The organism is Exiguobacterium sp. s191 (genome assembly GCF_018618955.1).
GTDB classification, from domain to species: domain Bacteria; phylum Bacillota; class Bacilli; order Exiguobacteriales; family Exiguobacteriaceae; genus Exiguobacterium_A; species Exiguobacterium_A abrahamii.
Genome location: NZ_JACSNC010000004.1, coordinates 57,672 through 115,342, shown reverse-complemented (window position 1 = coordinate 115,342; position 57,671 = coordinate 57,672). Strand labels below are relative to the sequence as shown.

The window sequence follows — 57,671 nt, the reverse complement described above, 5'->3', positions numbered from 1 at the left end:
TCTTGTAGCGAGACAAGTGGGTGCCTCGATGATGAATACGGTAGCGGTTCGTCAATTAGCCGAACAACTTCCGTTCTCATCAGAATTAAAACAGGTAGATGTCGAAGGAGAATCGTTACGTCTTGCCTATGAAGTGACAGGAAAAGAGCGACAAGCTTGGATTGGTACCGATACCGGGACACTACAGGTGAATCAGGATTTTTTAAAGGCTCGGTTATCTAAAATTCTGATGCATCATACGCTTGTTTTATTTTCAACGATTCCTGATTTGACCGATCTCGAAATTCACTACACGGATCCGTATTCAGATGCAGATTTTACGATGGACCGGAAAACATTCGACGCCTACACTCCGACCGATATCGAACGAGCTACTTCCTCTTCTAGACGCTTTAATCGTGTCGTCATTGATGGTTATGTGCTCGATGCCTCAAGACGAAACACCTTCTTTGAACTCTTCGCATCACGACTACAGATCCAAACTAATTAGTTGTATAAAGCAAGAAAAGGCATTTTTCACAATCTTGACACAATGATATCGTTTACATCTCGTTCTTTTATAAAAACGATAAAACAGGTCTATTCAATACTTGAACATCTTTTAAGATGGAAGTATGATAATAAATGAACAAACATTGTGAAGTGTTGAACAAAAGAAAGAGAGGTTTCTACGATGAACGAGGTAGAAGCATTAGAAGGATTACGGAATAAAGCAATCAAGTCGACGCGCATGCTACAAATGCGTCCTCTCGAGTACTTAGTTCGTGCCATGTTAGCGGGAATTTTCATTGGATTTGCAATCATTTTTACTTTAAAAGCAATTAACGGTCTATATATGGCGGAGTCACCTGTTGCGACACTTGTCGGTGGACTGACCTTCGGAGTGGCGCTTGTCCTGATCGTTTACGGTGGGGCAGAGCTGTTCACAGGAAATACGATGTATTTCACGACGGCGACGATGCGTGGCTATACGACGAAGATGGATACGATGAAGGTCTGGTTGATCTGTCTAATCGGAAATGGACTTGGCGGATTAGCGTTTGCGCTACTCTTTTCCCAAACAGGAATCATCCAAGAGCTTGGTATGAACAACTGGTTATTTTCTGTCTCAGAGACGAAGATCCACCATACGACGTGGGAAATCTTCACACGAGCTATCTTCTGTAACTGGATGGTCTGTTTAGCGATTTTCATTCCGAAAAATATGAAGAATGAATTAGCGCAAATCATGATGATGATGGTACTTGTTGCAGTATTCTTCGCATCTGGATTTGATCACGTCATCGCCAATATGGCATTGTTCTCCATTGCGTTAGTCGTACCACACCCGGATACGATCACATTTGCCGGAGCGATGCATAACCTGTTACCCGCTCTAGCTGGAAACATCATTGGTGGAGCTGTCTTCATGGGAATGATCTATACGTGGTTGAATAAAGAAAAACTAGAGGTAGATGAATCACGTCAATCCACGACACCTGTTCATATCGCTTCGAAGCAAAACGCATAAAAAAGGGCAGCTGTTGCGACAGCTGCCTATTTTTATTCCATATGTTGAAAGCGATCGACGTCTGCAGCCAGTTCTTCATAAATCGTTTCGACGATCTGTGCATCATCGAAGAGCCCGAGGACGTTATCGTCCGGTAAGGCGTCAACAGGAGACGTGAAGTACAGAACGGCCGTCAATAACAATTGTTCCTGCTCCGCATGCATTTCGAATTTTTTCTGATAGAGAGCACGAAGCATTTCAAGCAGTTGTTTTAATTGAAAATAAAGGACGAGTTCTGCCTCGCGTTCGATGTCCGAGCTTTCTGTAGACGCAATATCTTGCGTCAAGTGCGCAAGTCCGATTTCTGCTCGAACTAACAATTCTTGCTGTGCTTTTTCATCACCAACGAGGTCGAGTGCCTGTCGGTGAAAATACGTATAAGCCGATTTAAAATCGCCGGGTGTGAATTCCATGGTGATGCCTCCTTCTCTTCTCTTTCTAGTTTCGCCTTATTTCTTGCAAAATTGCAACTATTTCGTGAAAATAAAGATACAAGAAAGGGGATTACATAATGCCGACACAAGCAGAATTACAACAATACGCGTCTTTAGCCGTGCGTACGGGAATTAATCTACAACCAGGACAACAACTCGAGGTGCGTGCTGGAATCGAAAATTTGCCGCTCGTTCGTGAAATCACGCGTGTCGCCTATGAAGTAGGAGCTACGCAAGTGTATGTACAATGGTCAGATGATGAGATGACGAAAATCCGTTATTTCGATGCACCGGAAGAGTCGTTTGATACGTTCCCAGATTGGTTAAAAGCACGTTACGACCAACTGGCAGAAGAAAAGACTGCGTTCTTATCGGTCGTTAGTGAAGATCCAGATTTATTGAATGGCGTTGACTCGAGCCGAATCGCACGTGCGAATAAAGCAGCCGGTGTCGCTCTTGCTAATTGGCGGAAGTTCGTCATGAGTGACAATGTCAGCTGGTGTGTCGTAGCAGCACCTTCTGAAAGCTGGGCGAAGAAAGTATTCCCTGATTCAGAGAATGCCGTTGAAGAGCTCTGGTCAGCTATTTTGAAAGCAACACGTGCCGATCAAGCAGATCCGGTCGCTGCATGGGCGGATCACGATCATAATCTGCGTTCAAAAGCAAAATTCCTGACAGAGAAGAAATACAAAACATTGCACTACACAGCTCCAGGAACAGAATTATCAATCGAATTACCAGAACGTCATGTTTGGTTAGGTGGCGGTGGTCCGAATGCAGATGGTGTTGATTTCATCGCGAATCTGCCGACAGAAGAAGTGTTCACATTGCCGAAAAAGACAGGAGTCAACGGACACGTCTCGAGCACAAAACCACTTAGCTATAGTGGGAACTTGATTGATGAGTTCACACTCTGGTTCGAGAACGGAAAAATCGTCAAAGCGGAAGCAAAACAGGGTCAAGAAGCATTAGATGACTTGATTTCACTTGATGAAGGTGCACGTTATCTCGGAGAAGTTGCGCTCGTACCACACCGCTCGCCGATTTCTGACTCGGGTATTCTATTCTATAATACATTGTTCGATGAAAATGCTTCATGCCACTTAGCGATTGGTCGTGCGTACTCGACATGTCTCGAAAATGGTCCAAGCCTTTCAGCAGAAGAACTAGAAGCACAAGGCGCGAACGACTCGATGACGCATGTCGACTTCATGATTGGATCAGCGGATCTATCGATTGAAGGAGAACTTGCAGACGGAACGCGTGAATCAGTCATGCGTGACGGAAACTGGTCGATCTAAACGAACAAAAAGGTGAGTCCGAATACGGAGCTCACCTTTTTCGTAAAATGATTGATTATGCTTCTTCACCGATGATTTTCACTTCTGTCTCAAGTAAGATACCGAATTTTTCTTGAACCGTTTCTTGGACATGACGAATGAGCGCGATATAGTCGGATGCTGACGCATTCTCGACGTTGACGATGAAGCCAGCGTGTTTCTTCGACACTTCAGCGCCACCGATGCGTGTTCCCTGTAAGTTACTATCTTGAATCAGCTTACCTGCAAAATAGCCTTCTGGACGTTTAAAGACGCTACCACAAGAAGGGTACTCGAGTGGTTGTTTCGTTTCTCGCTTATGCGTCAAATCATCCATGACTTCCTTGATCAATGCTGGGTCACCCTCTGTTAACGCAAATCGACCTTCGAGGATGATGTATTCTTTCTTCGAGAAGCAACTTGTCCGGTATCCCAGTTCGAGTTCATCATGCGAAATGTTCAACAGTTCTCCTTGTCGTGTCAATACAGTAGCGCTATGGAGGCAATCCTTGACTTCACCACCGTATGCTCCCGCATTCATGATCAATGCGCCACCAATCGTTCCTGGAATCCCACAAGCGAATTCAAGACCGCTGAGCTGATGCGCGTAAGCTACACGAGAAGCTTCGATGATTGCTGCGCCACTTTGAGCGACGAGTTCATGTCCTTCGACCGAGATGTCGGTTAACTTCTCAAAGGAGAGGACAATGCCACGGATGCCACCATCACGAACGACAAGATTCGATCCGTTTCCAAGCAAGGTCAAGGGAATACCTTGTTCGTAAGCATATCGGACGACAAAAGCCGTTTCTTCATAAGAGGTTGGAATGATGAATAAATCCGCGATTCCTCCCATTTTTGTATACGTATGATATTTTAAAGGTTCATTGATTAGTACGGACTCTTTTGAAATCCCTTCATACAGTCCTGTCATTACTTGTTCAGTCATTATGGTCTCAGTCCTTTTCGTGAATTCCTACTCAGCGCTCATGCGCTCAAAATATATTTTAACATTAATCGTGCGGTCGTTGTTCAACATACTGTTCCCAAAATACCGACTTATGCCGGGAATTGCAAGCACTAGGGAGTGAATGTCATCGATTAGTAATGAAAAATGTCACAAGGAAAGCAGAGTCAGGAAGAGGAATGAAGCGAAAAGAACTCGGGAAAAGAGAAGTATAGAAGGAGGCGATGACGATGGAAAGTGAACGTTTATGGATGCGACCGTTCGAAGAAGAGGATTTCAGTTTTTATAAGTCGCTTGTCCAAAATGAGCAAGTCATGCGTTATATCAATGGAGGTACTGCCCTGAGTGAAGATGAAGCACGAGAGTGGTTCGAACGGCAATTGGAGCGATACTCGGATGAACGACAAACTGGTTTTTTACTGTTGTTCAAAAAAGAAACGAATGAACCGATTGGTTTCGCCGGATTATTGATGCAGGAAGTGGATGGAATTGAAGAATTAGAAGTCGGTTATTGGCTTGAACCGAAGCACTGGAAAGTCGGTTATGGTCGTGAAGCAGCGAAACAACTAATGATGGAGGCGTTCAACCGAGGGCATGATCGAATCATCTCGATCATTCATCCCGATAATCGTGCTTCGCAAAATGTCGCTCGTGCCAACGGGCTGAACTGGGAAAAAGATACGATTTTTAGAGGTATTCCCGTCACGATCTACGCAGGACAATTATCACGACTTTGTCGTAACTAAAGAGGAGAGCTTTTTATGTACGAATTTGAATTCGAGTCTTTTCATCACATGACACCTGATACCTTATATGCACTTTTGAAATTACGCACGGATATCTTCGTCGTCGAGCAGGAGTGCGCGTATCCGGAGCTAGATGATCAAGATCAACAAGCGACACACCTAATCGTACGGAGTGAGAGCGGTCAAATCGTCGGATGTCTTCGGATATACGATCATCCGACAAAAGGAATAGCGATTGGACGGGTAGCCGTTCATCGTGCACACCGGTCGGTTGGGTTAGCGAGACAAATGATGGAGAAAGCGATGGTTCATTTGCAGAAAGAAGCTGCGATCTACTTACAGGCACAAGCACACCTAGAAGGGTTTTACGGATCGTTTGGTTTCGAAACCGTATCCGAACCTTATTTAGAAGATGATATTCCACATGTGGACATGCAGTTTCACGTAAAGGATTCGAAAAAAGACTTCACGTCAACGATGGATGAACCGATGAATAAGTAGAATGAACTTTTTTCGGAGGTGGATCAGTCATGAAGAAAGTGCTGGTCATTTTCGCTCTTAGTCTAATTGGCATCCTATCTTTAGGAGTCGGTATTTCGTATGCTCAATTGCAGGGAAACTATCGTGACTCTGAAAAAGAGTTGATGACGATTTTAGAGCGGCAACATGATTTATCAGCTTCCTCCTTTCTTGAAGTGCGCGCATCATTCTCTTTACGACATCGACAAATCATACACGTTCGACTTCGGGGCGAACCTGCCATCACATACGAGTTCATTCAACCAAAGGATGAACTCGAATACCTGGGGTCTGTCGGAACAAGTGTTGAAAAGACAGGAAAACAAGATGCTGTCTTTCGAAACGCTCATTTAAAAGTTGGTAAAAAATAAAAAGTGGAGGATCTTCCTGAAACGACGGAAGATTCTCCATTTTTTGCTTTCAAGACGATAGGATATTGCGTACACTACGAAGAGATACTGGAATGAGGAGGTCGAGGGAATCATGTGGAAACCCTTTATAAAAAATCAATCAATTGCACCGGCGTTACAAGCCTTCCGGGAACTTGACATCGAAATGTTTCGGACACATGTTGCCCAACTGAACGATGCGGAACAACAGGCCTTACAATTCATTAAGCGTGCGCTAGAGCAGGATTCACCTGCTCATTTGAAAATAGCGCTTGAAATGAAACAACCACTCGTCGAGGTTGATCGTCTGTTTCAAACACTCGTCACGTGTCAAAATCGTCAGCAGTTACTCGAAATGCTGCTAGCAGACGGTCTGGACGTCAATCAAGTCTATACACTTGAAGGGCATCGCTCGATCGTCCGCCAACCCCTTCACTTTCCGGTAGGTCTATATGCGGCGCGCCATTCCGAGTTGTGGGCACTTGTTGCTGAAAAGCTGGACTTTACTTATACGATGCATCTTCAACGCAGTGATCAATTCATGGAGACGCATGAATTGAATCTGCTGGATCTCGTCTTATTGCTCGATATCGAAGAAGAGTTGACGATTCGAGTGCTTGATCAGCTGTGCGAATGCAAGGCGACCGTTGGACTTGCAGAACGATTACAACGTCCCGCTTCACCATTGCTACTAAAGACGATTAAGGCGGATGCCTATTTGCCGACGTTTGTTTATGCTAAACATTATTTCCCGTTTTATGCGCTGATCGGACGGCAAACCGTACTGTTCCAATCTTTATTGAACCGTGTGATGCAAGCATCCATTGCTTCTGAAATTATTGAAGATGCCTTGCTTGCTTTTCATAACCACCAACCCGGACTTGCCTTGACATGGGGAGATGCCTATATCGAACAGTTATACGAGATGGGGCTAGTGCTTCGTAAAACGGGTCATGTTGATTTTCGGGAAATGGATGCGGAGTATGTGTTGCCTGAATACAAGGGAATCGTCAATCGCCTAAATGATTAACGGAGGCTGATCCGTACTGAACGTATGCCAATGAGAGGTTAACTGGATATCGCAAAACATCGAGGGCTGATACAGGCGTAATACATCTTGTTGTGTTGAGAGAAAAAAGACTTCAAACGTCTGGATGTTTGCACGTCTTAACTTTTCTTGAAATGCATGGAGGATGCGGCTACCGTATCCTTGACGTCTCAGTTCAGGTAGGCACGTGATTTCAAGAAGACGAATATTCTGTCCCTGCTTTTGAAATAATAGTGTACCGACGATTAGTTGCTTATCATAGACGAGGTAAGGAATCGCTTTTCGTTGAATCAACTTGTCTAAATCAGATACCTGATAAGGAAAAAAGTGATGTGTTCCTTGAAGGGCATCGTTACGAAGTGCAAGGTAAGTATCTTGATTCTGTGCATGAACAGCTTTCAAACGCAGCGTAGCAGGCTGTCCCTCTGAGAGGCCAATTAAACGAAACTGTTCGGCATATAAACTATAACCAAGCTCTTTCCAAATCGAAGTTAGAGAAAGATCATGCGGCGGAGAGACTTGTACATGAATATGCCGGCATCCTTGTCGAACGGCATGTAAGTGTAGCAAAATAGCCAGACTACGAAAGGCTTTGATATCAAGGAAGGCGCCGTTCATAAAGTGAACGACGTCATGCACGACATGATATCCAAGCGTCGCTTTCACCTGACCGGATTCGAGGTAGACCCATTGACAATCTTCAAGCGGCTGAAAAAATGAAAAATCATATGCCTTTTGATGGTACTGTAGAAGTTGATGGACGTGTCGCCTTTGAACATGAGACAATTGATCGTAATACACAATAGGCAAATTAAGTTCCTCCTTTAGCAAAGTGAAGTTGAAAATATCTTGCTTTTATATTACAGGAAATAAAAGGTATTTATATCTTCTGTTTCAAACAAAAAGTAGATGGATTCCTGAAGATAAGAAAGAATCGAGGCAAAATTATCATGAAGTATCTATGGATCGTCATCGGTTTATCGGGCTGGTTACTCAGCGCGGATATATTGGTAGCCGAAGCGCGTGATCACGATGGACCGGGTGTAAGCAGTTCGACGACATATGGGAATTACGGCGCGGAGGATCATATCATCGTTGATCGGAAGGAACCGATTTATGAAGGATTCGATTCACCGAACGACATGGCATTCCTATTCGCTTGTATTGCATTACTCGCAACAGTCGGACTTGGCATCGTCAATGCCTCCGATTGAAATGAATCTGACTAATAAAAGGCAAGTGACGAATCCATCGTCACTTGCCTTTTATTGTCTACTACGTGTGAACAAGAAGAATCTACTCTTAGAAATGAATTCGTTTTTTTCGACCAACGCGTGCCATTCGTTCGTGTTCTTGTTCGAGTCCGGCTCGTTCGAGGAGATCGAGATAATAACGAAACGGAGTCGAGCGATGCGAAAAATATGGGATGTATTCAGTGAACAGCATCGTCTCCGCTCGTTCTAACGCGCGTAAGGAAATGAGAGCATGTAGCTCTGCGAAACGAATTTCTTGATAGGTGGATAAAGCGTCTGCATCAATCCGAACATGCGACTGTAGTTTTTTTGCATGCGCGTTCAAGCAATGGATATATGCTTCTTGATGTTCTGGTTTCTCGCAATGGGCAAGTACAGCAAGCAAAAGATCACTGCGCTCAGTATCGACGTCCATCGGAACCTTCAACGCTGTATAGAGGGCGCGTTCCATCCATTCGACACCATGACTATCATTTTTATAATAGCCGACTAATTCTTGAAAAAAATCGACTTGCGAGACTTTCAATAATCGAAACGGATCATTACTTAAAAATAAAGGTTCTTCCCCGGCAGCCGACGAAAGAAGAAAGAAAAATTCCTCAAAGGCAATACGGGTTCCGTTTTTACGATGAGCATAGTGGCGTAAATGCTTAAGCAGGCGTTTGGCGGTGATATACCAATTCTTTTGTTCGCGAAGCGGTACGATCGGATTCGGCTCAAGGTACTGGAGATCGTATGCTAATTGAATAAACCGTTCCGTCTGAGCAATCGTCTGTTCGACGGTCGGTTGTTCCTGTTCTTTTTGCAAATCCTTATACTTCATGAACTGTGTCAACATGGCGTCAAACTCTTTCTCTTCGATGACTTGTCTCGGGAGTTGACGATAGATTTCGACGATGATATCGCGAAGGGTCGTATCGCCATATTGTTCTAGTAAGAGTCGCAGTTTCCGTATTCTCATGATCGCCCTCCTTCGCAAGAAAAGCACAGTACAACACTATTCAATTCCCGCTTTTTTCATAAACCGAACCTCTTCATTTGCGCTTTTTAGTCAGAGACGACTATCTTAAATAAGAAGACTCATTACAGAAGGGGACGATTACACATGAATGAAACCATTCAACATTTACTCAACCACCGGTCAATCCGGAAATTCAAACAACATCAATTAGACGAAGAGACGATTGAAACACTCATAAAAGCCGCACAGGCTGCCTCGACATCCTCTTATCAGCAAGCTTATGCAATCATCGGTGTCGAAGATGAAGGATTGAAACGACAATTAGTCGACGTTGCAAGTGGTCAACAATATGTGGCAGAAAACAGTTACTTCTTCGTCTTTTGTATGGATTACCACAAACATACGTTAGCGGCAGAACTAGCAGGAGGCGACGTGAGCCGGACGATCGAGACGACGGAAGCGCTTGTCGTAGGGGCTGTCGATGCGGGGCTTGCCGCTCAAAATTTAGTCGTAGCTGCCGAGTCGCTTGGCTACGGAACGGTCTACATCGGTTCACTACGAAATGATGCTCGTCGTGTCAGCGAACTCTTACAACTTCCAGATCACGTCGTACCATTATTTGGAGTCGCGGTCGGTCTTCCAGATCAACAACCGGGTAAAAAACCCCGCCTTCCGATGGATGCGGTCTTCCACCGGAATACGTATACTGATGACGATACGATGCGTGAGTTACTGACAGGATACGAAGAGTCAACGTCATCGTATTACGGAGAACGGACCGGTGGTCAACGGACAGAAGGGTGGGTCAAACAGATGGCTGCCTCGATGCACGAACCGAAACGGACGTATCTCCGCGAGTTCTTGAAAGAGAAACAGATCGCAAAAGATTGATACGGAGGTATATGAATGCCAGAACATCAACCACACCGCTCTCGCTTGGAGCGACGACGTATGCAGTTAGAAGAGCAAGCTAGACAAGAAGAAGCTTTTTCGAAAGCGTACGCGCCGGACGAATCATTTTCTCAACAATCCTTTGAGAAGCAGCAAGAACCGGCTACGTATCATCGGTATGTCGAAGAGCAACCGCGAGATCGAAAAAGTACATCGCGTCGTTCCGGGAGCGGCATGCTTAAACAGGTCGCACAGATGATCGGGAGTGCCGGATCACGGTTGTTTGCTAATCGGGAACGCTCGAGACGCTCGAGGAAGGCGGGGCGATCAGAGCAATCGGTACAGCAGACTCCTGATGTCTCTTCACGCGAAGCTCATCCTAAAAAAATCAAGAAAAAACGTCGTTTTAAACGAAAGCTTCTTGGACTATTTTTATTGTTGCTCATCGCATTCGTTCTTTTTGCTTCACAACCATTCACGTTCTTGTTGATTGGTAGTGATGCACGACCTGGAGAATCGTTGCGTGGATCACGTTCAGACTCCCTGTCGGTCATGCAATTCATTCCACTTTCTCGAACGATTCAGTTGACGTCGATTCCTCGAGACACGTATACACCGATTTCCTGTGAGAATGGAAAGAAGGATAAAATCACACATGCCTTTGCCTTCGGTGGAGAAGAATGTACGCAAGATGCTGTTTCGGGTCTACTTGATGAAGAAATCGATGGAAAGATCGTCATCTCCTTCGATAGTTTCATCGGATTAGTGGATCAAATCGGCGGAATCGACCTTGTCTCGACAGGAACGTTCTCCGAGCAGGATGCGAGTGGGAAAGCAAATCAGTATTCATTCCAAAAGGGGAAGGAATATCATATGGATGGTGCGATGGCACTTGCCTATTCGAGACATCGAAAAACGGATAATGACGGAGCGCGCGCGAATCGTCAGTCGGAAGTCATCCAAGCCGTCGCGACACACTTGATGAAGCCGACTGGATGGTCGAAAATTCCAGCAGCGCACACGTATATGAAAGAAGAGATGAACCTTGATTTAAGTGTCCGCGAGATGGCAACGGCAGGGTTATCGATTGCCTTGATGTCAGAACGAAAACATTATGAAATCGAAGCCGTCAGCCAACGACTGAACGGGATTTTCTATGACTTACCGAATGAGAAGGCACTGCAAGAACTACGTGATCAGCTCGATACGACGTTTTATGGCACATTGAAGAACTAAAGGGGAGGGGTTTCCTTCCGGTCATTGCGGGTATAAATTGATGTACGTTGCTCCTTTGGTGGATTGTTTTAGGTTATCTCTGAAATCGACGATTTTTGGACATGACATCATGACATTCCACGAAGGTGACTAACTTATCGAGGAGGGACCCCCCATATGAAAGTACTAGTCGTAGGTGCATCCGGTACGATTGGAGCGCGCGTCGTCAAATCGCTTGCCAAGGGTCATCAGGTCACGGTCATCGTTCGTCATGAACATCTGGTGGAACGATTCGAAAAACTCGGTGTCAAGGCGCATTACGTCGATATCGAAACAGAACTCGAAAAAGTCATTGAGCACGGAGTCGCAGGGCAGGATGCAGTCATTTGTGCGGCGACCGCAGGAGTAGACGGCGAAGCAACTGAAATCGAACTGCTGGATCGAACAGTCGCTTTGAAAACAATTGATGCAGCTAAAAAAGCGCGAGTACGTCATTTCGTGCTACTGAGCGCTTATGGTGCAGATCGACCTGAGCAATTCAAGAAAGATGTCTATCCGTTCTACGCTGCTAAGAATGCAGCAGAGGAACAGATTGAACATAGTGGTTTGACGTATACGATCATTTGTCCGGTTTCTATCACAACAGGTGAAGGGCGTGGCTTGATTGAAGCCGATGAAGATTTGAAGGACACGAAGGACGCGACGATTTCGGAAACGGATGTCGCATCGATCCTCGTTGCTTCTGTCGATAATCGATCGGTATTCAATCGACGTCTAGAAGTCAAGGAAGGAAAGACATCCTTGAATGAGGCCTTAGGGGGAGCGGAAGCTGTAGGTAGCGTTAAAGATAACCGTCAAGTCAAAAAACAATTACCACGTTTTAACTAACCGTGTGTCTCGTTAAAACGCGAATTCTCTAAAATAAAGCGAACTCATTTCCGCGTATAAGACGGAAGAGTTCGCTTTTTTGTTGATAAAAGTAGATAGTCGAAAAGAGGAAGTCTGCTACACTGAACAAAGAAGGAGGGGGTTAGATGTGAAAAAACCGTTGATCTATCTGATCCTAGCGATTGCTATTATCGGTATTGCCTATCAAAGTTATCAAACATATGATGCAAAACAAAAAAAAGTGGAGCAACAACAAAAACAAGCATCACAAGGTGGTCTCGAAGTCGGGATGACAGCCCCGAATCTATCCTTGCGTCAAGAAGGAAAAACTGTCGATCTAGACGAAATCAATCATGATGTCTTTGTCATTAATTTTTGGGCAACGTGGTGTCCACCTTGTAAACAAGAGATTCCAGAACTAAATGCCTTTGCACGACATACAGATATACCCGTCTATGGAATCAATGTCACGACATCAGAACGACGTGTTTCGGATGTTGCTGATTTTCTGAAGCAGACACCTGTTGAATACCCTGTGTTATATGACCGAAAGGGAACGTCAGAAGATGCGTATCGTCTCGTAGCAATGCCAGCAACTTATGTATTAGACCGGAAAGGAACGATTCTTTCGAAACACATCGGTCCTGTAACGGAACAGATGTTAAAAGAGATGGTGAAACGAACAGGAGGATGACAATGGAACTCCTATGCCGCAACTGCTCCTTTCAACAAACATTCCAACTCGGTCAACTAGAGGGTTGGCCGACATTTCCTGCTGTCTTGACGCAAGGGGTCGAAGCGTTCATGACGGGTCTCCCGCTTTGGTTCGTTCCGTCGATGCATGAACCGATTTTACAGCGGGCGTATGTAGACGACTGGAATCGATTTCGATTAATTCAGCACTATCAGCTCCATCAGGAGGAATTAGCGGATGGTTGGGTACCGTATCAATTGGATTTATACCACTGTCCGACTTGTCACCGATTTTCGAATCGATTTTGGTGTGCCCTGTTTTTGCAACTAGATGTCGTTCAACCACTTTACGAATGCCCACATGATCAGACGGAACTTGAACGAATCGAAATATCCGATATTGATCACTTTCCTTGTCCATCGTGTGATGGTCACTCCCTATATGTGCGTAGATAAAGCGAAAAAGCCATTCATTTCATGAAAGACTGATGAGAGAAATTCCTTCTCCATAGTCAATGCATGATACGGAATGGCTTTTTATCGATCATCAACCCATTTGCCGAAACGAAAATGTTTGAAAGGAAGAGGGTGATGAATTACTGACATCTAACGTATAGGTTGTACCGTCAAAAATAATCGTATCGCCTAACCTTGCTTCAGGTGGTAAATAACGTCGTGGAATGAAACTTGAACCATTTTCCCATAGTAGGACAGCATACTTGCCGTCAAGTCGCTCCAGCGTACCACGTTTGATCATATTAACTCCTCCCACAATTACATCGAAGTCATCCCTCGGTCGATCAGGAACGTACTCTCTCTCTATCATTCTCTGTAATTTTTAATCTTATGTTTGGTATATTCCCAGTTCATTTCATCTTTACACATGATTCTTTAAAAAAACGTGATTCCAAGCCGTTTTCGTCTTAAATCTGACGTATTTAACAGGAAATAAAGGAGATATTGGAAAGAAAAAAAGACCCGATAGGACATATCGGATCTTTAAAATGAAATAGGCTCAAGAAGCGAGAGATTGTTTTGTTTCGATTTTCGTTGGACGAAGAAATGCGAGTAAAAACGTAAACAATGGTGAAAGGAGTAAAAAGAATGCGAACGGAACGTATGCTGTTACTGGGACACCGAGTGTCGAAGCGAAGAACGCCCCAGAAACACCCCACGGAATAAGCGGATTGACGAGTGTTCCTCCATCCTCGAGTGAACGAGAGAGGAAGCGCGGATCAATCTGACGCTCTTCAAAGATTTTCTTGAATGCTTGACCCGGAAGCAAGATGGACAAGTATTGTTCTCCAGCCATCAAGTTTACACCGATAGACGATAAGGCGACGGATGAAATGATGCTACCATCACGTTTTAGTTTAGAAACGGTCCGTTCAATGACCACGTCAATGACACCGATGCCACGTAAGACACCACCGAACGCAAGGGCGAGCATGACGAGCGACACCGACCACATCATCGATTGCAATCCACCTTTACTAATGATGGATGTGACCGTCTCACTAGAAGATTCTAGTTTTAATCCGTTCTGAATGACGGCCATCCAGTTCGAGATATTCCAGTTTCCTTGTACAAGACCTGTTAACAACAATCCACTTAAAACGCCAGCAACAAGTGTTGGAACGACCGGCATCTTACGTAATGCTAATACCATGACGAGCAACGGTGAAAGCAATGTCCAAGGTGACAAGTCGAACAAACGAGCTAACTCTTGTTGTGTCGTTTGAACAGCAGACGAATCGACATTTCCACTACTACGTCCGAAAATGAAGAATAAGATAAATGTGATCGTGATAGCGGGAATCGTCGTTCCCATCATGAAACGAATATGATCGAACACAGACACATTGACGATTCCGGGCGCGAAATTCGTCGTATCTGATAAAGGTGACATCTTATCTCCGAAACAAGCTCCACTGATGATGGCACCTGCTGCAAGCGCAGGATTAACGCCCAGTGCGATCGCGATTCCCATCAAGGCAACACCGACCGTACCAATCGTTGTAAACGAACTGCCTGTAAAGGTCGAGACGACCATCGCGATCAGAAGAGCGCTCGGTGCGAACCAAGTCGCTGAAAGGGTAGATAACCCAAAATGAAGAAGGGTCGGCACTGCGCCACTCATCATCCAGACCGCGATCGTCATACCGACGAGCAACATGATCAGGATCGGTTTGATCGCTTCACGAATACCTTGAATCATATGGTGTTCGACGTCCTCGAACTTAAAGCCGCGGTAAACGGCATATCCTGAGACGAAAATAAGACTAGACAAGATGGCAAGATGCGGTTCGGCTTTAGCACCGAATAACGCGGACAATAAGATGATGATACTGATTCCTAGGATAGCTGCGGATTCACGGAATGACATGCGCATGCTTCCACCTCCTTATATGAATATGAAAGTATGATAACGCTCTGTTACTAACACGCTTTTATGCACAAAAGCATTGAACAAACGTAATATTAACGAATATTATGGAGGACGTCAACCATAAGAGTGTCGATGAAAAATATAAAAAATCGAAGTTGTGACGATTTTTTGTCGTAAACGCTTTCTTTTTTAGCTCAAATCTTGCACAATAAGAAGTATCAAATGACATTTTTGTGAACGATGAGGAGGATACATATGTTTACATTGATTTTTGTAGTAGTAGTCGCGATCATGGGTGCAGGCGTATTTGGGATTGATCATGTCGTAGCGCAACGTGCGGAAAAGCGTTAAGTAGATGCGTGTAAAAGAAGCGTTGAAGGGACTGTCTTATAGAAGACAATCGCTTCAACGCTTCTTTTTTTGTATAAAAACTAATAAAAATTCAATTGACAGTATAAATATACATATGTTTAAATCGGTATAACATTCTTTGAAGGGGAGCGTACAGATATGAAATGTACCATCATCGGAGCAACAGGATACACCGGAATTGAACTGATTCGCCTACTAGAATCACATCCTTCATTTGAGATCATCTGTTTGATGAGTGACTCGATGGCGGGGGAATCCATGCATGACGTATTCCCATTTATGAATAAAAAAACATATTCCTCGTTATCTTCCTTTTCGGTGGAGCATTTGATGGAAACCGAGACGGACATGGTGTTCTTAGCGACACCGAGTGGGATTTCGAAGCATTACTTAGAACAACTTCAAAACTGGTCCGGTTACGTCATTGATTTAAGTGGCGATTTGAGACTTCCAGCTGAAGCATATGCAACGTGGTATGACAAGGAACCCATTGATGCCCAGTTACAACAAAGAGCAACTTATGGATTACCAGAATGGAATCGTCAAGCTGTTACAGCGAGCAAATGGATTGCGAATCCAGGCTGTTACGCGACAGCAGTTTTGCTTGGACTAACACCATTCTTAAAAGAGAAAAAAATCGATCCATCTCAAATCATCATTCAAGCTTCTTCTGGTCTGACGGGAGCAGGGAAAACGTTGACGGCACAAACGCATCATGTCCATTCAAGCGAAAACGTTCGCTTGTATAAAGTGAATCAGCATCAGCACATCCCGGAAATTGAGCAGGCGCTTTTCGAATGGACCGGATCATCGCATCCGATTACGTTCTCGACTCAACTACTACCGATCAATCGAGGCATCATGGCGATTATGACGGTTCAGCCGTTGATTGATTTATCGGAAACGGAGTGGCGATCCTGGTTGACGGACCAGTATGCAACGGAACCATTCGTCCGAATCCAACAGGCTGATCCGGAAATCAAATCCGTCGTCGGGAGTAATCACTGTGATTTGACCGTTTATAAGGATGATCGGACAGGGCGAATGACCATCGTTTCAGTCATCGATAACATGCAAAAAGGAGCTGCCGGACAAGCCGTTCAAAATGCCAACATTCTAGCTGGTTTTGATGAGACATCCGGTTTAACGCAACAGCCGATCTACATTTAATCAAGAGAAAAAAGAGGAGGAACGCCTGTGTGGCAAGTACAAGTAGAGACCCCATTGACAATCACGACACCGAAGGGATTTCAAGCATCGGGAATTCATGTGGGTCTGAAACGAAAGCGGAAGGATTTAGGTCTGATCTGGTGTGAAGCAGGAGCAAGCGCTGCAGCTGTCTATACGACGAATCAGGTGCAAGCAGCACCAATCACTGTGACGAAACAAGCGATTCAGGCGTCACAAGGACGTATTCATGCCGTCCTCGTCAACAGCGGGAACGCGAATGCGTGTACAGGGGAACTAGGGTTATCCCATGCGTATATGTCGCAACAAGCGATGGCGAAAAGTTTAAATGTTGCTCCAGAACAAGTCGCGATTGCTTCAACAGGGATAATCGGTCAACCGTTAGCCATTGATACGTTACTGGCAGGTATTCCACAGCTGATGCCTACAAATGACAAGGATGCCGCGGATGATTTTGCTCATGCGATCCTGACGACCGATACTGGTACGAAAACAGCTGGTCAACAATACATGCAAGGGGATGTCCAAATTTCAGTCTGTGGCGTGGCGAAAGGATCAGGGATGATTCATCCGAACATGGCAACGATGCTTGGTTTCTTGACGACCGATGCAACGATTGAACCGGATGTCTTACAGACACTGTTGCGCCGGACGATTCATCGGACGTTCAACTGCATTACCGTAGACGGCGATAGTTCGACAAATGACATGGTCATGATTCTAGCAAGTGGAGCTGCAGGAGGAGCAACGATTCTTGAAGGGACAGAAGAAGCAGTGGCATTCGAACAGGCCATCGAAACGGTTTGTCAAGATTTAGCGAAACAGATTGCGCGGGACGGTGAAGGTGCGACGAAGTTGATCGAAGTGACGGTAGAGGGAACACAAACCGATGAAGTAGCACGGATGGTCGCCAAACAAGTCGTCGGATCGTCTCTCGTCAAAACAGCCATCTTTGGGGAAGATGCGAACTGGGGAAGAATTATCGCTGCTGTCGGAAGTATCAAGGAGCCACTCGATGTATCAAACGTTGACATCAAAATTGGTTCGCAGTGGGTGTTGCAACAGAGCATGCCTGCTTTATTTGATGAAACGATTGCATCGCAGGATCTAGCACAGCAGGAGGTACAGATTCACATTGATTTGCATGATGGAGTAGGACAAGGACACGCTTACGGCTGTGACCTGACGTACGATTACGTCAAAATCAATGCGAGTTACCGGACATGACGAAACGAAAAGTCATCAAACTAGGTGGTAGTGTGTGGGAGCAACTGGATGCTCGGTATTTCGAGGAATGGAAAGCGTGGGTCGAAACCGGTAACGAATTATTGATCGTCCATGGGGGCGGTCCTCTTCTATCGAGTTACTGTGAACAAGAGGGAATCAAACCCGTGTTTCGAAACGGTGTCCGTGTGACGACGGATGGTGTCTTACTCGGGGCACGACGGATCTTAGCAGGGGAAGTCCAATCCGGGATCGTCCAGCAGTTGAATCAAGCAGGGATTCCTGCCGTCGGGATGAGCGGGTTAGACGGAGCAAGCGTCCATGGTAAAAAAGTCAAAGGACTCGGGGCAGTCGGTCAGATCACGCACATTCATCCACGATTATTCACGGTGTTGAGTACGAATGGTTATGTGCCTGTCGTCACATCCCTTGTCACAGGAGAACAAGGTGTATTGAACAGTAACGGGGACGCGTGCGCCATTGCTGTCGCGAAGGCTTGGTCTGTCGACCGATTTGAATTGTTGACGGATGTTGAGGGTGTAAAAGTAAACGGTGACTATCAATCAGAAATCACGTCTGCAGCCATCGAAGCTGCGATAGCGTCGGGGGAAATCTACGGAGGAATGATTCCGAAGGTCGAAGCGATGATGCAGGCCACTCAGCATGGTATTCCAGAGGTCGTCATTCGGTCTGGGAAAAATGCGTTAGCTGCAGGGACACGAATCAAGGAGGAATTACATGAGTGCACTACTACCCACTTATCAACGTACTGATGTGGAATTGGTCAAAGGACAAGGGTCGATCGTAGAAGATGCGACAGGCAAGACGTATCTTGATTTCATCATGGGAATCGCTGTATGCAACACAGGACACCGTCATCCTTATATTCAGCAACGGCTAGAGGAACAATTGAATCAAATTTGGCATACGTCGAATCTGTTTCAAATCGCGGCACAAGAGCGGGTCGCCGAGCGACTGACGGAAAACAGTCATCTCAGTCATGCCTTCTTTTGTAATAGTGGTGCGGAAGCAAACGAGGCGGCGTACAAACTCGTTCGAAAATGGACAGGGAAAACGGAAGTCGTCACATTTAAACAATCTTTCCACGGGCGGACATTTGCGATGATGGGCGCAACAGGACAGGAGAAAATCAAAGCGGGATACGGTGAGATGGTGAATGGCTTCAAACATCTATCGTTTAACGAGATGGAGAGCCTATCAGCGATTACGGAGCAAACTGCTGCCGTATGGCTCGAAATCATTCAAGGAGAGGGCGGAGTCGTCGTCGCCGACGATGCGTGGCTAGAAGCGTTGATGAAGAAGGCGCAACAATACGATGTCAAAATCATCGTCGACGAAGTACAGACCGGCATCGGTCGGACGGGATCTCGTTTTGCATTTGAGCAGACACCCCTCGTACCGGATATCATCACTCTTGCGAAAGGACTTGGAAGTGGACTCGCGGTTGGTGCGTTACTCGCGACGGAGGAGGCGGCGGAAGTATTCACACCTGGATCGCATGGTTCGACCTTTGGTGGAAATCCACTCGCGATGACAGCTGCGGAAGCCACACTTGACCTTTTGTTAAATGACACTGTCATGGCAGACGTTCAAAGAAAAGGCGAATATTTACGTCAACAACTAGAAAATAAATTACCCAAGTCGATCGTGAGTTCTATTCGTGGACGTGGCTTGATGATTGGTATCGAGTGTGTGATGCCTGTTGCACCGCTGATTGACGCCTTACGTGAGAATGGTCTTCTCGTCGTATCGGCTGGTCCTCATGTCATTCGCTTATTGCCATCATTGTTCGTAACGGAACAGGAACTCATGGACGCCATCGAAAAAATACAACTCGTTTGTCAACAGGAGGTCATCGTATGAAACAATCCGGAAAACTAACGCTTGCGAACGGAACGACGTTTACCGGTTCGTGGCAAGGAACAGCTCCAGTCAAAGGAGAGGTCGTCTTTTTTACAGGAATGACAGGATATCAGGAAGTCTTGACGGATCCATCTTATCAAGGACAAATTCTTGTCTTCACATACCCGTTGATCGGTCAATACGGTATTCAAGCGGAAGCGTCAGAAAGCAACCAGATTCAAGTCGCTGGTGTCATCGTTCAAACTTTGGCTGAGGACGGGGAAGGAACATCGCTCTCGAGTTGGTTGGGTGAAGCAAATGTGCCGATTTTGTCGGGAGTCGATACGCGTTCTCTTGTGCATCTATTACGGACGGAAGGCGATCAATTCGGTGACATGATGCAAGTAGATATGACTGTCACTGCGTCAATCGACACAGCATACATCGCTTCCGTATCAACGACTTCAAACATCGAATACGTACCGGAAGTCGAACAGGGGCACATCGTCTGTATCGATTACGGCGTGAAACAATCGATGATTGATGCTTTGCTTGAACGCCATATGCGTGTAACGGTCGTGCCATATGATACGACACCGGAACGGATTCAAGCGCTGGCGCCAGATGGTCTACTGTTTTCCAACGGACCTGGTGATCCGACGCAACTAGACCCGTTCCTTTCAGGAATCCATGAACTGGCGACGAGCTATCCGACACTTGGTATTTGTATGGGACATCAGGTTCTCGCTCATGCGTTTGGTTGTACCTTATTAAAACAACATCATGGACACCGAGGAGCGAACCATCCCGTACGTCATCTAGCATCCGGGCAAGTGTTCATGACATCTCAGAATCATGGCTATGCCGTTGATGTTAAAAGCATCGAAGCGTCTGAGATGGAACTTGCGTACGAACACATCAATGATGGGTCCGTTGAAGGATTGATTCATCCGGCTCTGCCAATCATGACAGTCCAGTTTCACCCAGAAGCGAGCCCAGGACCAACAGAGGCGATGGTCGTCTTCGATCAATTCGTAAATAGCGTATTACATCAGGAGGTAGCATATGTGGGATAAACAGAAAGTACTCGTCATCGGTTCGGGTCCAATCGTCATCGGGCAAGCAGCAGAATTTGATTATTCCGGCACACAAGCCTGTCAGGCGCTTCGAGAAGCGGGATGCGAGGTCATCTTAATGAATTCGAATCCGGCTACTATCATGACGGATCCGAGCACGGCAGATCATGTCTATATTGAGGCGATGACTCTTGAAAAAGCAACGGCCATCATCGAACAAGATCGACCATCCCATCTCCTAGCGACGGTCGGCGGTCAAACGGCACTCAATCTTGCGATGTCACTCGAAGAAGCAGGAGTACTTGAACAATACGGTGTCGAACTTCTAGGAACTTCGCTTGAGACGATCCGAGACGGAGAAGATCGTGAACGATTCAAGCAAAAGATGATCGAACTCGCGCAACCGCTCCCGGAAAGTCAAACGATCGAGTCGTTAGCAGAGCTTGAGGAATTCATGGCAGTACACGGGGTACCACTCGTCATCCGACCAGCCTTTACGCTCGGTGGAACGGGCGGCGGAATCGCAGTGACGAAGGACGAGGCACGTCTGTTAGCGCAGAACGGCTTACAAGCGAGTCCAATTTCACAGTGTTTAGTTGAAGTGAGTATCGCTGGCTATAAAGAAGTCGAATACGAAGTCATGCGTGACAGCGCAGATACGACGATCATCGTTTGTAACATGGAAAACATCGATCCTGTCGGTGTCCATACCGGGGACTCGGTCGTCTTTGCACCGATTCAGTCGATTTCGGATCGAATGAATCAACAATTGCGGACGGAAGCGCGTAAAATCGTATCGCATCTCGGTGTCATCGGTGGATGCAACATACAATTCGCGATCCATCCGACGGAAGAACGTTATTTCGTCATTGAAGTCAATCCGCGTGTCAGTCGTTCTTCGGCACTTGCTTCCAAGGCGACGGGATATCCGATCGCAAAATTAGCGACACGTCTTGCGCTCGGTGAGCGACTCGACGATTGCATCAATCCTGTCACGAAAGAGACGATGGCGAGTTTTGAACCGACGATGGATTATATCACGGCAAAAGTGCCTTGTTTCCCATTTGATCTATTTACCGGCAGTAACCGGACGCTTGGAACACAAATGAAGGCGACGGGTGAGAGCATGGCGATGGGGAAGACGCTAGAAGAAGCGTTACAAAAGGCGTGGCGCGGTGCGGGAGTTGAGCAATCACCTCTTTATCCGACATGGATGAAAACAGCGGAGGCTGACGTATTGTGGAAAGAAATAAAGGCTCCGACGGACCGTCGCTTGCTTGCGATGCTCGCACTACTCGATCGCAAGGAGACGACCGTCGAAGAACTCGTTGAACAGACGAAAGTACAAGCTTTATTCGTCAAAGTACTTCAACGTCTTGTCGATCAGCAACAAAAAATCGATGTATCGAATGAAAGTTCCCTAAAGCAAACCAAAATGATGGGCTTTACGGATGAACAGATTGCGCTTCTGACGGGTGTCAGTGCTGTAGAGATCGAGCACTTACGTAAAGAAAAAGGCATCCTCCCTGTCTATCATATGATCGATACATGTGCAGGTGAGTTCAAGAGTGCGACGCCTTATTTCTACGGAAACTGGAGTGGTCAAACGGAAGTCACAGCATCGACGAAAAAGAAAGTTGCTGTCATCGGTGCGGGACCAATTCGGATCGGTCAAGGAATCGAATTTGATTATTGTTCCGTTCACGCGGTACGTGCATTACAAGCATCCGGTTACGAAACAATCATGATCAACAATAACCCGGAGACCGTCTCGACCGACTTCGAAGTCGCAGATCGCCTGTATGTCGAGCCGTTGACACTTGAAGACGTCATGCATGTGCTAGAAGCAGAGGATTGCGAAGACGTTTTAGTCCAGTTCGGAGGACAAACAGGGATTGCGCTTGCGTCTGGTTTGGAGAAAGCCGGTTATCATCTTCTCGGAACGACGGCAGATGTCATCGATCAAATGGAAGACCGTGAGCGGTTCTATCAATTTTTAGATGACATTGGTATCGATCGTATTCCGGGACAAGAAGTGGCGACGCACGAACAAATGATAGAAGTCGCAACAACGATCGGTTACCCGGTCATGATTCGTCCTTCCTATGTCATCGGAGGTAAGGGAATGCATATCATCCACGATCAAGAGCAATTAGAGACGATCGTTTCCGAATTAGCATTCCCTGTCCTCGTGGATGCCTACCTCCAAGGAAAGGAAATTGAAGTCGACTGCATTACAGACGGAACAACGACGTACGTTCCGATTTTGATGGAGCAATTGGAACGGGCAGGAGTTCACTCTGGAGATTCGACGATGATTCTGCCACCTGTATCGCTCAGCGATACCGTTCAGAGCGAAATCGAGCGAATTGCACAGATGATCGGGCAACGAATGGATTATAAAGGAGCGTACAATATCCAATTCGTCTTGCATGACGATCAAGTCTACGTGCTAGAAATCAATCCACGTGCCTCCCGCACGTTACCGATCGTCGCCAAAGTAACAGGTCAACCGATCTTGCAGTGGGCAGTCCAAGCAGCGGTCGGTCAAGCGGTCGCACTACCAACGGAACAGACGAAACTTGATTTCCATGCCGTCAAGACCCCTGTTTTTTCAACGTTGAAACTACAAGGTGTTGATCCGAAAACAGGTCCCGTCATGCGTTCGACAGGTGAAACGCTGCAATGGACGACAGACGGACTGGCGCTGGAACGTTTCATTTTCGATGAGACGACAAAACGACATTTGACGACGAGAGACATCATCGTTGCTGGAGCAGATACAGAGGCTTTCGGAACGGGTGTAGCATTAGATGAAACGATTGACTGGGCACAATGTGCGATTTTCTATTCGCACGTGACAGAAGAAAAAGCGAGTCGCGAAGCAGCGCTTGCTGCCGGGGTACAAGTTCTGACAGAACCTGAACTAGCACATTATCATCTACAAGCGACAGAAAAGTCCCCTTATGCTGTGAAGCCACTTCATACATGGACAGAGCCGATCAAGGAGGAAGTAAAATGAAGACGATGCAACAACTAAAGCATTTCTTGACGATGGCGGAACTGACGCCGGAAGCACTGACGGAGCTGTTGGCACTCGCGAAAGACATCAAGCATCAGCCGAGTGTCTACCAAAACGCATTAAGCCATAAAAAAGTGGCCTTATTGTTTGAAAAGGCATCGACGCGAACACGTCTATCGTTTGAGGTGGGTGTCGTCGAACTCGGTGGACATCCGATCGTGCTAAGTGGAGCAGACATGCAAATCGGGCGGGGGGAGCCGCTCTCAGATACGATTCAAGTCATGAGCCGTTACGTCGATGCCCTGATGATTCGGACGTTCGGTCATGAGATCGTCGACACACTTGCGGCACATGGTACGATTCCAATCATCAATGGATTGACGGATCTACACCATCCGTGCCAAGTCCTTGCTGACTTGCTGACGATCGAAGAGACATTTGGAACCCGGTCTGGGAAGATTTTGACATATATCGGGGACGGAAATAACATGGCGCATTCGCTGATGATTGGTGGAGCGCTCAGTGGAATGGAAGTTCGCATCTGTGCGCCGGAGGCGTATGCTCCTGATCCACAAATCGTTCATGAGGCACAAGTCATTGCGAAGGAAACGGGTGGAAACATCATCGTCATGACGGATCCCGAGGAAGCGGCAAGTGGTACAGACGTCGTGTATACGGATGTCTTCGCGAGTATGGGACAAGAAGAAGAAGCGACGATGCGTCTGCAAGCATTTGAAGGATATCAGGTTAATGCCAATATTATGAATCAAGCAAATGATGAAGCTATTTTCTTGCATTGCCTTCCGGCGCATCGCGGGGAGGAAGTCACGGAGGACGTCATCGATGGCAAGCAATCGGTCATCTTCGATCAAGCTGAGAATCGCCTCCACGCACAAAAAGCGTTGCTCGTCACATTACTTGGATAACCATAAAAGACTCGGTCGCCAATTTGGCGACCGAGTCTTTTGGTTGAGCGAAGTTAATCATAATGGCGTCGGGCTAATCGTTCTTCTTGTTCTTTTTTGACTTGTCGCTTATTTTTTTCATGCAGACGTTTCATAAAAGGGGTCGTTTGCCAAGACGGAGCCCAGTCGGATTCTTTTCCGGCACGGAGGGCAAGAATATAGTCATAGCTCTGATGAAGTCGTTCGATCATCTCTGTTCGGACATCACAAATGTGACCGTGTCCGGGAATCAAGAGTTTGACTTCATATTCATAAATGAACGACTCGAGTAACTCGAGCGTCGTCAAATACTCAGAGGAATCGTGTTCGATCAAGGGGATTTCAACGTCTGAAGCATAGTCGCCGCAGACTAACAAGTGAAGTGGCATGACGATGAAGGAAAGGTGAGTCGCTTCATGACCGGGCGTTAAAAAGAAGATTAACTTCGTTTGTCCGATCGTCAATATCGTCTCAGACTCATGGATGACATGTGTCACGTCTGGGAAAAGGACGGGAGAATCGATATAGAACTCATCATTAAAATCTTGGACGGCTTTTAGCGCTTCTTGTCGGTCGACATCGATGAACGGTTTCGAAGCGATGACGATGGCATCCGTAAAGGCATAGGCACCTAAAATATGATCGAAATGGGCATGCGTATAGACGACGTATAATGGTCGTTCGCGACGCACGATTTCGACGTCTCGACGAATCGTTGCAATCTCATCGGGAAGCCAGCCAGGGTCGACGACGATCAGACAATCAGGCGTCTCGATTAATGTCGAAGTCGTTTTCATGAGTGTACTTTGATAAATCGTCACGCCGGGCATTTTCATCTGAATCATACGAATCCTCCTTTACGAATCTCTATCTATATCGTTGTATACCCATAAATTCGTTGGAATCATCAGCAGAATCAATAAAAAGACGACTCGCACGTCGCGAGTCGCCTGCCCTCTAGAGGGAAATGGTCCTAGACCTATGTTATGTCATAATTGGAGCGGGTGAAGAGAATCGAACTCTCGTCATCAGCTTGGAAGGCTGAGGTTTTACCATTAAACTACACCCGCGTATCGGCTACATGAAATATAGTAGCATAGCAAAGAGAGCATTTCCATAACTTTTATGAAAAAAAGCAATTTCTTTTAAGATTCGGTGTACAATAATACTAGTTAATCGTTTCCAATGGTAATCTTGATTTGCAATATGGGTAAAGTTGGGTAGAGGAGAGAGTGTCTGGTGAATGAAGTGCGAGTTTGGAGCGAACAATCGATGGGAAAAGGATGGGAAGCGATTTGTCACCACCAATTCGATCGTCATCGCTTATTGATAGGAGAGTGGTTCCATAACGTAGGTGTACTTGCTTTTTCCATCAATCAAGATGCGGATTTGCTACCGGATGTCCTTCCAAACACATTCGATCTGCCGCTCGTCTCGGAACGTGTGCAACGCGTCATTGCAGCATACGCGCCTTTTTCTGTACAATGTCTCAAGGTACATCTTGAGACGAAGGACGGAGTGGTTCCGTACTATCTTCTCAATCTCTTATCTGTCAGTCGGATCGAACATCTACATACGACGGATGTATTCCGTCTGGTACCGAGACGACGTGTCTATTTTTTGACAGAGCGACGAATCAGCGATTCGGTTTGTCCGCATCATCTTATGCGAGATGAACGCACGCATCGCATGTTCGTATCTGCTCAACTCGCTCGCCAATTCGAGCGTATGGCTGTGACGGGTATCCGCTTTGAAGAGATACAACGAATGGAGGAATTCAAATGAAACAGTACACAGTCGATCATTGGATCACGCTAGAATATCCAAAGGTATTCGAATATCAAGAAGAAGAGACATATGTTAGTTTTTATTCGACGGATGAAAATGCAATGGGAACGCTCCAATTATCCATTTATGAGTCCGATTCAGAAGAATTGACACCGTATGAGGCGGCGGAACAAGAAATCAACCTGTTGGTGGAAGAGTTCGGCATCGAACTAACAGGAGCACTTGAAGTCCGTCGTAATTCAACAAAAGAAGCATTGCTTGCGGTAGATGGGAAAGAAGAAGATATCTTCTTACGGATCTACGCGTATTCGGACGGGGAACGGTTAGTCTTATTGACGTACTCTGCTGAACGCGAGACGCTTGAAATCGAGGAAATCGAAGCAATGATTTCTTCACTGACTTGGATTCAATGAAGGATACGATAGAAGTGCAAAAGGCAGCGGATCGCAAGGATCCGCTGCCTTTTTTTATATTGATCGGTGTGGCTTAAGAAGAACGGGAAGATGACTGTTTAGCTGCAGGGTTGACTTGCTTATTCAACCAGCTCGCGATATCGGCAAAAACGCGGATGCGTTCAAACTCATGGAAGAGCTCATGACGTAACCCTCGATAAATCGTCAGCTGTACAGCATCGACACGAACACGATTATACATGTCAAATAGATGATGGATACCTTTTCCATCGAACGCGACCGCGTCATCCCCACCAGCAAGCAATAAGAGGGGTAAGTGACGTGGATGCTGATAGACGGAAGCAAGTGCGTTGACGAGCTTCGTTGCATGCAAGAGTTCGTGGAAGAACCCAAGCGTGACCGTTTGACCGGACAATGGATCTGCATCATAGCGCATGACGGATTGAGGATCCGAAGAGAGCCAAGCATTTTTAGAAAGTGCTGGGAAGAAGCGTAAGTTATACCGCCCGAACACGAGTTGTCCGAACCGCTCAGCAGGGTGTGTTGCTGACAGCTGATGGATTTGACGTTCGACGAGTTTTTGGCTGACATCACCGAGTAAGCCTGTGCTAGTCGGAGGGCCACTCGCGATGATTCCAGCTACTGTATGACCGAGTGTTTGACCAATCCGGCGAGCGATCAACGAACCAAAACTATGACCAAAAATGAACACCGGCAATGTCGGATAACGCTCTTTGATGTCAGAGACGAGTTCTTCTGCGTCCTGCATCAATTGTTTAAACCCTTGATTCGGCTCGAGGTGTCCGAGCGTTCCGAGCTGTGCTGCTCGAGTTCCGAAACAGCGTAAGTCTGCGATGATCGTGTGGTAATGATGAGCATAGAGGAATTCTGCGAATTCCTCATACCGTGCGCCATGCTCCATCATCCCGTGAAAGACGATCACGACTCCTTTAGGGTCATGGGCTTCGAGGCTATGCAATGTCGTAGTATAGCCGTCAGAGGCTATCCAATGTGAATGATCAATCGTCATGTAACTCATCCTCTCATCAAGAAAGTCCGAATACCTGTCCGTCTTCCGAAACGCCCATGTGGAAGGCGGCGGGAACTGCGGGTAATCCTGGCATCGTTAATACATTCCCAGTCAATGCAACGATGAACCCTGCACCAACCGATGGTCGGATTTCGCGGACCGTGATCGTGAAGTCTTCGACACGACCATAACGAGCAGGGTCATCGGTTAAAGAAAATGGTGTTTTTGCCATACAAATCGGTAACTCATTCAACCCCATCTCCGTACACCGTTCGAGTTCGCGGAGTGCTTTGTCTTCAAAATGAACGTCGGCTGCACCGTAGACACGCTTTGCGATACGCTCGATCTTTTGACGAAGCGGTAAGACGTCAGGATACAGAGGGCGGAACTGGCTCGGTTCCTCAAGAGCTTGCATGACTTCCGTGACGAGTGCTTCACCGCCAGCCCCCCCTTTACTGAAGACTTCACTTTCCGCGACGCGAATATTACGATCCTGACACCATTCTAGGATCATGTTCCGTTCTGCTTCCGTGTCGGTGAAGAAACGGTTCAAGGCAACAACGGCAGGGACGCCGAACAGACTCATCGTCTCGACGTGTTTTTCAAGTAACGCAAGACCATCTGTTAAAGCAGCGAGATTTTCTTCGCTGAGTTGCGTTTTGTCTACACCTCCGTGCATCTTCAAGGCACGAACCGTAGCGACGATAACGACGGCATCCGGGTGGAGTCCGCCAATCCGTGATTTGATGTTGAAGAACTTTTCGGCACCTAAATCGGCTCCGAATCCTGCTTCTGTGACAACGTAATCGCTTAGCTTCAGTGCAGTTTGCGTTGCAATCAAAGAGTTACAACCATGTGCGATGTTCGCGAACGGTCCACCGTGAATCAGTGCCGGTGTTCCTTCGACGGTTTGAACGAGGTTCGGACGAAACGCATCTTTTAGAAGCAACGTCGCAGCTCCTGACGCCTGAATATCTTTGACCGTAACCGGCTGTTGATCGTACGTATACGCGACGACGATGCGGCTCAAGCGTCGTTCGAGATCCGTGATAGAGTCTGCTAGACAGAGGACCGCCATGATCTCGGAAGCGACCGTGATATCGAACCCATCTTGACGCGGTACGCCATGAGCAGGACCACCGAGACCAATCGTGACTTGGCGCAAGGCACGGTCATTCAAATCAAGAACGCGTTTCCAGACGATACGACGCGGATCGATGCCAAGGATGTTACCTTGATGCAGGTGATTGTCGAGCAAAGCACTGATTGTATTATGAGCAGATGTGATCGCATGCATATCGCCTGTGAAATGCAGATTGATCTCTTCCATCGGTAGGACTTGGCTATAGCCACCACCACACGCGCCACCTTTTAAGCCCATCGTTGGACCGAGTGAGGGTTCCCGTAAACAAATCATCGTCTTATGTTTTGCCCGATGCAACGCCTGTCCGAGTCCGACAGTGACAGTTGATTTTCCTTCACCGGCGGCTGTCGGATTGATGGCAGTGACAAGAATCAGTTTACCGTCAGATTTCGTTGCCAATCGGTTCAACAGTCCGTCTGTCAACTTCGCTTTATACTTTCCGTACGTATCAAAATCCTCTTCTTGCAAACCGATCCGGTCTGCAATTTCTCGAATCGGGCGTAAGACGGTTTGTTGTGCGATTTCTAAGTCCGAACGAATGGTCTTTTCCATGGTATCGACTCCCTCTTTGATTGGATCTCTCTTTTTTCTAATAGTAGCCTATCTGATGCGAACGCGCCAAAGGAAAACGTTCAATATTTTCCACCCAATGGGTCAAATGGTGACGTGTTCAAGTGTTGGAGAAAGACGTACTGTAGAGTGGAGGAGGGATGAAACAATGACATCTGGACAAAAGAAGTGGAAACGCGGTCTTGATTTTTGGCTCTTCGTCGGACCGGTCTTTCTTGTATTCGCAGTGATCGTGCTTGTACCGTTTTTCAATGGCGTCATGTATTCGTTCACGGATTGGAACGGTGTAACCGGAGAATTAAATTGGATCGGCTTTGATAACTATGTCCGTCTCTTTACGAGTGACGAGCAGTTCCAGCAGTCATTTTGGTTGACGACGAAATATACGGTCGTCGCCGTCATCTTAACGAATGTCGTCGGTTTCATCTTGGCGTTCTTATTGACACAAAATATTCGCACGCGTAATTTCTTACGAACGATTTTCTTCATGCCGAACTTGATCGGTGGGTTGATCCTCGGGTTCGTTTGGCAGTTCATCTATGTCAAAGGCTTCGCATCGATTGGTGAATTGACAGGGTGGAGTATATTTGAACTTCCATGGTTAGGAGATGCCCGGACAGGATTCTGGGGTATCGTTATCGTTTCGATTTGGCAAGGTGGCGGTTACATCATGGTCATCTATATCGCAGCTCTACAAAACGTGCCACAAGAGCTGATTGAAGCAGCAAAAATCGATGGTGCCAATCGTCTCTCGACGTTACGGAACATTACGTTGCCACTAATCATGCCGTCGGTCACGATCTGTTTGTTCTTGACGATTTCATGGTCCTTCAAGTTATTCGATACGAACTTATCGCTAACGAATGGTGGACCATTCAAATCGACCGAAATGCTTGCTTTAAACATTTACAAGGAATCGTTTACGAACAATAATCTTGGACTCGGGTCAGCGAAGGCAATCATCTTCTTCGTTGTCGTTGCGGCGATTACAGTCACTCAAGTCTATCTGACGAAAAAACGGGAGGTGGAAGCATGAGTACGGCACAACCGTTACCCACTCCGCAAGAGGAGAAACCGAAGCGCTCTAAAAAGACGAGAGGTCGTTATTCATTCCGTCTTGGAACAGTCGAACTAGCAGCCTTATTGATGGGGCTTCTGTATATGATTCCGTTTTATTACGTCGTCTCGAATTCATTCAAGACGCAGGGAGATATCTTTACGAATACATCTGGCCTACCAAAGGAATGGATGACGTCCAACTATTCAGAAGCATGGGAAGCCATGAACTTCGGAAAAGTCTTTTTAAACTCCGTCATCATTACAGTCGGCGCTAACGCGGTCATCATCATCTTTTGTTCGATGGCAGCTTGGAAACTCGTCCGGACGAAAACACGCTTGTCGACGATCATCTTTTTCTTATTTGTTGCCGCGATGATCATTCCATTCCAGTCAATCATGATTCCCTTATCAAAACTGTCTGGTGATCTCGGATTGCAGAACAGTTATTGGGGATTGATTCTGATGTACCTTGGTTTTGGATCTGGATTATCAATCTTCTTATACCATGGATTCATGAAGTCGATTCCTGAAGAAATCGAGGAGGCGGCCATCATTGATGGTTGTTCACAATGGGGTGTGTTCTGGCGCATCGTGTTCCCATTACTCAAGCCCATCACGGTGACGATCATCATCTTGAACACGCTTTGGATTTGGAACGATTTCCTACTGCCATCGCTGATGTTACGAGACGTCGATTTACGGACGATTCCACTTGCGACGTTCTATTTCTTCGGTCAGTATACGAAGCAGTGGGACTTAGCACTTGCCGGACTCGTCCTCGGGATCATTCCGTTATTGTTGTTCTTCTTTGCCTTGCAAAAACAGATCATTCAAGGAATTACGAGTGGATCGATCAAATAATTTTTGTAAGCGCGTTCTCGCTTCTGCGAGAACGCTTTTTTCATGATTCACACGTCAGATTAATCTGACAACTTTTATTTTTTTTGAAAAAAAGTCTTTTCAAACACTTGCGACCTGTTGTACGATGTTCTCAATTCAATTGTAACAACGACGTTGAAGGGAAGAGTAACACCTTGTACGACCGTATAGCGAGCTGGGGATGGTGAGAGCCCAGTCGGAAGCAAGATGCGAAGAACCTCCCGGAGTCGCTACCCGAACCCGAATGTCAGTAGGCGTAGCCGGAGTTGCCTGTCCGTTATCATAAGGCCGAAGATGAAGTGATTCGTCTTTTGAGTGAGCAACATCGTTGCTAACATGGGTGGTACCGCGGAACCGAGTCTTTCGTCCCATATTCTTGGGAAAGAAGGGCTCTTTTTTATGGTTTCTTTTTCAAAACACAATTGAGGAGGAACACCACCATGACAACACTCGTATCGATGAAACACACACAGGAAGCGATCACACTCGTAAAGAAACGCTTTGAAGAACGCTTTTCGACGACACTCGGATTGACACGTGTCGAAGCACCATTGTTCGTAGAAAGCACACTCGGTGTCAACGATCATCTAAACGGCGTAGAGCGCATCATTCGCTTCGATGCCTTGGACCACACAGCAGACCTTGAAATCGTACAATCTCTTGCAAAATGGAAGCGTCAAGCGCTTCATACGTATGGATTTGAAGCAGGAGAAGGCTTATACACGTTGATGCATGCGATTCGTCGCGATGAGATGCTGGATGCGACACACTCCATTCACGTCGATCAGTGGGATTGGGAACGGATCATTACGAAAGAACAACGGACGAGTGCTTATTTACAAGAAACGGTACAAGCGATCTATGCAACGATTCGCCAAGTCGAACAAGAAGTAGAAGCGGAGTATGGTATTTCAGCGATCTTACCGGAAACGATTCATTTCATGACGACGCAAGAACTAGAAGATGCGTATCCAACACTTTCAACGAAAGAACGTGAAACAGAAGTCACGAAAGCATATGGCGCCGTTTTCCTCATGCAAATCGGTGGCGCACTGGCTTCAGGTGAGAAGCATGATGGTCGAGCGGCTGACTACGATGACTGGACACTCAACGGTGACATTTTAGTACACCATCCAGAAATCGGAGCATTCGAATTGTCTTCAATGGGAATTCGCGTTGATCGTGAAGCGTTGTTGAAACAGACAGCGATTGCTCAAGAAGAGGATAAATTGGCGTTCCCGTTCCATCAAGGTGTGCTCGAAGAGCGTCTACCGTTAACGATGGGTGGAGGAATCGGTCAATCTCGCATGGCGATGTTCTTATTGAAGAAACGTCACATCGGTGAAGTCCAAGCTTCTGTCTGGTCAGAAGAGACGCGTAAAAGTCTTCAAGCGGAAGGCGTCCACTTGCTCTGATAAATATATATATAGTAAGAAAGCGTCAAAACAGGATGTTTTATAAAGCAAAGGGCATGCTTCGATTTAGAAGCGTGTTCTTTTTTTTAGGTTCGTAAGACCTCAGGCGGAGGAAAGACGTGTCGATTCCTGATAGAATGGGGATAACAATAAATAAGAAAGAGGTGAAGACATGTCTTCTTTATTGATCGTAGGATTACTCATCCCTGTATTATTCCTCGTATTCCTTTGGTTCAACATTAAAGGGTTACGGACGATGTGGGGGGATTATAAACGGACAGGCTCAATCGTTGCACTCGGTTTCTTCATTGTCGGGATTATCGGAATCTTCACAGGCGTCTGGACGACGTTAGTCGTCATCATTTATTATCTCCTCCGTCCAGCGAGAGGATGAACGGAGGGTTACCCGTATGTTGGAATGGTTGTTTTCAGCCGGAGAATCCAATCTCTGGCTGTTTTTAGGAATTATGATTGTTGGTCTTGGAACAGAATTGATTCCGGCAGAAGTGGGCTTACCGTTGCTCGGTCTATATGTGTCGAACGGAACGGTCAGTTGGACAGCTGCTGTTCTGGTCGGTTTTTTAGGAAGTCTGATGGGCGCGACGGTCTTTTATCTTCTAGGTCGTTATGCAGGTCGTCCGATACTTATCCGGTACGGCAAATGGTTACTGATTAAAGAAAAAGAAATTGAGCAAGGGGAGCGCATCGTCGCGAAATACGGCACATGGTCTGCTTTGTTCGGACGCTTTTTCCCAGTCGTGCGCTCGGTCGTCTCGATTCCGTGTGGTTTGTTTGGTCTTTCGTTCAAACGCTATTTACTCGCTTCAAGTATTGGACTTTTTCCGGTTTCCTTCTTTTACATCTGGGTCGGTGAACGATTCGGAGTAGAACGTGCTGAATCGATGCTAAAAGGATTAGAACAGGAGTTATGGTGGATCTTAGGTGGAATCGTCGTGCTTCTTGGTGGATACGTTCTCTACCGTCGTGCTAAAGCGAAGCGTAAAGAACAGAAGCAAGACGCACAAACGAAACAACAAGACTCATGAATATGTAAAAAAACAACTGGACTGACTCAAAAGTCAGTCTCTACAAAGATAAGGGTGGCAGAATGATAATCTGCCACCCTTATCTCATAACAAAAAGAATGATGCGTCACACGCAACTCCTACAGGAACAAGCGCATTTATGCGCTTCAGAGACAAACAAGACCCGCTTTCCTGCTGCTTGAATGAAGCTGGAAAACTGGCTTGTGTCTCACCTGAGGAAAGGGCGTGAAAAGACGCGTCATTCTTTTTTGAGTCTACCCCGTTGTTTCATGAACGGATCAAGCGGGAGGAAACAAGAATCGCTTCAGTGTCTTGATCCGATGTTTTGGGGTAAGGAGTAGTAGCTGATCATTGCCTTCTAGGGAAGTGTCCCCACGTGGTGTAATGATTTGATCATCACGGATGATGGCCGTGATCAAAAATTCCTGAGGCAAATCAATCTCTGAGATCGTCGTTCCAATGAATGGATGGGACATCGGTAACGTCAATTCAATGATTTCCGCATTCGGTTTACCGATTGACATGAATTCAATGACGGTATGGATAGCAGTAGTCTGTGTTTCGTTCAGTCGTAACCGCTCGGAAAGGAACGTCAACATACTTCCTTGAATTAGCGTTGATAATAAGACTGTGAAAAACACGATATTGAAGATCATCGATGCATTCTCGATATCCGCAACGAGAGGATATGTCGCGAGAATGATCGGTACCGCTCCTTTTAGACCAGCAAAAGAAATGAAAACCTTCTCTTGCCACGAATAACGAAACGGAAGAAGACTCACCCAGACTGACAAAGGACGAGCGATGAAAATTAAGATCAGCGCCAACGCAATGGAAGACAGGATGACCTGGACATCGAGCAATTGTTTCGGAAAGACGAGCAGACCGAGCACGATGAACATACCGATTTGGGCAAGATGCGCCATACTCATCGTAAAACGAACGAGTGTCTGTCGGTAGACGAGTTCATGATTACTGATGTAGATCGCTGTGACATAAACGGCTAAAAATCCACTGGCATGGAACGTATCAGCTAAACCGAAAGACAGGAAAGCAAACGACATGAGCATGATCGGATAAAAGCTAGAAGAGGACAAATCGATCCGATTGATCAAGGTCGAAGCTGCCCATCCGATGAACAAACCAATCAGAAGTCCCATCGCCATTTCCCAAACGAGTGATCCAAGTCCCGATAAGAGCGATGCTTCTTCAGGGTTTGTCACGAACTCAAGGAACAAGACAGTCAAAAAGACGGCCATCGGGTCATTCGTACCGGATTCAACTTCGAGTGTTGATCCGACTTTCCGTCGAATCGGCTGACCACTCAAGACAGAAAAGATAGCAGCGGCATCCGTCGAACCAACGATTGCCCCGAGTAAAAAAGCATTCGCCCAACTAAAGCCCAGAATATAATGGGAAGCAACGGCAACGATGGATGTAGCGATGAAGACCCCGAACGTCGCAAGCGAGAGGGAAGGGGCTAATTCATGACGCACTTCCTTCCAAACCGTTTGCAGACCACCCTCGAATAAGATGATGATGAGGGCGACGGTTCCAAGAAGCTGAGCCAGTTCTGCATCGTCAAAACGAATGAACCCCGTAATGTCGCTTCCAGCAATCATACCAAGGGCGATAAAAATCAGTAGAGCAGGAATATTCAGACGACTTGATAACTTCGTCGTCCAGACGGCAGCAAACAGCAATATACCAATCAATAAAATCGTGAGTTGCAAGGACATGGCATCAAACTCCTATTCATAAAAGAATCTCTAGTTTCATGATACAACAATTCCGATGAAAAGACTCGGATAACGATTGTTCAATATTTTCCACCACACCGGACAACTTTCTCTCTCTTCATTGCAAGCGTTTTCATTTATTGTGAAGATGTAGCACGAAATGAAACGAAATCAGGGAGGGAATCCGAATGCGTAAAAGAAGATGGGCAGCATTACCTGTCGTCACGACGGCGATGGTCGTCGCTTTGGCAGCATGTGGTGGCGGTACATTGAATAGCGATGACTCGAAAGATAGTGGTTCAAAAGATGGTAAGACGCTCAACGTATTCCAATTCAAGGCTGAAATCGCAAAAGACATGGAAAAGATGGCAAAAGCGTATGAAAAAGAAACCGGAACGAAAGTCGTCGTGCAAACAGTCGGTGGTGGATCGGACTATGGCGCGGCTCTGAAATCACAGTTCGCTTCAGGTAATGAACCGGATGTCTTTAACAACGGTGGCTTTACGGAAGCAAAGACATGGCAGGATAAGTTAGAAGACTTGTCAGATGAAAAGTGGGTCGGTGATCTAACGGATCTATCAAAAGAGCCAATGACGATTGATGGTAAATTGTATGGTATGCCAATGAACCTTGAGGGGTATGGCTTTATCTACAATAAAGATATCTTCAAAAAAGCCGGTATCACGGAACTTCCGAAAACATTAACTGAATTGACGGAAGCTTCTAAGAAGCTGAAGGCAGACGGAGTGACGCCATTCTCGATTGGGTACGGGGAGTGGTGGATTCTCGGTAATCACTTGTTGAACATTCCGGTCGCACAGCAGGATGATCCAGATCAGTTCATCGCGGATCTCAACTCTGGAAAAGGAAAGTTCGAAGATAACAAACAGTTCAAGGATTTCATGAATCTATTTGATTTAACGATTGAGTACGGGAATAAAAATCCGTTAACGACGGATTACAACACACAAGTCTCTCAATTTGCTGAAGGTAAGACAGCGATGCTTCAACAAGGGAACTGGGCACAACAATTGATTACGGACGTCAATCCGGACATCAACATGGGCTTCATCCCGATGCCGATCAATGATGATAAAGAAAAAATGGACCGTCTTCCTGTTGGCGTACCAAACAACTGGGTCGTCAATAAGAACTCGAAGAACAAAGCAGAAGCGAAAAAATTCCTCGAGTGGATGGCGACGTCTGACACAGGAAAAGACTACATGGTCAATAAATTTAAATTCATCCCTGCCTTCAAATCAATCGAAGCGAAGGATCTAGGACCGCTTGCAGATGATATTCAAGCGTACTCGAAAGACGGAAAAACGATCTCATGGAACTGGTTCAAGTATCCGGATGGTGCTGTAAACGAGTTCGGAGCGATCATGCAAGCATATGTTGGTAAGCAAAAAACAGCTGACGAGATGCTGCAGGACTTCACGAAAACATGGGATAAAATGAAAAAATAAGAAGTGATTCAAAAAAACATGCCTGTTCCGATTAACTGACGGAACAGGCATGTTTTTTTATGATAAGAAGAATAATTGGATGAAGAAGAGAAGCGCGAACACATAGATGAGTGGATGGACACGCTCTTTTTGGATAGCTTTCATGATTGGATAGACGATGAAACCGAATGCGATACCGGTTGCGATGCTACCGGATAATGGCATGATCAAGATGACGAGGAAAGCCGTGAAAGCTTCGCTGAAATCATCCCATGGAATCTGTTTGATGTTTTGAATCATGAAGGCACCGACTAAAATCAATGCTGGCGCAGTAATCGCAGGGACGCTCGAAATCGATTGAACGAACGGTCCAAAGACGGCAGATAATGCGAATAGAATCCCGACCGTCACGGATGTGAGTCCAGTCCGTCCACCAGCAGCGACACCCGCTGCAGATTCTACGTAAGCGGTTGTGGGACTTGTTCCGAACAATGAACCAGCGACCATCGCAGTCGAATCAGATAATAGGGCACGTTCGCTGTTTTTCAATGATCCATCTTCTTCAATCAATCCAGCCTGTTCTCCGACAGCGACCATCGTACCTGTCGTATCAAACATCGTCACGAGAACGAAGGAGAGGACACCGCTGAACAGACCGTATTGGAACACGTCTTGAATGGCGTTGAACGGATTCGTGATGATCAATCCTTCTGGTAAAGTCGGTAACGCAACGAAGGAATCGGAAAACTTCAATTCACCTGTCAGGAATGCAATCAATCCAGAGAGGATCATGGCATATAAAATAGCACCTGGTACACGTTTGATCGTCAAGATGGCTGCAACTAATAGTCCGATGAGTGTGATCAATGCTTCTGGTGACGTCAATGCGCCAATCGTGACGAGTGTATCTTCACTAGCGATGAGAATTCCTGACATCTTGAGACCGAGTGAAGCAATGAAAAGACCGATTCCACCTGTGATCGCAAGCTTTAATGTCATCGGAATGATTTCAATCAGCTTCGTACGGATTGGTGAGAGTGATAACAATAAGAAAATGACACCAGCAACGAAGACAACTGAGAGTGCTGTCTGATATGGAATCTTCTCACCAACGACAAGTGTATAAGTAAAATACGCATTGAGTCCCATTCCGGGTGCGACTGCGATTGGTAGATTCGCATAAAGCCCCATCAGGAGCGTACCGATCAATGTCGCGATGATCGTCGCAGAAAATGCTTGGGCTTGGGGGATACCGGCATCTGCTAAAATCGTCGGATTGACGAGCAGAATATATGCCATCGTAATGAACGTCACGAATCCAGCTTGGATTTCACGTTTTACGGTTGTTTGATGTGCGGCAAGTTTAAACATGGGTAAAAGGACCACCTTCATAACAAATTGATTAAAAAACGAACATTGATGATATTATAGTAAAATTCATTCGGAATCAAGTCGAAACAAAAAAGAATTTTTTATAGGAATCATGAAAGAGAATATCAGGAAATGATGTAAGCGGATTCAAGGTTATGATACGATTGATTACAAGAAAAAGGATGGGGGCGCCTTTCATGAAAAGTATCCGGACACGTTTGATTCGTCTCGTCGTCCTAGCGATCTTGATTCCGACAGCCCTCGCGACATCGATCTCCTACTTGTATGTACGGCACCAAAACATTGAACAGGCAGAACGTTCTAGCCTGAACGTGTTGACGCGAGGAAATACACAGGTGACCCATTACATAGAGGATATCCGCCGTCTCTCGACAAGTCTGTATGCGAATCGTTCGTTGATGAACATCATGCGCGTCGGAGCAGATCAGGAATTAGACGAATCTGATGGAGTCGTTTCGCGGGCGATGTTAGGTCTGTTTTTATCACGTCAGGATATCGAGCAGTTACATTTCGTCATCTTAAATGGTTATTCGGAGTATTCGGTCTACAACATGAAAACGACGAGTCGGGGAACGTTTGATTGGATGCAAGAAACGGATTATTTTCGATTGATGAAACAAAAAAGTGGCTGGTTGATTGACGGAGCGCACACGATTGAACCATACAATGTGCACACGATGATTCTTGATGAGAAACAAGTCGTTAGTTTTCGTTATCGCATCGATCGTGTCGAAACAGATGAGCCACTCGGCTTCCTTTCAGTGGATATTCCAGTCCGTGTATTCGAACAACAATTGAAACTGTTCGAGAATGATCCGGAAGAGTCGTTATGGTTGATGACAGAACAGCGTGTATTGGCACAGACTGGAGCAGAGATGGAACTACCGGTCGATCGATTCACTGGGCAGAGTGGGAGTTTACGTGTCGGAAAATCGTTCATCGTCTACTCAAAGACGATGACGAATGGTGTTCCACTCATACTCGTCAAACGGATTCCGTATGCGTCAGTCATCCAAGGGGCGAATGAAACGGCATTGATTCTTGTTTTGATCGGTCTCGTCTCACTGTTCGTCATGATCATTGCCGCAAGTCTCGTTGCCATGCAGATCACGAAACCAATCAAACAGTTGACAGCAAACGTCTGGCGAGTCGAACAAGGGGTTTTATCAGCACCATTCGTTGCGACGACGAATGACGAGATTGGATTACTCAACCGTCAGTTCCAACGCATGATTCAACGGATTGATCGTTTAATCAAACGGGAGTATCGACTGGCACTTGAAAACCGGACGAATGAGCTACGGGCATTACAATCTCAGCTCAATCCGCACTTCTTATTCAATGCCTTACAATCGATCGGAACGACGACGTTACAAGGAGACCGGAAGATCGCGTACCGCTCAATCACCGGATTATCACAAATGATGCGCTACTCGATGAATAATGAGCAGACGATCGTAACCCTAAAACAAGAAGTCGATCATCTTCAAGCGTATATTCGTTTGCAACAGCAACGTTTTCCGGAACGGTTCCGTTATATCGTTGACGTCCCGTGGCATCTCAATGACATTGAAGTGCCGAAGATGATCTTGCAACCGTTCGCTGAAAATTACTTCAAACACGGCTTTCGACAGCAATTAGCAGCGACGGAGAACTATCTTGCTTACAAAGTCCGGACGGATGGCGGACGCCTCATTATTCAAATCGAGAATAGCGGTGCCGTCCTCGAAACAGGACGACTTGAAGAGATTGATCGTAAAATGCGCATGCATCGTAGCCCAGAAGATCTCGAGACGAGCGGCATTGGTCTCCATAATATTTATGAACGACTCTTGATTTTTTACGGGGAGCAAGCAAATATGACGCTCTCTTCTTCAGCGGTAGAGGGAGGATTCAAAATCGTGATTCGAATTCCATATGAGAAGGGGGACTTGGCATGAACGTGTTGATCGTAGACGATGAACGACATGTACGGGAAGCGGTCAAATTGCTCGGAGAATGGGACAGTTGGCAGGTCTCACATATTTACGAGGCGGAACATGGGGAAGAAGCGAAACGATTACTGGATACCGGAACGATCGATTTAATGCTGACAGATGTCGAAATGCCTGGACTCGACGGATTAACATTACTAGAATGGACAAAAAATCATCATCCAAAGGTCGTCACGATCGTGCTGACAGGGTATGATGATTATACGTATATGCGACGTGCCATTTTGCATCAATCCTTTGATTATTTATTGAAGCCGGTTGATCCAGATGTACTCAATGATGCCTTGTCCCGCGCGATGGAATGTATCCATCCGGTAGTGGAATCAGGAGAAGCGATTGATCAAATCGCCAAATACATCGAAACGCATTATGCGGAAGAATTGACACTGCAATTCATGAGCGAACGGTTTTACTTGAGCCGAGAGTATATATCACGACGCTTCAAACAGCGTTTTTCCGTTAACTTATCTGATTACATCCAAACGATTCGCTTGAATCGGGCGAAGGAATTATTGAGTGAGACGGAAGCGCGCATTTACGAAATCGCACTTGAAGTCGGATATCAGGACGATAAGTATTTTCGGAAAGTGTTCAAAAAACAATTCGGTATGACACCGAATGAGTTTCGTGAATTGTTGTCGATTTAAACGACTATCGAGGAGGAATCGTACATGAGTGTACACATTAATGCAGCTGAAGGACAAATCGCCGAAACGGTCTTACTCCCAGGAGATCCGTTACGTGCTAAATACATCGCTGAGACGTTTTTAGAGGACGTCGTCCTTTATAACGAAGTTCGAGGCATGTATGGCTTCACAGGTACTTATAAAGGGAAAAAAGTTTCGGTTCAAGGAACAGGTATGGGTGTACCATCGATGTCGATCTATGCGAACGAACTCGTTCAGTCATACGGTGCGAAGAACTTGATCCGTGTCGGAACTGCCGGTGGGATCACGCCAGACGTTAAAGTTCGTGACGTCGTCATCGCGATGAGTGCTTCGCATGACATGGCACAGAACCGTGTCCGTTTTAATGGACTAGACTACGCACCGACAGCCTCTTTTGATCTGCTGCATAAAGCATATACAGCAGCTAAAGAACAAGGTATCGATGCAAAAGTCGGTCAAATCTTCACGACGGATCAGTTCTATCAAGATGATTTCCATCACTTCAAAAAATGGGCGGATTTCGGATGTCTCGCAATCGAGATGGAAGCGGCAGGTCTTTACACACTTGCAGCAAAACATAAAGTAAACGCACTGACGATCCTGACGATTTCAGATCATCTGTTGACAGGTGAAGAAACGACATCGGAAGAGCGCCAGACGACATTCAACGATATGATGAAAGTCGCGCTTGAAACAGCGATTCAATTATAAGAAGTAAGACGGAGAAGCCTCTCCGTCTTTTTTCATAGTCGAAAAGAGATATGGTAAGATAAAGGCAGTGTTATAGATCAGTTAAAGGGGAGATTCTCGGATGGAGACAACGATGACAGAGACAGTGCTTTCAGAGCGCCTTGAGACACAGCGTCACTTTTTCCAAACAGGTGCAACACGTAGTCTAGCTTTTCGCTTAAGCATGCTGACGTTCTTACGCCAAGCGATTGAAACGCATGAAGCAGCGATCTATGAGGCATTAAAACAAGATCTCAATAAAGGACAGCATGATGCTTTTACGACGGAAATCGGTTTCGTTTATGGAGAGATTCAACGGATGGAGCGACAACTCCGTCGACTGGCACGCCCGAAGCGTGTCGCAACACCGCTTCTGCACATCGGCTCAAAAAGCGAAATCCAGTACGAACCCTATGGCAACGTTCTTGTCATCGCGCCATGGAACTATCCTTTCCAGCTGGCACTTGCTCCGGTCATTGGTGCGATTGCAGCGGGGAATACGGTCGTCCTTAAACCATCCGAGCTGACACCGAACGTCTCTCGTGTATTACGAGAAGTTTTTGAAACGGCATTCCATGAACGATTCGGAATCGTCATAGAAGGAGATGCTGAAGTCAGTAGCGCTTTATTAAACGAACGCTTTGATTATATCTTCTTTACGGGTTCCACACGCGTCGGAAAAATCGTGCATCAGGCTGCGGCGAAGCATTTAACACCGGTCACCCTTGAACTGGGTGGGAAATCACCGACGATCGTTCACAAGGATGCGGATCTTCGTCTAGCAGCGAAGCGGATCGCATGGGGAAAATGGCTGAATGCTGGACAAACATGTATTGCCCCGGATTACGTATTGATTCATGAAGACGTCAAAGAACGTTTCTTGCAGTTGATTGAAGAAGAAGCCTTCAAACAGTACGGGAATGGCGTCGGCGTCTCATCCTACGTCAAAATCGTATCGGACGATCATTTGAATCGCCTTAGCAGTTACTTGTCGCAAGGGACGATCGAATTCGGTGGACAAGTCGATCCGGAAACGCGTAAGATGGCGCCGACCGTCATGACGAATGTAGCGGTGGATGCTCCATTGATGCAAGACGAAATCTTCGGACCGATCCTGCCAGTGTTGACCTACCGTGAAATCGAAGAGGTCATCGCGTTCGTCAATGATCGTGACAAACCGCTTGCACTTTATCTGTTCACAGAGAACAAAGCCGTCGAACATCGTATCCTTGAACGGATTTCATTCGGTGGCGGATGTGTCAATGACACATTGATGCACGTCGCACAGCATCATCTACCATTTGGTGGAGTCGGGGCGAGTGGTATGGGTGGATATCATGGCAAGTATAGTTTCGAGACGTTCAGCCATCGTAAAGGAATCGTCAAAAACACGACGGCGTTCGATTTACCTTTCCGCTACATGCGAACAAATAGCAATTCCAAATGGATGCGCTTTTTGTTATGATGAGCTGTGATTAATTGACTTAAGAAGGAGCTCTTCACTTGAAAGATCAAGTAAAACAGTGGATGAAACGAACAGGCTTGATTGAACGCAGTCTGCGAACCATCATGAAAGTCTTTACGTGGTTGCCACAAAAATCAAATCGAGTCCTTTTCGAGAGTTTTCTCGGAAAGCAATATAGTGACAGTCCGCGTGCCATCTACGAATTGATGCGTACGATGCATCCGGAATGTGAGTTGATTTTTAGTAAACAACGAGGTGTTACGTTTCCACGAGACGTCAAGACGGTAGATCGGTTGACGTTTCGCTGGATTTATTTGCTCGCGACGTCACGGGTCTGGGTATCAAATAGTCGGTTACCGGGTTGGTTGATCAAACCGAAAAAAACGTATTATCTCCAAACATGGCACGGCACACCGCTCAAAAAGCTCGCGCTTGATATGGATGATGTCCAAATGGCGAATACGACGACGGAGCGGTACAAGCAAGGATTTAAGCAAGAGACTGCAAAATGGTCCGGCTTAATTTCCCCGAATGCCTACTCTAGTTCAATCTTTCGGCGAGCATTTGCTTTTGAAGGTGAGATGCTAGAAATTGGATACCCTCGAAATGATATATTTTATCAAGAGGCACGGCATGCTAAAATCAAAGAAACGGTTTATCGCCACTATGAGATTGATTCTTCGAAAAAAGTCTTGCTGTATGCACCTACTTGGCGAGATAATGCGTTCGAAGGTCAAGGGAAATATTCATTTGAGCTGCCCTTTTCGTTAGAGGAATTTGAAAAGCGATTCGGGGATGAATATGTCCTGCTTATTCGAATGCACTATTTAGTCGGAAGTCGTCTCGACGTCACTGCTTATCCATCCGTTCGAAATGCATCGAACTACCCGGATATCGCGGAGCTCTATATGGCGTCAGACGCTTTGATCACGGATTATTCTTCTGTCATGTTCGATTTTGCGCATTTATCGCGTCCGATTTTATTCTATACGTATGACTTAGAACATTATCGCGATCAGTTGCGCGGATTTTACTTCGATTTTGAACAGGAGGCACCGGGACCATTATTATCCACTGAGACAGCACTATTTGAAGAACTCAATCAGTTGGATGATTGGCACACACGGTATGCGTCAGCATTCCGAGCGTTCCAAGAGACGTATTGTCAATGGGATGATGGGCAGGCTTCAGAACGGGCGATGAAGACGATCATAAAGAGAATTTACGGATAAAAGGGAGAGCAAAATCATGAAGAAGGTTATTACGTACGGAACATTTGATTTATTGCACTGGGGTCATATCAACATCTTAAAACGTGCCAAAGAGATGGGCGATTACCTCATCGTCGCGATTTCGACAGACGAATTCAATCGTTTAAAACATAAACAGTCTTACCATAACTTTGAGAATCGGAAGATGATCCTTGAAGCCATCCGTTATGTGGATGAAGTTATTCCAGAAAACAGCTGGGATCAAAAAGTAGAAGATGTGAAAAAACATGATGTTGATCTCTTCGTCATGGGTGACGACTGGAAAGGCGAGTTCGACTTCTTGAAGGAGCACTGTGAAGTCGTTTACCTCAGTCGGACTGAAGGCATCTCTACAAGCCAGATTAAAACGGAATTAGCTTCGAAGTGATTGAAGAGGAGACCACACGATCGACGTGCGGTCTTTCTTCGTAGAAGGGCAGGATGAAAGTGGTTAGAGAAGGTATCGTATGGGTCTATTTATTGTTGTTTCGTATTTGTTATGGTGTCTTTCGATGGCTACCGCTTCGACCAGTCACTTTGTTTTGGATGACGTATGGTGATAACGCGAAACCTGTTAATGATCGCTTAGCGCAGGAATTGCCAAGTGAGAAACGGTATCTGGTATATGATCATCATTTCATGAAGCAGCCGGATCTGTGGAAGTCAGATCGGACTCTTCGCTTTCGTCGTTTACGATTCGTCCGATTGGCGTATTTGCTTGCGACCTCCCGGACGGTCTTCGTCGATAATTATGTCGCCGAATTCAGTGTCGCAACAACGCGACGAGGAACACGACGTATCCAGCTATGGCATGCGGCAGGAACATTAAAGCAGTTTGGACTGACCTCCTCCAAAAGTCTGTTCGTATCAGAACGAGTACGAAATCGTTTTCGACGTGTTTATCAGGAATATGGTGATTTCATCGTACCAGGGATGCGCTGTGCGACACAGTTCATGGCACCACACGACTTAAAACGGTCTCACTTTAAACCATTCGGCATGCCGCGAACGGACTATTGGTTTGATGAGAAGCAACGAAAGCAGAAAACATTGGAATTAAGAAAACAATATGTAAAGACTGATCGTCGAATATTATTGTATGCACCGACATACCGGGAATACAAAGGAACAGAAGATCATACGATTCAACAGTTCGAACAACTTGCTCAAGCGGGATGGACGATTCTCGTTAAATTACATCCAACGATTCGGTCTCTTTCTACCTATCGTTCTAGCCATATCCATCTTTTGGACGATACGTATCAGATCAATGATTACTTGCTGATCACAGATGTGCTCGTAACTGATTATTCTTCGATTCCATTTGAAAGCTGTCTCCTCAACATTCCGGCGTTCTTGTATACACCGGACATCGACACATACCGACAACTACCAGGGCTCGTGGATCAGTATCCGAAACCGCTACCTGTCCGACAGACAGAACGGATGGAGCAGTTGATGGAGTGGATCACGTCTGATGTGATACTTGAAGAATGTCGTCAACACATGCAGAAGTTCCAACAGAGCTGGTATGATCAGACACCGGGTCAAGCAGTCAATCGAATTGTTCATCATTACTATGGTATAAATCCATGACATCACTCCTGACGATTTCTTTTGTATTCTTAAAAGTAGTCGTCAGGTCATTTTAAAAATAGTAATGTGAAATGTTGAACAAAGTTTGACAATCTTTTGAAAATCCATTCTTTTCGACTGTGATGTTCTATACTAAAAGCAGAAGAAGAGGAGAGGAGAAATGGATATGCTAACTTGTGGAACGACTGAAGCCAATACGTTCGTCTTATCACCCGAAACGCGAACGTTGCTTGAGAGCTTCATGACAGAAACGACGTTCAAAAAGGATTCCATTGTCTGTTGGGAAGGGGAAATGAACGATAAGTTGTTTTATGTGAAACAAGGAGGCGTCAAACTATCGAAGTTGACGAAAAAAGGCAGTCCATTACTCATGTTTTTATATTTCAAAGGAGATTTGTTTGGCGAATTTGATGTAGGAGAAGCTTTTCCGAGTTCCTACAGTATTGAAACGATGGAAGATAGCATCATCGGATTCTTATCGAAAAACCAATTAGAAGAGCTTATGAAAAAAGACGGTGCCTTTGCGCTTGAGATCATGCGATGGCAGGCATTAATGCGGAAGCAAACGGAAACAAAATTACGTGACTTACTACTGTTTGGAAAACCAGGGGCATTAGCTTCGACGTTACTTCGCTTGATTGCGATGGAAGGGGAACAAGTGGGAGAAACGTATCGTCTTGCGAAGCGACCATCCGACGGTGAGTTTGGTCAATTGATTGGTGCACCACGTGAAACCGTTAATCGTATGTTTTCTCAGTGGAAAAAAGAAGGGGTCATTTCGATGACAGCAAAAGAAATCACCATTCACGATCCGCAATATCTACGGGATCTGTGTCATTGTGAAGGATGTCCAGCAGGTGTTTGTCGAATTTAATAAAATGTATGAATCATCCCGACGCGAAACAGGACTTTCCTGTCTCGCGTTATTTTTATGTATAAAAGTTTTTTCTACGCTCGTTTAGATGTGAACTTTCTGTGTGTTTTCGAAATGAAAAGTGCGGAATATTCATATTTAAAGTGATATTTATCACAGTTTCCAGACTTGCTGAATTCTTACAATAAAGACAAGTTCAGAGTAGGAAAGGAGTAATCACGATGAGCCAAAAGACAGAATCGAATCTAAAAGGAACATTTGTTGCCGTCCTGATCGTAGCAGGTGTCATCATCGGGATGTGGAGTTCAATCTTTCTATTGTTCATATCACGTTAAGGGGGAATCACGATGCACATTCATCGTTTAGAAAAAATTTGGCTGATCTTCGGAGTAGCGATGCTAGCGGTCTTCTTGACCATTATCGGTGTATCCGCTTTTGCATCCGGAAATCAACCACCATCTGATGCGACATTGATTGATCCGACAAAAGTCGATCAAACGAAACCGTTTGATAAGCCAGGACTAAAAAAGATTGATGATGACCGATACGAAGCGGTCATCGTTTCACAAGCTTTTCAGTTTACACCAAAAGATATGGTCATACCTAAAGGGGCGACAGTCGATTTTCTCGTGACATCGAAGGACGTCGTTCATGGATTTGAAATCGTTAAGACGAACGTCAACATGATGGTCGTTCCCGGACATATTAATTCGATTGAGTATACGTTCAAGGAAGCAGGCGAATATCTCGTCGTCTGTAATGAATATTGTGGTAATGCCCATCATATGATGGCAACGAAAATCAAGGTGGTGGAATAAGATGAATGCTATATCAAATAAACTAAGACAGTTCGAGATGGAGCGTGGTCTACCCGCTACCGTCATCGGAGTCAAGGAAGCGAAACTGGCCTTTGCACATGTTAGTTTTTCACTTGTCGCCTTATTGATCGGTGGTCTATGTGGATTACTACAAACGATGGTACGGACAGGTGCCATTCCAGAAATCGCTGGAATCGGATACTATGAGCTTCTGACTGCTCACGGATTGATGCTTGCAATCGTCTTTACGACGTTATTCATTTTCGGATTATTGTTCTCATTTTTAGGTCAATCGTTCGGACGCTTCGAAGAGTTTCCGCGACGTCTCGGATGGGTCGGGTTCTGGTTCATGATTCTTGGTGTCGTCCTCGTCACGTGGATGGTGCTTGCAGGTGAAGCTTCCGTCCTCTATACGTTCTATGCACCACTCAAGGCACATCCTGTATTTTATATCGGACTCGTCATCTTCGTCGTCGGAACGTGGATCGCGTCTGGTGCCATGTTCCGAATGTATGCTGATTATAAGCGGGAACACCCTGGTGTTCATCCACCGCTTCAAGCCTACATGAGCATCATGACTGCCTTGTTATGGGTGGTTGCGACACTCGGCGTAGCGGCAACGATTCTCTTTCAACTCCTTCCTTTATCTCTTGGTTGGACGGATAAGGTCGGGATCGAACTATCTCGGACGCTATTTTGGTACTTTGGTCACCCACTCGTCTATTTTTGGTTATTACCTGCTTATATCGTTTGGTATACGGTCATTCCGAAAATTGTTGGGGGGAAGATTTTTTCTGATGCGTTAGCACGTATGTCGTTCTTGTTATTCCTACTCTTTTCATTCCCTGTTGGTTTTCACCATCAATTGTTAGAGCCGGGGATTTCTGCATTTTGGAAGTATGTCCAAGTCGTCTTGACATTCCTCGTCATCATTCCATCATTGATGACTGCTTTCTCGATGTTTGCGACTTTTGAGTTGGCGGGTCGCCGGAAGGGGGCAACTGGCATATTTGGTTGGGTGAAGAAAATGCCATATCGGGATGTCCGGTTCCTTGCACCGTTCATCGGGATGTTGTTCTTCATTCCAGCAGGTGCAGGTGGTGTCATTAATGCATCGCATCAGCTGAACATCATCGTTCACAACACATTGTGGGTCACGGGACACTTTCATATCACGGTCGGTGCTGCTGTCGCACTGACGTTCTTCGGAACAGCCTACTGGCTTGTCCCGCTCTTACGTGGTCGGACGTTAACAGCGGCAATGAATCGTCTCGGGCTTATTCAAACGGCTGCCTGGACGATCGGAATGCTCTTCATGTCGACGGCGATGCACATCTCAGGACTACTCGGTAATCCACGACGGACGGGTCCAGCCGCCTACTTCAAGGATTCCATCGTCGCTGACTGGATTCCATATCATGTCGCAATGGCGATCGGCGGAACGATTTTATTCATCTCGATTCTGCTATTCCTCTATGCGATGTTCCAACTTGCCTTCCGCACGCCAAAAGGAACGGAAGAATTTCCGATTGCTGAAACGGAAGAAGAGGCGATGGCAACGCCACTCTTCTTTGAAAATTGGAAGTTATGGATTTTCGTAACGTTCGCTTTGATTGCGTTTGCGTATACGGTGCCGATTTGGCATATGATTGAAAATGCCCCTCCAGGCGCTCCCGGATGGAGACTCTGGTAAGATAGTGAATAACCCCAAATCGTCTCTGAATAGGAGACGATTTGGGGTTATTGGCGTGAGCTTAAGGAATAAGTAATGAAGGGCTAAATCTTATTTGACGAGATTATGCTTGAAGGCATAGACAACCGCTTGCGTACGATCCACGACATCGAGTTTCGATAAGATGTTCGAGACGTGTGTCTTAACGGTTTTTAAAGAAATGAATAATTCGTCTGCGATTTCTTGGTTCGCCATACCACGAGCCATCAATTGAAGAACTTCCTGCTCACGTTCCGTCAAATCATCATGCAAGTGTGTCGTAGGACGACGAAGACGTTCCATCATTTTACCGGTCACTTGTGCTGCCATGACGGATTGACCGTTTGCCGTCTTGCGGATCGCTTCTGCGATGTCAAAGGCGCTAGCGGTCTTTAAAACATAACTCATCGCACCCGCTTCAATGACAGGATAGACTTTCTCGTCATCAAGAAAACTCGTCACGACGAGAATTTTTGCTTCCGGCCAGTCTTTGCGGATCAGTCGCGTTCCTTCGACGCCATCAACTGGCTCCATTACTAAATCCATCAAGATGACATCCGGTCGGTGTTCAAGCGCAAGCAAGGCTCCTGCTTGACCATCCGACGCTTCGGCGACGACCTCGATGTCTGGTTGTGTGGAAAGGAAAGCAGACACACCGGCCCGGACCATCTCGTGGTCATCTACTAATAATACGCGTATCATACTTGCACCATCCGATCTTTTCTAAGTTTGACTTCGATTTGGGTTCCTTGTCCCGGAACGCTGACGAGACGAATCGTTCCGCCCATCTCAGCCGTCCGTTCCCGCATCGAATTAATGCCATAAGAGGCAAGTTTTTTTTCATCAACGACGAATCCAACACCATCATCATTCATGCTCAGAATGATCGTTTCGTTGAATTGTCGGAGTTCGATATCCATATGAGACGCTTTCGCGTGACGTAATGCATTCGTCAATCCTTCTTGAACGATCCGGAATAACTCGTTTTCAATTTGTCGTGGAAGTGACATCTCTTCTAACTTCCAACTCAATTGTGTGGACTGCTTTCTAGATAATTCTTCGAGCAGTTGAGAAAGTCCTTGTTGTAACGTCATTCCTTCGAGTTCGACAGGGCGAAGCTGAAGTAAGAGGGAGCGCATTTCAGACTGCGCCGTTTGCGCCATCGTCTCGACCATCTCAATCTGTTTGGCAGCAGCTTCAGGTTGAGACAGAATCGTCTGTTTAGCTGCTGTCGTCATCATGGAGATGGCATAGAGCTGTTGCGAAACGGAATCGTGTAAATCACGTGCGAGTCGTTTTCGTTCTTCCGTGACGGCTTGAACTCTTACTTGTTCAACATGTTGCGGACGTGTACTGATTTTTTGGACAGTCTCGACTTGTTCGTCGATACGTTTTCCAATCCGCGACAAGCGTGTCAACGTATGAAAGTAGGGACCCGGAACGATCGTCACATCTTTTCCTTGCTCGAGTTCAATGATGGCAGTCGTGACACGTTTGAAGTCACGTCGCAAGAAAAAGTAATGCATGCTACCGATGGCAAGCGGTAGTAATAACGAGAGTCCGATGACGAGTAGAAGGACAGGGAAATCTTGTTGACGGACGAATAGGACATGCCAATCGACTTGTCGTGTACTTAAGAATAACAACGTTGTCATGACAGCCGTCAAAAAGCCCGTCATGACTTGGAGGGCAATGACACCAAGCGGGAATTGATCACGCTTCATATCGAAGACACCTCCACGTTGCCAATACCGAGCATGACATGAATGCGAACCTTCCGCGTTGCTTCACCGTATTCCGGTGCCCGGAATTGAATGCGTCGATTAAAGAAGGTCGGAATCCGGCGGATGTCCGTCTTGACGCTTCCGAAGCCGATTGACGTGTCGAGTGTATAGTCGTAGCCGGACGGTAAAAGAATTCGGACGTCCCCGACGACACCACTGACGACGATCAAGGTCTCACCTTCCGGGACGTAAGCGTGCGTCAAATCGATTTCTAAATCCTTGACGATGAACTGTTCACTCAAATCCTGTAAGACGTACGGTGCATCGGCTTGAGTCGAGAAGGAGTAAGCGGGTTGAATCTTGATCCCTTCCTCTTCATATTGATGCGGAGCAATCCGTGAAAATAAAAATTCGCGGACAGAATGTCGTGTCACGAGAATGATCCCAAGATAGAGCAAGATACCAGCAATGACAAAACCGATGGCAGCCGAACTAAGGACGACGCCAGCAAGAATGATCGTACCGACGATGTAGAAGAGGATTGCTAATTTTTCATGATTGCGTCGTCGGAAATGAATCCCGACATAATACAGCAGGAACGGAAATAAGACACCAAACAATACATTTCCTGCACCGGACAATAGGTCATAGAACAGACCGAGGGCGAACAGGATCGATACGTAACCGACCAGTTGTTTCGTACTTAATCGTCGCACGATCAATCTCCTTTCTAACATGACAAAGGGAGGCATACGCCTCCTTCATCATTGACTGCTTATTGGTGAATGCGACGCTCGAGTTCAGCGATACGCGCATCGATATCATCTTCATCAACGGCTGGCTGTTTTGCTTCAGGCTCTTCCGCCGTGAACGGATGTGCTTCTTCTTTTATAGTAGCATTTGGTTCGCGATCTAGCACCTGGTTCATCTTGTTTTTTAAGTTCGAGACGTTTTCACGCATCATCCATTCGTACCGTTTGTTTTGTAGATCTTCGAGCTTCAACTTCAACTCGAGGGCTTCACGTTCCAATTCGTTCAGCTCGCGTTTCGTCTCAGCGACGAGTTCTTCGAAGAAGCGGTATTGCTCCCCGTAATGCTTCGATTCGATGGCTGCACGCTCAGCCAGTTGTTGTTCACCGGCTTCGTTCGCGATCTCGACTTGCTTGAAGCGTTTATCTGCTAAATCCTTCGCTTCTTCTTGTTTATGCGTTAATTCTTGCAGCAATGTCCGTTGACGCTCGAGTAGTCGATCAATCTCTTTTAAATCAGCTTCTGTAGATCGAATATGACGAACGAGCTTTTTAGCAGGTACTTCACCCTGTTCGGCTGCTTTTTTGACTTCTGTCATCATTTGTGTCGCAAAATCGTTGAGTTGATCAAATACGTTTTTCATGAAAAATTCCTCCTTGGAAATGGCGAATGATATCGGGTCACACATTTTGATTAGAAACGTTTTTCGTCTAGGTCTTTCCAGTCTGCTTCGAAATGTGTCGTTGATGTACGGCGACGGTTAAAGAGATCTTGAACATTGACACGTTGTAGTTTCATACGCATGTAACCGACGTACAATGCGATGGCTGCTGCGATTCCAATGACTGCCCAGATGTTCGAAAGGGCAAGTCCGATTCCGATGGCTGCTAGGAATCCGAAGCCGAGTTTCGCTGGCCATTTGTTCGATTGCATGAACTTACTGATCGAATAGAACGCGAGTAACGCCCCTAAGCCAAGTCCGATCATATGCGGTAATGTTCCGATGACGACGGCAAGTAACGCCAGTCCGGCGAGAATCATCACCAATTGTTTTCCTTTCGATTGCTTCATGAGGAAGCCTCCCTTGTGTTGATACCTTTATGATACGGGAGTCCTTCTATTCCTACGACACTCTTTGGACCGTATTTGCTCTCGGGCTTAAGGCGGAGAGAAGGTCTGACTTTAAGGGAAGCGCTATCAGAACCAATGATTCATATGATACTCTATAAGGGAATCGAATCGAGAGGAGTGATGTTGATGAGTGCAACAATCAACGCTAAAAAAGTAACATGTGTCGGAAACCAGGGAGGGGTTTCCCTCCCTTAAATCAGAGGAGGAAACCATTTGAACGAATGGGGTACACCACCTGTCTACGAAACGACAGGAACAGAACGATTAGGACGGATCATAGCCGTCTATCAAACGCATTATCGTGTCATGACGGAAACAGGAGAATCGCTGAGCGAACTGTCTGGTAAATTGCGTTTTCAATCGGGAAAGAAAGCTGAATTGCCAGCGGTTGGAGACTGGATCATCCAAACAGAGCGAGAGCCAGGCAAAGGACGGATCGAACGTGTCTTGCCACGATCTTCTCAATTTTCCCGAAAAGCGGCAGGAACGGAGACCGAGGAACAAATCATCTGCGCGAATGTTGACGTCGCCTTGCTCGTCATGGCTTTTGGACATGACTTCAACGTCCGTCGACTGGAACGTTATTTAACGGTTGCTTGGGATGCAGGGGTGACACCAATCATCGTCCTGACGAAAAAAAGTCTGATGCCGTCGATTGAAACGGAAATACAGGCTGTCGAAGCGATCGCGTTCGGAACACCAATCCTTGCCGTTGATTCCTTGACGGGTGACGGATTAGAGGAGTTGCGTGAACAGTTACAAATCAAGCAGACAATCGTGTTAGTTGGGTCGTCCGGCGTCGGGAAGTCGACGCTCGTCAATGCTTTAGCTGGAGAACAGTTAATGGAGACGGGTGGCGTACGAGAAGACGATGAACGTGGACGTCACACGACGACACATCGCGAACTGAAACGACTATCGAACGGTCTATTGCTTGTTGATACACCGGGGATGCGAGAATTGGCCTTATGGGATGGCAGTGACGGTTTATCGTCGACGTTTTCCGATATTGAGGAGCTTGCTGAAAACTGTCGTTTCCGAGACTGTGAACATGATAAGGAACCGGGCTGTGCCGTTCGGACAGCTTTAGAAGATGGTACACTAACTGCTGAGCGCTGGAACAGCTTCGTCAAGCTAAAACGAGAAATCGCCTATGCGGAACGCAAGCAAAATGTGGCGTTGCAGGCGGCGGAGAAAGAAAAGTGGAAAAAAATCCACAAGCAGGCCCAAGCGCATACGAAAGTGAAGTATCAAAAGCGATAATACGACTGAAATATGAAAAGCATCTGCAACGGAAAAAGGAGTCTCTTTTTCTATGCAGATGCTTTTTTCTCGTTATTCTTTTGAAAGGAATTCATTTGTTTCTGTATGGAACGGCACGTTACCCGTCAACGCATCAAGACGATGTAAGTCGGATTGAATCGCTTCAGGGTCACTTCGGCTCGCGTTTCGTACCGTGGCCGTTCCGACCGGATGATCGTTGAATCCAGTCGTTAAATCAAACGTCCGATTCGACAGCCGATCGGTAAAATAACGATCGTGAGAGACGAAGAGGAGCTCACCAGGGAAAACATCGAGGGCGGCTTCGATTTGTTCACGAGTCGCAAGGTCCAAATAGTTCGTTGGTTCATCGAGAATAAGCAAGTGAGCACCAGAAAAATACAGACGTAAGAAAGCGATCCGACATTTCTCACCCATACTGGCGTCGGAAATCGACCGGTAAACATCATCGCGACGGAATAAAAAACAGGCGAGCAACGTCCGGGCATCCGTTTCATTCATCGTGCCGTACTCAAGTAATGCCTCTAACAACGTACCGGATGTCGGTAAGTGGGAAAGGGCTTGTGAAAAATAGCCGGTCTTCAATCGAGGATGACGGATTACGTTCCCTTGATGAGGAGCATATTCGCCCTCGATGAGACGCAGTAAGGTCGTTTTCCCGCTTCCATTCGGTCCGATGACAGCAATTCGGTCACCACGTTCTACCGTAAACGAAACATCCTTTAGGATCGGTTTCGTCTCATGCATGAAAGAGACACGTTCAAACGAAATCAGTCGTTTCGCACGAATCGCTTCATGTTCGAATGCGACGTGAACAGTCGGTGCAACTTGTGGTTTTTGTACACGATCCTCGAGTAGACGCTCGAGTTGCTGCTCTTTTGCCTTGACCTTCGTCGCATGTTTAGCAGCCTTCTTTTTCGCATACGGATCCCGTTCACTCGCTTGATTCGAGGCTTTTTGATGCCATTGCCGGTATCCTTGAATCATGCGTGTCAGCTCTTTACGGGTGCGTTCTTGTTTTTCGTACGCTCGTTGTTGCGACAGAGCTTGATGTTCCTTTTGTTCTTTATAGGACTGATAGTTTCCGCTGTATCGCGTTGCCCCTGATTCGGATAATTCAATGACGGCATCAGCCGTTGCGTCGATGAAGAATCGTTCGTGTGAGACATAGAGAATCGAGGTCCGTGACATGTTGACCCATTCCGTGAGCCACTCGAGTGTCTCTTGATCCAGATGATTCGTCGGTTCATCGAGAATGATGAAATCAGGTCGTGATAGAAGCAGACAGGCAAGTTGGAGGCGCGTCTGTTCACCACCGCTTAAACTGGATGCTTTGTGTGTCCAGAGTGCTTCCTCTAATTTGACTTCTTTTAAGACGCGTGCTGCATCTGCTTCCAGCGAGAAGGCGTCCTGATCGATTGCTTGTTGATAAATCGTCAAGTCACCATTCATGGCATTAGTGCGAAGTTGATAACGAACCGCATCCGCTCGTTCGACGACATCAAGAACGGTGTGATCGCCCGCCACGAAGTGTTGTGATAGTAGACCGAGTTTTTTGTAATGACGCTTGATCGAACCGTCAGTCGGTTGAAGTTGATCAGCGATCAAGTGTAACAGTGTCGTTTTTCCGATGCCGTTCGGACCGATTAAGGCGACATGTTCACCGGTATGAATATGAAAAGAAACGTCCGAGAAAAGGCGTCGTTCGTCGTAGTCCATCGATAGGTGTTGGATCGTAAGTGTTTCAGTAGGCATAAAAGCAGCTCCTTTAGTGTTCATTTCCGATAAGATGAAATGAAAAACACACCATCCGAAGCGAGCGGATGGTGTGCCGGAGTGTAACTCAAAGAAGGTGCTGGCCAGAGGTTGGTCACACCGAAAAAGAGCAGACTCGTAGCGTCAGACATCCGCAACTGCATTGCGAAAGAGATGATTTCATTCATCAAGCGACGTGTACGAGTGATTGCTTCATTTCGGTGTTGTACCTCCTGTTCATAGTCTATGCCGTCATTGTAACAAAATGGAAACGTTAACACAAGTACGATTCAAGTAATGTTTGCGCAGTATCCGTTTCTTCTGATGAAGGGGGAAGCACATCAGTTAACGGATATGCAAGACCGAGGTTTTCCCACTTATAGACACCGAGTTGATGATACGGAAGTACTTCGACGCGCTCGACGTTTCCGAGCGTCCGGATGAACTCGCCGGTCTGACGGAGGAAATGTTCTGACATCGTAATACCTGGAACGAGGACGTGGCGAATCCAGACGGGAATGTTTCGCTCGGCTAGGCGTTTTGCGAAGGCGAGTGTATTGGCGTTACTCCGTCCAGTCAAGACGCGACAAGCGGCATCGTCGATATGTTTGATATCGAGTAGTACTAGATCCGTCGCATCGAGAATCGCATCGATGTTTTTCGGGACGACGGATCCCGCGGTATCGATGACCGTATGCAGTCCATGGCGTTTTGCTTCTGTTAAAGCAGCCTCCAAGAATTCTGGCTGAGCGAGCGGTTCACCTCCAGAGAAGGTGATTCCGCCACCCGTGGCCTCGAAAAAGGAGCGATAGCTGATCGCTTCTTTTACGACTTCGTCTGCCGAGACACGCCGTCCGCAACCGAACTCCCATGTATCCACGTTATGACAGTATTGACACCGTAGTGGACATCCTTGCGTAAAGACGATGAATCGAATGCCAGGACCATCGACTGTTCCACATGATTCAACGGAATGGATCATACCATAGGTCATCCTGCTCACTTCCTTTCACATACTACACATCATTTTAGAGAGAACCGTGGAACGTTCG

Annotated in this window: 59 protein-coding genes, 1 tRNA gene and 1 other annotated feature (2 of these 61 cut by a window edge); of the genes, 40 read left to right on the top strand and 20 right to left on the bottom strand. The window is 46.2% G+C overall.

The features are described from left to right. Together KNQ09_RS15170 and KNQ09_RS15165 are read left to right on the top strand one after the other, a co-directional pair. A protein-coding gene (locus KNQ09_RS15170; protein ID WP_214858920.1) for a hypothetical protein crosses the window boundary here: on the top strand, window positions 1-490 show its 3' portion. Its footprint begins 113 nt before the window's first position; 490 of the gene's 603 nt are visible here — the last part of the coding sequence; its start codon lies beyond the left edge, outside the window; it ends in the stop codon at window positions 488-490. A gap of 183 nt (window positions 491-673) precedes the next feature. Then, window positions 674-1,510 (top strand): formate/nitrite transporter family protein, encoded by an 837-nt coding sequence (locus tag KNQ09_RS15165; RefSeq protein WP_023467197.1) that lies wholly within the window; start codon window positions 674-676, stop codon window positions 1,508-1,510. A 32-nt stretch (window positions 1,511-1,542) separates the two neighbouring features. Here KNQ09_RS15165 and KNQ09_RS15160 read toward each other — a convergent pair whose 3' ends face one another. Beyond that, window positions 1,543-1,962: a YkvA family protein gene (locus KNQ09_RS15160; protein ID WP_023467198.1), complete on the bottom strand. Its 420-nt coding sequence runs from the start codon at window positions 1,960-1,962 to the stop codon at window positions 1,543-1,545. A 98-nt stretch (window positions 1,963-2,060) separates the two neighbouring features. On the opposite strand from KNQ09_RS15160, the gene KNQ09_RS15155 reads away from it, so the two are divergent. After that, window positions 2,061-3,284 carry an aminopeptidase gene (locus KNQ09_RS15155; RefSeq protein WP_035398837.1) on the top strand — a complete coding sequence of 408 codons (1,224 nt, stop codon included), beginning with the start codon at window positions 2,061-2,063 and terminating at the stop codon, window positions 3,282-3,284. 55 nt (window positions 3,285-3,339) lie between these two features. Here the strand turns inward: KNQ09_RS15155 and murB are convergent, their stop codons facing one another. After that, window positions 3,340-4,251 carry a UDP-N-acetylmuramate dehydrogenase gene (gene murB, locus KNQ09_RS15150; protein ID WP_035398835.1) on the bottom strand — a complete coding sequence of 304 codons (912 nt, stop codon included), beginning with the start codon at window positions 4,249-4,251 and terminating at the stop codon, window positions 3,340-3,342. A gap of 248 nt (window positions 4,252-4,499) precedes the next feature. Here murB and KNQ09_RS15145 point away from each other — a divergent pair, with 248 nt between their 5' ends. The 4 genes from KNQ09_RS15145 to KNQ09_RS15130 all read left to right on the top strand — a co-directional run bounded on the left by KNQ09_RS15145 (window position 4,500) and on the right by KNQ09_RS15130 (window position 6,953). After that, the gene (locus tag KNQ09_RS15145; RefSeq protein WP_064300835.1) at window positions 4,500-5,015 is read left to right on the top strand and encodes a GNAT family N-acetyltransferase; all 516 of its coding nucleotides are present in this window, start codon (window positions 4,500-4,502) and stop codon (window positions 5,013-5,015) included. 15 nt (window positions 5,016-5,030) lie between these two features. Beyond that, window positions 5,031-5,516: a GNAT family N-acetyltransferase gene (locus tag KNQ09_RS15140; protein WP_214858919.1), complete on the top strand. Its 486-nt coding sequence runs from the start codon at window positions 5,031-5,033 to the stop codon at window positions 5,514-5,516. Window positions 5,517-5,545: 29 nt separating this feature from the next. Continuing rightward, window positions 5,546-5,905 carry a hypothetical protein gene (locus KNQ09_RS15135; protein ID WP_064300833.1) on the top strand — a complete coding sequence of 120 codons (360 nt, stop codon included), beginning with the start codon at window positions 5,546-5,548 and terminating at the stop codon, window positions 5,903-5,905. Window positions 5,906-6,017: 112 nt separating this feature from the next. Continuing rightward, complete coding sequence (locus KNQ09_RS15130; RefSeq protein WP_214858918.1) at window positions 6,018-6,953, top strand: hypothetical protein; 936 nt, start codon at window positions 6,018-6,020, stop codon at window positions 6,951-6,953. Here KNQ09_RS15130 and KNQ09_RS15125 read toward each other — a convergent pair. Continuing rightward, window positions 6,942-7,772: a GNAT family N-acetyltransferase gene (locus tag KNQ09_RS15125; protein WP_353049760.1), complete on the bottom strand. Its 831-nt coding sequence runs from the start codon at window positions 7,770-7,772 to the stop codon at window positions 6,942-6,944. The two genes, KNQ09_RS15130 and KNQ09_RS15125, sit on opposite strands and share 12 nt — an antisense overlap. A 149-nt stretch (window positions 7,773-7,921) precedes the next feature. Here KNQ09_RS15125 and KNQ09_RS15120 point away from each other — a divergent pair, with 149 nt between their 5' ends. Beyond that, the gene (locus tag KNQ09_RS15120) at window positions 7,922-8,185 is read left to right on the top strand and encodes a hypothetical protein (RefSeq protein WP_064300830.1); all 264 of its coding nucleotides are present in this window, start codon (window positions 7,922-7,924) and stop codon (window positions 8,183-8,185) included. An 88-nt stretch (window positions 8,186-8,273) separates the two neighbouring features. Here the strand turns inward: KNQ09_RS15120 and KNQ09_RS15115 are convergent, their stop codons facing one another. After that, a complete protein-coding gene (locus KNQ09_RS15115) occupies window positions 8,274-9,185 on the bottom strand; it encodes a hypothetical protein (RefSeq protein WP_029340830.1) in 912 nt (303 codons plus the stop codon). Between the two features lie 144 nt (window positions 9,186-9,329). Here KNQ09_RS15115 and nfsA point away from each other — a divergent pair, with 144 nt between their 5' ends. From nfsA to KNQ09_RS15090, 5 genes are all read left to right on the top strand, one after another. After that, window positions 9,330-10,076 carry an oxygen-insensitive NADPH nitroreductase gene (gene nfsA / locus KNQ09_RS15110; RefSeq protein ID WP_064300829.1) on the top strand — a complete coding sequence of 249 codons (747 nt, stop codon included), beginning with the start codon at window positions 9,330-9,332 and terminating at the stop codon, window positions 10,074-10,076. 15 nt (window positions 10,077-10,091) lie between these two features. Further along, window positions 10,092-11,312, top strand: coding sequence for an LCP family protein (locus tag KNQ09_RS15105; protein WP_064300828.1), 1,221 nt, complete (start codon window positions 10,092-10,094; stop codon window positions 11,310-11,312). A 156-nt stretch (window positions 11,313-11,468) separates the two neighbouring features. Beyond that, window positions 11,469-12,179: an NAD(P)H-binding protein gene (locus KNQ09_RS15100; protein WP_058703648.1), complete on the top strand. Its 711-nt coding sequence runs from the start codon at window positions 11,469-11,471 to the stop codon at window positions 12,177-12,179. Window positions 12,180-12,327: 148 nt separating this feature from the next. After that, a complete protein-coding gene (locus KNQ09_RS15095; protein WP_214858916.1) occupies window positions 12,328-12,873 on the top strand; it encodes a TlpA family protein disulfide reductase in 546 nt (181 codons plus the stop codon). Then, on the top strand, window positions 12,870-13,328 hold the full coding sequence (locus tag KNQ09_RS15090; protein ID WP_214858915.1) for a hypothetical protein: 459 nt from the start codon (window positions 12,870-12,872) through the stop codon (window positions 13,326-13,328). Before KNQ09_RS15095 ends, KNQ09_RS15090 begins: the two co-directional genes overlap by 4 nt. Window positions 13,329-13,419: 91 nt before the next feature. Here KNQ09_RS15090 and KNQ09_RS15085 read toward each other — a convergent pair whose 3' ends face one another. Both KNQ09_RS15085 and nhaC read right to left on the bottom strand, forming a co-directional pair. Next, a complete protein-coding gene (locus KNQ09_RS15085) occupies window positions 13,420-13,629 on the bottom strand; it encodes a DUF3006 domain-containing protein (RefSeq protein ID WP_023467214.1) in 210 nt (69 codons plus the stop codon). A gap of 258 nt (window positions 13,630-13,887) precedes the next feature. Then, complete coding sequence (nhaC, locus tag KNQ09_RS15080) at window positions 13,888-15,264, bottom strand: Na+/H+ antiporter NhaC (RefSeq protein WP_064300825.1); 1,377 nt, start codon at window positions 15,262-15,264, stop codon at window positions 13,888-13,890. Window positions 15,265-15,771: 507 nt separating this feature from the next. Here nhaC and argC point away from each other — a divergent pair. The 7 genes from argC to argF are packed head-to-tail and all read left to right on the top strand — an operon-like array spanning window position 15,772 to window position 24,932. After that, window positions 15,772-16,803, top strand: coding sequence for an N-acetyl-gamma-glutamyl-phosphate reductase (argC, locus tag KNQ09_RS15075; RefSeq protein WP_064300824.1), 1,032 nt, complete (start codon window positions 15,772-15,774; stop codon window positions 16,801-16,803). Window positions 16,804-16,830: 27 nt separating this feature from the next. Further along, the gene (gene argJ / locus KNQ09_RS15070) at window positions 16,831-18,048 is read left to right on the top strand and encodes a bifunctional glutamate N-acetyltransferase/amino-acid acetyltransferase ArgJ (RefSeq protein WP_214858914.1); all 1,218 of its coding nucleotides are present in this window, start codon (window positions 16,831-16,833) and stop codon (window positions 18,046-18,048) included. Further along, window positions 18,045-18,818, top strand: a complete 774-nt coding sequence (argB, locus tag KNQ09_RS15065) for an acetylglutamate kinase (RefSeq protein WP_064300822.1) — start codon at window positions 18,045-18,047, stop codon at window positions 18,816-18,818. The genes argJ and argB overlap by 4 nt, the downstream gene beginning before the upstream one ends. Further along, the gene (locus KNQ09_RS15060; RefSeq protein ID WP_064300821.1) at window positions 18,784-19,929 is read left to right on the top strand and encodes an acetylornithine transaminase; all 1,146 of its coding nucleotides are present in this window, start codon (window positions 18,784-18,786) and stop codon (window positions 19,927-19,929) included. Before argB ends, KNQ09_RS15060 begins: the two co-directional genes overlap by 35 nt. Further along, on the top strand, window positions 19,926-20,984 hold the full coding sequence (locus KNQ09_RS15055) for a carbamoyl phosphate synthase small subunit (RefSeq protein ID WP_064300820.1): 1,059 nt from the start codon (window positions 19,926-19,928) through the stop codon (window positions 20,982-20,984). The genes KNQ09_RS15060 and KNQ09_RS15055 overlap by 4 nt, the downstream gene beginning before the upstream one ends. Further along, complete coding sequence (gene carB, locus KNQ09_RS15050; protein ID WP_214858913.1) at window positions 20,974-24,006, top strand: carbamoyl-phosphate synthase (glutamine-hydrolyzing) large subunit; 3,033 nt, start codon at window positions 20,974-20,976, stop codon at window positions 24,004-24,006. The genes KNQ09_RS15055 and carB overlap by 11 nt, the downstream gene beginning before the upstream one ends. Then, window positions 24,003-24,932, top strand: a complete 930-nt coding sequence (argF, locus tag KNQ09_RS15045) for an ornithine carbamoyltransferase (RefSeq protein ID WP_064300818.1) — start codon at window positions 24,003-24,005, stop codon at window positions 24,930-24,932. Before carB ends, argF begins: the two co-directional genes overlap by 4 nt. A 53-nt stretch (window positions 24,933-24,985) precedes the next feature. Here argF and KNQ09_RS15040 read toward each other — a convergent pair whose 3' ends face one another. Further along, window positions 24,986-25,795: an MBL fold metallo-hydrolase gene (locus KNQ09_RS15040; RefSeq protein WP_058265756.1), complete on the bottom strand. Its 810-nt coding sequence runs from the start codon at window positions 25,793-25,795 to the stop codon at window positions 24,986-24,988. 151 nt (window positions 25,796-25,946) lie between these two features. Beyond that, window positions 25,947-26,020, bottom strand: a tRNA-Gly gene (locus KNQ09_RS15035). 169 nt (window positions 26,021-26,189) lie between these two features. Here KNQ09_RS15035 and KNQ09_RS15030 point away from each other — a divergent pair. After that, window positions 26,190-26,735 carry an imm11 family protein gene (locus KNQ09_RS15030; RefSeq protein WP_231884727.1) on the top strand — a complete coding sequence of 182 codons (546 nt, stop codon included), beginning with the start codon at window positions 26,190-26,192 and terminating at the stop codon, window positions 26,733-26,735. Continuing rightward, complete coding sequence (locus KNQ09_RS15025) at window positions 26,732-27,151, top strand: hypothetical protein (RefSeq protein ID WP_023467229.1); 420 nt, start codon at window positions 26,732-26,734, stop codon at window positions 27,149-27,151. The genes KNQ09_RS15030 and KNQ09_RS15025 overlap by 4 nt, the downstream gene beginning before the upstream one ends. Before the next feature lie 73 nt (window positions 27,152-27,224). Here the strand turns inward: KNQ09_RS15025 and KNQ09_RS15020 are convergent, their stop codons facing one another. Then, window positions 27,225-28,181, bottom strand: a complete 957-nt coding sequence (locus KNQ09_RS15020) for an alpha/beta fold hydrolase (RefSeq protein WP_082202576.1) — start codon at window positions 28,179-28,181, stop codon at window positions 27,225-27,227. A 16-nt stretch (window positions 28,182-28,197) separates the two neighbouring features. Further along, window positions 28,198-29,877, bottom strand: coding sequence for a formate--tetrahydrofolate ligase (locus KNQ09_RS15015; protein ID WP_064300817.1), 1,680 nt, complete (start codon window positions 29,875-29,877; stop codon window positions 28,198-28,200). A gap of 166 nt (window positions 29,878-30,043) precedes the next feature. On the opposite strand from KNQ09_RS15015, the gene KNQ09_RS15010 reads away from it, so the two are divergent. From KNQ09_RS15010 to KNQ09_RS14990, 5 genes are all read left to right on the top strand, one after another. Beyond that, a complete protein-coding gene (locus KNQ09_RS15010) occupies window positions 30,044-30,931 on the top strand; it encodes a carbohydrate ABC transporter permease (RefSeq protein ID WP_023467232.1) in 888 nt (295 codons plus the stop codon). Beyond that, the gene (locus KNQ09_RS15005; protein WP_058703664.1) at window positions 30,928-31,815 is read left to right on the top strand and encodes a carbohydrate ABC transporter permease; all 888 of its coding nucleotides are present in this window, start codon (window positions 30,928-30,930) and stop codon (window positions 31,813-31,815) included. The genes KNQ09_RS15010 and KNQ09_RS15005 overlap by 4 nt, the downstream gene beginning before the upstream one ends. A 144-nt stretch (window positions 31,816-31,959) precedes the next feature. Further along, window positions 31,960-32,207: a binding site (T-box leader), on the top strand. 66 nt (window positions 32,208-32,273) lie between these two features. Next, window positions 32,274-33,248, top strand: a complete 975-nt coding sequence (asnA, locus tag KNQ09_RS15000; protein WP_029340849.1) for an aspartate--ammonia ligase — start codon at window positions 32,274-32,276, stop codon at window positions 33,246-33,248. A gap of 172 nt (window positions 33,249-33,420) precedes the next feature. Beyond that, window positions 33,421-33,642, top strand: a complete 222-nt coding sequence (locus KNQ09_RS14995) for a hypothetical protein (protein WP_214858912.1) — start codon at window positions 33,421-33,423, stop codon at window positions 33,640-33,642. A 16-nt stretch (window positions 33,643-33,658) separates the two neighbouring features. Further along, the gene (locus KNQ09_RS14990) at window positions 33,659-34,294 is read left to right on the top strand and encodes a DedA family protein (RefSeq protein WP_214858911.1); all 636 of its coding nucleotides are present in this window, start codon (window positions 33,659-33,661) and stop codon (window positions 34,292-34,294) included. Window positions 34,295-34,572: 278 nt separating this feature from the next. Here KNQ09_RS14990 and KNQ09_RS14985 read toward each other — a convergent pair whose 3' ends face one another. Further along, window positions 34,573-36,033, bottom strand: coding sequence for a potassium/proton antiporter (locus KNQ09_RS14985; RefSeq protein ID WP_214858910.1), 1,461 nt, complete (start codon window positions 36,031-36,033; stop codon window positions 34,573-34,575). A gap of 188 nt (window positions 36,034-36,221) precedes the next feature. Between KNQ09_RS14985 and KNQ09_RS14980 the strand changes: the two genes are divergently transcribed. Beyond that, on the top strand, window positions 36,222-37,502 hold the full coding sequence (locus KNQ09_RS14980) for an ABC transporter substrate-binding protein (protein ID WP_195865914.1): 1,281 nt from the start codon (window positions 36,222-36,224) through the stop codon (window positions 37,500-37,502). Between the two features lie 57 nt (window positions 37,503-37,559). Here the strand turns inward: KNQ09_RS14980 and KNQ09_RS14975 are convergent, their stop codons facing one another. Then, window positions 37,560-38,852, bottom strand: coding sequence for an NCS2 family permease (locus KNQ09_RS14975; RefSeq protein ID WP_149426858.1), 1,293 nt, complete (start codon window positions 38,850-38,852; stop codon window positions 37,560-37,562). A 197-nt stretch (window positions 38,853-39,049) separates the two neighbouring features. Between KNQ09_RS14975 and KNQ09_RS14970 the strand changes: the two genes are divergently transcribed. The 11 genes from KNQ09_RS14970 to KNQ09_RS14920 all read left to right on the top strand — a co-directional run bounded on the left by KNQ09_RS14970 (window position 39,050) and on the right by KNQ09_RS14920 (window position 49,960). After that, complete coding sequence (locus KNQ09_RS14970; protein WP_214858909.1) at window positions 39,050-40,813, top strand: sensor histidine kinase; 1,764 nt, start codon at window positions 39,050-39,052, stop codon at window positions 40,811-40,813. Further along, on the top strand, window positions 40,810-41,514 hold the full coding sequence (locus KNQ09_RS14965; RefSeq protein WP_023467243.1) for a response regulator transcription factor: 705 nt from the start codon (window positions 40,810-40,812) through the stop codon (window positions 41,512-41,514). Before KNQ09_RS14970 ends, KNQ09_RS14965 begins: the two co-directional genes overlap by 4 nt. A gap of 24 nt (window positions 41,515-41,538) precedes the next feature. Further along, complete coding sequence (deoD, locus tag KNQ09_RS14960) at window positions 41,539-42,246, top strand: purine-nucleoside phosphorylase (protein WP_023467244.1); 708 nt, start codon at window positions 41,539-41,541, stop codon at window positions 42,244-42,246. Window positions 42,247-42,346: 100 nt separating this feature from the next. After that, window positions 42,347-43,729: an aldehyde dehydrogenase gene (locus KNQ09_RS14955; RefSeq protein WP_149426861.1), complete on the top strand. Its 1,383-nt coding sequence runs from the start codon at window positions 42,347-42,349 to the stop codon at window positions 43,727-43,729. Between the two features lie 62 nt (window positions 43,730-43,791). Continuing rightward, window positions 43,792-44,961 carry a CDP-glycerol glycerophosphotransferase family protein gene (locus KNQ09_RS14950; protein ID WP_064300884.1) on the top strand — a complete coding sequence of 390 codons (1,170 nt, stop codon included), beginning with the start codon at window positions 43,792-43,794 and terminating at the stop codon, window positions 44,959-44,961. A gap of 16 nt (window positions 44,962-44,977) precedes the next feature. Further along, window positions 44,978-45,367, top strand: a complete 390-nt coding sequence (tagD, locus tag KNQ09_RS14945) for a glycerol-3-phosphate cytidylyltransferase (protein ID WP_050678243.1) — start codon at window positions 44,978-44,980, stop codon at window positions 45,365-45,367. A gap of 53 nt (window positions 45,368-45,420) precedes the next feature. Beyond that, window positions 45,421-46,575: a CDP-glycerol glycerophosphotransferase family protein gene (locus tag KNQ09_RS14940; RefSeq protein ID WP_214858908.1), complete on the top strand. Its 1,155-nt coding sequence runs from the start codon at window positions 45,421-45,423 to the stop codon at window positions 46,573-46,575. Between the two features lie 160 nt (window positions 46,576-46,735). After that, window positions 46,736-47,449, top strand: a complete 714-nt coding sequence (locus tag KNQ09_RS14935; protein WP_251138223.1) for a Crp/Fnr family transcriptional regulator — start codon at window positions 46,736-46,738, stop codon at window positions 47,447-47,449. A 221-nt stretch (window positions 47,450-47,670) separates the two neighbouring features. After that, the gene (locus KNQ09_RS14930) at window positions 47,671-47,784 is read left to right on the top strand and encodes a hypothetical protein (protein WP_023467253.1); all 114 of its coding nucleotides are present in this window, start codon (window positions 47,671-47,673) and stop codon (window positions 47,782-47,784) included. A 12-nt stretch (window positions 47,785-47,796) separates the two neighbouring features. Beyond that, window positions 47,797-48,267 carry a cytochrome c oxidase subunit II gene (locus KNQ09_RS14925; protein WP_050678241.1) on the top strand — a complete coding sequence of 157 codons (471 nt, stop codon included), beginning with the start codon at window positions 47,797-47,799 and terminating at the stop codon, window positions 48,265-48,267. Window position 48,268: 1 nt separating this feature from the next. Beyond that, complete coding sequence (locus KNQ09_RS14920; protein ID WP_064300809.1) at window positions 48,269-49,960, top strand: b(o/a)3-type cytochrome-c oxidase subunit 1; 1,692 nt, start codon at window positions 48,269-48,271, stop codon at window positions 49,958-49,960. 90 nt (window positions 49,961-50,050) lie between these two features. Here the strand turns inward: KNQ09_RS14920 and KNQ09_RS14915 are convergent, their stop codons facing one another. From KNQ09_RS14915 to KNQ09_RS14895, 5 genes are read right to left on the bottom strand one after another with little or no spacing between them, the layout of a single operon-like run. After that, window positions 50,051-50,680: a response regulator gene (locus KNQ09_RS14915; RefSeq protein WP_023467256.1), complete on the bottom strand. Its 630-nt coding sequence runs from the start codon at window positions 50,678-50,680 to the stop codon at window positions 50,051-50,053. Beyond that, window positions 50,677-51,702, bottom strand: a complete 1,026-nt coding sequence (locus tag KNQ09_RS14910; protein ID WP_034785901.1) for a sensor histidine kinase — start codon at window positions 51,700-51,702, stop codon at window positions 50,677-50,679. Before KNQ09_RS14910 ends, KNQ09_RS14915 begins: the two co-directional genes overlap by 4 nt. After that, complete coding sequence (gene liaF / locus KNQ09_RS14905) at window positions 51,699-52,418, bottom strand: cell wall-active antibiotics response protein LiaF (protein WP_029340864.1); 720 nt, start codon at window positions 52,416-52,418, stop codon at window positions 51,699-51,701. The genes KNQ09_RS14910 and liaF overlap by 4 nt, the downstream gene beginning before the upstream one ends. Window positions 52,419-52,477: 59 nt before the next feature. Further along, complete coding sequence (locus tag KNQ09_RS14900; protein WP_029340865.1) at window positions 52,478-53,095, bottom strand: PspA/IM30 family protein; 618 nt, start codon at window positions 53,093-53,095, stop codon at window positions 52,478-52,480. A 50-nt stretch (window positions 53,096-53,145) separates the two neighbouring features. Next, complete coding sequence (locus KNQ09_RS14895; RefSeq protein ID WP_023467260.1) at window positions 53,146-53,523, bottom strand: lmo0954 family membrane protein; 378 nt, start codon at window positions 53,521-53,523, stop codon at window positions 53,146-53,148. Window positions 53,524-53,796: 273 nt separating this feature from the next. Between KNQ09_RS14895 and rsgA the strand changes: the two genes are divergently transcribed. Next, entirely contained in the window at window positions 53,797-54,846 is a 1,050-nt protein-coding gene (gene rsgA, locus KNQ09_RS14890) for a ribosome small subunit-dependent GTPase A (protein WP_064300808.1), read from the top strand. A gap of 72 nt (window positions 54,847-54,918) precedes the next feature. On the opposite strand, the gene abc-f is transcribed toward rsgA, so the two are convergent. The 3 genes from abc-f to pflB form a co-directional block, all read right to left on the bottom strand. Next, complete coding sequence (abc-f, locus tag KNQ09_RS14885; protein ID WP_214858907.1) at window positions 54,919-56,619, bottom strand: ribosomal protection-like ABC-F family protein; 1,701 nt, start codon at window positions 56,617-56,619, stop codon at window positions 54,919-54,921. Between the two features lie 274 nt (window positions 56,620-56,893). Then, a complete protein-coding gene (gene pflA / locus KNQ09_RS14880; RefSeq protein WP_023467263.1) occupies window positions 56,894-57,613 on the bottom strand; it encodes a pyruvate formate-lyase-activating protein in 720 nt (239 codons plus the stop codon). A 34-nt stretch (window positions 57,614-57,647) separates the two neighbouring features. After that, window positions 57,648-57,671: the final stretch of a formate C-acetyltransferase gene (gene pflB, locus KNQ09_RS14875; RefSeq protein WP_214858906.1), read on the bottom strand. 2,226 nt of this gene lie beyond the right edge of the window; only the last 24 of its 2,250 coding nucleotides appear in the window; the start codon falls outside the window, past its right edge; it ends in the stop codon at window positions 57,648-57,650.

Coding starts and splice junctions, on each gene's coding strand:
- KNQ09_RS15165 (WP_023467197.1), top strand. CDS start 674: ATGAACGAGGTAGAAGCATTAGAAGGATTACGGAATAAAGCAATCAAG.
- KNQ09_RS15160 (WP_023467198.1), bottom strand. CDS start 1,962: ATGGAATTCACACCCGGCGATTTTAAATCGGCTTATACGTATTTTCAC.
- KNQ09_RS15155 (WP_035398837.1), top strand. CDS start 2,061: ATGCCGACACAAGCAGAATTACAACAATACGCGTCTTTAGCCGTGCGT.
- murB (WP_035398835.1), bottom strand. CDS start 4,251: ATGACTGAACAAGTAATGACAGGACTGTATGAAGGGATTTCAAAAGAG.
- KNQ09_RS15145 (WP_064300835.1), top strand. CDS start 4,500: ATGGAAAGTGAACGTTTATGGATGCGACCGTTCGAAGAAGAGGATTTC.
- KNQ09_RS15140 (WP_214858919.1), top strand. CDS start 5,031: ATGTACGAATTTGAATTCGAGTCTTTTCATCACATGACACCTGATACC.
- KNQ09_RS15135 (WP_064300833.1), top strand. CDS start 5,546: ATGAAGAAAGTGCTGGTCATTTTCGCTCTTAGTCTAATTGGCATCCTA.
- KNQ09_RS15130 (WP_214858918.1), top strand. CDS start 6,018: ATGTGGAAACCCTTTATAAAAAATCAATCAATTGCACCGGCGTTACAA.
- KNQ09_RS15120 (WP_064300830.1), top strand. CDS start 7,922: ATGAAGTATCTATGGATCGTCATCGGTTTATCGGGCTGGTTACTCAGC.
- KNQ09_RS15115 (WP_029340830.1), bottom strand. CDS start 9,185: ATGAGAATACGGAAACTGCGACTCTTACTAGAACAATATGGCGATACG.
- nfsA (WP_064300829.1), top strand. CDS start 9,330: ATGAATGAAACCATTCAACATTTACTCAACCACCGGTCAATCCGGAAA.
- KNQ09_RS15105 (WP_064300828.1), top strand. CDS start 10,092: ATGCCAGAACATCAACCACACCGCTCTCGCTTGGAGCGACGACGTATG.
- KNQ09_RS15100 (WP_058703648.1), top strand. CDS start 11,469: ATGAAAGTACTAGTCGTAGGTGCATCCGGTACGATTGGAGCGCGCGTC.
- KNQ09_RS15090 (WP_214858915.1), top strand. CDS start 12,870: ATGACAATGGAACTCCTATGCCGCAACTGCTCCTTTCAACAAACATTC.
- KNQ09_RS15085 (WP_023467214.1), bottom strand. CDS start 13,629: ATGATCAAACGTGGTACGCTGGAGCGACTTGACGGCAAGTATGCTGTC.
- nhaC (WP_064300825.1), bottom strand. CDS start 15,264: ATGCGCATGTCATTCCGTGAATCCGCAGCTATCCTAGGAATCAGTATC.
- argC (WP_064300824.1), top strand. CDS start 15,772: ATGAAATGTACCATCATCGGAGCAACAGGATACACCGGAATTGAACTG.
- argB (WP_064300822.1), top strand. CDS start 18,045: ATGACGAAACGAAAAGTCATCAAACTAGGTGGTAGTGTGTGGGAGCAA.
- KNQ09_RS15060 (WP_064300821.1), top strand. CDS start 18,784: ATGAGTGCACTACTACCCACTTATCAACGTACTGATGTGGAATTGGTC.
- KNQ09_RS15055 (WP_064300820.1), top strand. CDS start 19,926: ATGAAACAATCCGGAAAACTAACGCTTGCGAACGGAACGACGTTTACC.
- carB (WP_214858913.1), top strand. CDS start 20,974: ATGTGGGATAAACAGAAAGTACTCGTCATCGGTTCGGGTCCAATCGTC.
- argF (WP_064300818.1), top strand. CDS start 24,003: ATGAAGACGATGCAACAACTAAAGCATTTCTTGACGATGGCGGAACTG.
- KNQ09_RS15040 (WP_058265756.1), bottom strand. CDS start 25,795: ATGATTCAGATGAAAATGCCCGGCGTGACGATTTATCAAAGTACACTC.
- KNQ09_RS15025 (WP_023467229.1), top strand. CDS start 26,732: ATGAAACAGTACACAGTCGATCATTGGATCACGCTAGAATATCCAAAG.
- KNQ09_RS15020 (WP_082202576.1), bottom strand. CDS start 28,181: ATGACGATTGATCATTCACATTGGATAGCCTCTGACGGCTATACTACG.
- KNQ09_RS15015 (WP_064300817.1), bottom strand. CDS start 29,877: ATGGAAAAGACCATTCGTTCGGACTTAGAAATCGCACAACAAACCGTC.
- KNQ09_RS15010 (WP_023467232.1), top strand. CDS start 30,044: ATGACATCTGGACAAAAGAAGTGGAAACGCGGTCTTGATTTTTGGCTC.
- KNQ09_RS15005 (WP_058703664.1), top strand. CDS start 30,928: ATGAGTACGGCACAACCGTTACCCACTCCGCAAGAGGAGAAACCGAAG.
- asnA (WP_029340849.1), top strand. CDS start 32,274: ATGACAACACTCGTATCGATGAAACACACACAGGAAGCGATCACACTC.
- KNQ09_RS14995 (WP_214858912.1), top strand. CDS start 33,421: ATGTCTTCTTTATTGATCGTAGGATTACTCATCCCTGTATTATTCCTC.
- KNQ09_RS14990 (WP_214858911.1), top strand. CDS start 33,659: ATGTTGGAATGGTTGTTTTCAGCCGGAGAATCCAATCTCTGGCTGTTT.
- KNQ09_RS14985 (WP_214858910.1), bottom strand. CDS start 36,033: ATGTCCTTGCAACTCACGATTTTATTGATTGGTATATTGCTGTTTGCT.
- KNQ09_RS14980 (WP_195865914.1), top strand. CDS start 36,222: ATGCGTAAAAGAAGATGGGCAGCATTACCTGTCGTCACGACGGCGATG.
- KNQ09_RS14975 (WP_149426858.1), bottom strand. CDS start 38,852: ATGTTTAAACTTGCCGCACATCAAACAACCGTAAAACGTGAAATCCAA.
- KNQ09_RS14970 (WP_214858909.1), top strand. CDS start 39,050: ATGAAAAGTATCCGGACACGTTTGATTCGTCTCGTCGTCCTAGCGATC.
- KNQ09_RS14965 (WP_023467243.1), top strand. CDS start 40,810: ATGAACGTGTTGATCGTAGACGATGAACGACATGTACGGGAAGCGGTC.
- deoD (WP_023467244.1), top strand. CDS start 41,539: ATGAGTGTACACATTAATGCAGCTGAAGGACAAATCGCCGAAACGGTC.
- KNQ09_RS14955 (WP_149426861.1), top strand. CDS start 42,347: ATGGAGACAACGATGACAGAGACAGTGCTTTCAGAGCGCCTTGAGACA.
- KNQ09_RS14950 (WP_064300884.1), top strand. CDS start 43,792: ATGAAACGAACAGGCTTGATTGAACGCAGTCTGCGAACCATCATGAAA.
- tagD (WP_050678243.1), top strand. CDS start 44,978: ATGAAGAAGGTTATTACGTACGGAACATTTGATTTATTGCACTGGGGT.
- KNQ09_RS14940 (WP_214858908.1), top strand. CDS start 45,421: ATGAAAGTGGTTAGAGAAGGTATCGTATGGGTCTATTTATTGTTGTTT.
- KNQ09_RS14935 (WP_251138223.1), top strand. CDS start 46,736: ATGGATATGCTAACTTGTGGAACGACTGAAGCCAATACGTTCGTCTTA.
- KNQ09_RS14930 (WP_023467253.1), top strand. CDS start 47,671: ATGAGCCAAAAGACAGAATCGAATCTAAAAGGAACATTTGTTGCCGTC.
- KNQ09_RS14925 (WP_050678241.1), top strand. CDS start 47,797: ATGCACATTCATCGTTTAGAAAAAATTTGGCTGATCTTCGGAGTAGCG.
- KNQ09_RS14920 (WP_064300809.1), top strand. CDS start 48,269: ATGAATGCTATATCAAATAAACTAAGACAGTTCGAGATGGAGCGTGGT.
- KNQ09_RS14915 (WP_023467256.1), bottom strand. CDS start 50,680: ATGATACGCGTATTATTAGTAGATGACCACGAGATGGTCCGGGCCGGT.
- KNQ09_RS14910 (WP_034785901.1), bottom strand. CDS start 51,702: ATGAAGCGTGATCAATTCCCGCTTGGTGTCATTGCCCTCCAAGTCATG.
- KNQ09_RS14900 (WP_029340865.1), bottom strand. CDS start 53,095: ATGAAAAACGTATTTGATCAACTCAACGATTTTGCGACACAAATGATG.
- KNQ09_RS14895 (WP_023467260.1), bottom strand. CDS start 53,523: ATGAAGCAATCGAAAGGAAAACAATTGGTGATGATTCTCGCCGGACTG.
- abc-f (WP_214858907.1), bottom strand. CDS start 56,619: ATGCCTACTGAAACACTTACGATCCAACACCTATCGATGGACTACGAC.
- pflA (WP_023467263.1), bottom strand. CDS start 57,613: ATGACCTATGGTATGATCCATTCCGTTGAATCATGTGGAACAGTCGAT.